Consider the following 57,671-nt stretch of genomic DNA (forward strand, 5'->3'; position numbering starts at 1 on the left):
AGCCTTTCGAGGCTTTAATTTCTAAGTTTTGGCTATAAATTTTAGTTACTGTTAGAAAATAAAGGCTCAAAGCTTGACTCAATCAAAGTTTCAGAATCTTGCTTCGATTATTGTTTTCCGAGAGTGACAAAAGAAAGATAAGAGAGGATAAAACCAGTACTCAATACCCATGAGAAAGAAGAGGAGAGAGACAGACAACAATAACGTAGACCGTTTACTGTCAGTAGAGAAAGTCGATGCTATCTTTGCTGGTGCGATGCAAGAGTTTTTGGCACATGGTTATGTTGCCACAACAATGGATAAGGTGACAGCAGCCGCAGGCGTTTCTAAAACAACGGTCTACAACTACTTTCAAGATAAAGAACGATTATTTACAGCTCTGGTTGAGCGACTAGCACAGGAAAATTATCGAGAAGCGTTTAGCCCCCAAGATTCACAATTCTTGCAAGGAGAGCCTCATATCGTTCTGCGGCGCATAGGAACAAATATTGTAGAGCAGATCGACCGTCAACGGCAGTTGCTAAATTTGGTGAGATTGATTATTGGTGAGTCTGGACGTTTTCCATTACTAGCGCAAGTTTTCGTTTGTAACGTCGATAAACCTGTTTTGGAACTACTCAGTCAATATTTTACAAATCACCCAGAACTGCAACTACCCGATCCGGAAGTAGCTGCACGTATTTTTCTTGGTAGTTTGGTGCATTTCGTAATTCTTCAGGAAATGTTGCATTGTCAAGAGATTTTACCAATGGAGCGCGATCGCCTGATTGATAACCTAATTAACTTGATGACAATTAATCAAATTCCAAAGAGTGTAATTGCAGATCGATATTCAGGTACAAGACAGAAATCATCCAGGCGCAAGCGTACCGCTTCAGGTAAGTTTCAGACAGACTACAATGAGCCGAAGCAGTTAAGGTCTATCAGACTTACAGATACAGCTTGGGAGAAGCTGGCAGAATTAGCAACTGAAAATAATCTAACCCGGAGTGAGATGATTGAAATCTTTGCTCGTAAAGGTTTTTTAGATAATCAGGAGTCATAAAGTTAAGAGGAGGCAGTCTCAATGAAAAAATTTTCATCTCCAAGCATGAAAATCTGGCTTTCCCCTACACCCACTTTCGAGCCAGTCCCGATAAATTTACTATGTATATACATGGTGAATTTGGGAAATTAGTCCACTTGTACAATACCGAACTTCTATCTAGTTGTCTGCCAAAATTTGCTTGTATGCCAGGATTGTTTGCTGAGCGATCGCATCCCAACTAAAATTTTCTAGTGCGTATTTTTGAGCATTTAATCCCCGTAGCTGGCGTTCTTGGGGATTTTGCAAAGCTTCTCGCAGTAACTCAAAAAGTGCTTGTACATCCGTTGTACCTACCCATCCCGACTCACTATCACGTACCTGCTGATAAATATGCACTTGGTCGGAGATGACTACAGGTACGCCTGCTACCATTGCCTCGGCTACAGCTATGCCAAAATTTTCATAGTATGAAGGTAAAACGAATAAATCAGCAGCTTGCAGTAAACTAGCTTTTAATTCACCACTAACAAAGCCTGTGATGGTAGTGTGCGATCGCAATGGTGAATTCTCAATTTGAGATTTTATTTTTAACTCATAATTTGGGTCTTGGGGATTTGTCCCAGCTAAAACAAAATGAAAATTGCCACCAATCGCCAGCAGTTTTTCTAAAGCTGGAATTAACAGATTTAAACCTTTTTTAGGGTCAATTCGTGACATAAACAGCACCAAAGGTACGTCTTCTGGCATCCCCAACTGACTAATAACCAAACTTTTTCGATCTCTTCTAAGGGGAATCACACCTAAAGGAATCACTAAATCTTGCGTAGCTACCCCAAATCTTTCTGATATTTTTGCTTCTTGGTCGCTAGTAAAATGAATTGCTGCCGCACCTGCTAAATTGCGACGTTCTAAAATATCAACATAAAACTGTTTTAATTGCTTTTTCTTTCGCAAATCAGCCGGGTCAAGAGTTCCCAATGGACGCAAAATATAAGGTAACTTTTGGTGACGGCATACAGTTGCAGCAGCAGTACTTACAGGAGAAAATAGAGCATGAATATGTGCTAAGTCAAACTCGCAAGCGTGAAGTTTTAGCCATTTTAGTAAATTAAGGGAAAATTTGTAGCGTCGAAATGGGGCACAACGGAAATAAATTATTTCATAGCCATCTTGTTTAATTGGGCTATTTAAAGGAACATCCAAAGGTTGCTGACCACTATCACCATTACTATCAGTTGTGATAATTGTAACTTCCATACACTCTTTGGCTAAAGCGGAAGCTAGTCCTAGTACCATTTGACTAGGGCCGCCATAAATCAGAGAAATTGAAGGAACAATTTGTAAAATTTTCATTGTTTTTGTTAGTAGTCAATTGTCAGTTGTCAGTCGTCAGTTATGATTTAGCACTGACTGCTGACTACTTATTAGTGCAGTTTTGCAGAAATAACTATCCATTAGAAAAAGGTTAAAAAGCTAATGCTAGAAACATTCTTAACTTCTGCCTTCATTCACTAGTTCTTGATAAAACTCGAATTGTTGCTTTGCTAAAGCTTTATTCGTATATTTCACCATTGCTTTGTGATAACCCATTTCACCAATAGTTTGAGCAAAATCTGGTTTTTCTATTAATTGCAATAAGCAATCAGTCAATGCTTTAACATCACCTTCAGGAAAGACTAAACCAGCATCACCAATTACATGGGGAATTTCGCCAGAGTTTGAACCAATCACAGGAACTTGGCAAGCCATAGCCTCAATGAGTACGTGACCAAATTGTTCTTTCCAACCAACAGAAGTTAATGTTTTAAATTTATCACTTGTTTCTGAAGGCAGTACTAAAGTACTCATTAGGTTTATATAATTGGCAACTTCGTTATGTGGGACACTTTCTACCAGAATTAACTTTTCTCTAATATTATTTTCTATTGCTATTTTGATTAATTCTTCTTGCAGTGATCCGCGTCCAAGCAATAGTAATTTCCAAGGCTTATTTTGGAGAGTGACTAATGCTTGCAACAGCGTTAGTAAACCCTTTTCCTGGACAAAGCGTCCGACAAATCCCACTACAAAATCATTTGATTTTATCCCTAGTTTATTTGCTAATTCTGGTTGAGTTTTGGGAGTAAATAAACTTTCATCTACACCCAGTTGCGGCATAACTTTAATCGCACCTTTATATCCCCGTTGCCGTAAAATCTCTGCACCATCTTGATTGCCAGAAATAATACCGTGGCTATGGTTAAGGTTATATTTCTCTAGTAAAGCAACTGGTAATTTCAGTTCGTAAGGTAAATTCCACCAAGTAAAAAATACATTTTTCGCTTTAAGCCCCAATAGCTGATTTAAGACAATCATTTGAGTATACGCCAGTCCTCTAGACCCTTGTTCTACCTGAATCACTTGAGGACGAAACTGACACAACAAAGATATCAAATCAGCACCAAATGTGAGAAATCCTTGATGATTTTGACTAAAATTAGAGACTGGGACTATTCTAAATGTACCTTCTTCGCGGTATTGAGTTTCAACAATTTTGTTCTGTACGCCACCAGGTCTCCAGCTTTTGGGAACTACAACTGTTACCTCCATTTCGGGTTCTAGTTGAGATAAGGCGCGTAATTTTTCACAATTAAGGTCTACAGTATAGGTATGACTAGCAACTAAAATTTTCATAGAGATTATGTAGGTGTTAGTTGTCAGTAGTCAGTTGTTTTTTACTACTGACCACTGACTAATAACTAAACTTGTTGGTCGAGGCGGCTATAAATTTGACCATCATTCCATATTGATTGGATGACAGTACCCAAGGCTTTGAGGAAACCTAAAGTGTAGAAAAAAGCGCGAGTCACTATTTTTATGGGTGAACCGCTTTTATGACATGGGGGATGACCTAAGACGTGACAATCAAATAAACGGGCGTACAGGCGTAAAGCTTGGGTGGCAGTCAGGTTTTTCAGCCCTAGTAAAAAATGGTTGTGGTAGAAGGTGAGTTGATACTTGAGCGATCGCATACTAATATCATGACAACCTCCAGTTTCTTCCCCTAAATGCACCAAATGCGCCTCTGGGTCGTACCAAATCTTATATCCTGTCTGTCGCACCCGCAAACAAAAATCTGATTCTTCGCGCACTGCACTACCGCGAAACCTTTCATCAAACTTTAGCCCGTGTTTAAAAAAAATTTCGCGGCGAAAAGACATATTGCAACCCCTTGTTGTTAGCACTTGCTGAGGTTTGGTTGTATGCACTAAGTCAATGTGATACCAAGCAATTCCTGGATCCATAGCTTGGGGAGGAAGATATTCAATCTCCAATTCTCCACCAGAATCGCCCAACTTCATCCTGTCAAATACCCGTCCAGCAACAGCCCCCACGTCTGGATTTTGCACATAGTTTTTCGCATGGGCTGCTAAAAAACCAGGAGTTAATTTCACATCATCATCAATAAATAAAATTATTTCACCAGCTGACCGTCGCACACCATAATTACGCGCCCCTGGCAAACTTGCCCAATCTAAACGAAACAATTTAATTTTATTTGCTGCTGCCTGTTCTTCTAAATAAGCTTGAATTTCTGGTTGGTGTTTTGGGGATTGATCTACTACCAAAACTTCAAAATTTGGATAATCCTGATTGAGGACATCTACAATACTATCCTGTAATGTTTCCTCTCGCCCGTAGGTTGGTATGATAACAGAAATCAAAGGCAAATTATTCATGTGCTTTTATACTCAAATAAATTTGCTGTTTTGATAATAGAACTGGCTATATTTCCCTTTGCCATTTTTACTTCACTGGTGATGGAGCAGAATCAATTAAAATTTTGTCTGTAGACGTTTTTTCTTTGTGGCTTTTTGAGGATCGGCATCTTCCTTCTCCTGTTTATCCAGTACTGGTAATTTAAATAGCACACCTGCAAAAAACCAGTAGTAGACAGCCACTGGGTCAACATCGAGAGGGTAGTAGTAAGTGTTGTAACTTATAAACAATATAAACACCCATAAAGCAGCTCCGTAACTGCGGAAATTACGGTTTTTTATCCTGCGATACGTCTTAAAGGCAGTGAATGTCAGGGTGGTAACTAAAGCTACAAAACCCAGTAATCCCACAATACCAACCTCATATAGTACTTTGGGGTAGTAAGTTTCCACTAGCTTGGTTTCACCCAATGCACGGGCTGAGTTAGTGGCGCGACCTAAGCCACTTCCTAGCGGGCCATCTACACTTTTCCAATTTTCCTCAAATTGCTGAACAATAAACTCTTGGGGTGGTGAAGCTTCCCAGCGACTGGTAAAACTTGCTGTTCTCTCTTCTACAACGGTAGGGTTAGTCACCACGGCAATACTGAGAATCAGAGCAAGTCCTATCCCTATGGGAATAAAACGTTTTAGGTTCCCAATTTGACCAGTCAGCAATAGCAAAATCACGAAGCAGGTCGGTACTAAACCCAAGGCAATCCTTTGCCCAGAAACTACTGCATTAACAAAGACCGAAGCTATAGAACCTAAGCCTATTATCCGCCAAATAATTGAAGGGTCAGTGAACCCTGTGGCAAATGTAAAAAAGGTACTAGAAATCAAAAACCATGCCCATTGCCAAGGGGCCACAAATGTTCCTGGTAGGCGAATTATTCCCTGACTAGGGCTATAGACGAGAGAACCACCAAAATAACATCGGGCTTCTAATGTAGCCTTAAATAAGGCACTTCCTTCGGCATTTCTAGTACCTTCACATATGCCAGTCAGTAATAATAAATATTGAATAAATCCCAGTACGCAGCAGATAAGAATCAGGACAACTTGTAGGCGGGATAAAAGTAGAAAGTCTCGCTTATCACGAATTAGATAGTAAGCACAACCAATCAGGGGAACATAGCCTAAAAATACTTTCAATCCCAGAATACCCATGCCTATGGGTATTTCATTAGGTGGTTTTTCTAAGAGTCCGACACTAGGTGGATTCAACTGCTGCCCACCATTGACGAATATGATTGTTAATAGACACAAGCCCAATAAAATAAATAGTGGTGTTTTAATTGCTTTGATAGGAATTAGGGGTAGCCCCCGCTGGCGGCAACTTTGCCAAAGTGCAATCAAAACTGGAACATAGAAAGCATCTTTAGCTAATTGCAAAATAGGACTATTACCAATGTAATAAGTGATAGTACCCCCAAAGGGTACGTAAATTATGAAAGCAAACAGAGCTTGACGCGGGTATTTGTAGGAAAGACTTAAGACTAAAATTCCCAAAACAGCAGGAAGTGCCGCTTTAATTCCAGCTACTAAAAAAAGCAGAATACCAATAAAGAAAGCAACAGAGAGGGCAGTTGTAACTAAGCTAATGAGTTCTTTACGTGCTTGGGCTGCTTTGCGCTTTTTGGCTAACTGTTCTTTAAGGCTAAGAGTGGGAGTTTCTTTGTTAGCCTGCTTTTTTGAATTTTTTGATTTCTGGGACTTTGTCTTTAATTTCGGCATAGCCGTGCTTTCGCCTATCAACCTTTATATAGAAATGGTGATTACTATAAGTTGTACAAACCAAACTCATCCCTAATCGATGGATTTAAGAATCTGCGATTGAAAATGCTAAAACCTAACTTTGTTGAGTCATAAAAAAGATGCTCTCCTGTTCCCAGGAGATACACTGCACCTGCAAATGGTAATGGTTTAATGGCTTTTGCCTTTTGCGTTAAAATATCTCTAACTTGGGCATGATCTATATAGTATTTATAGTACCCATAGCCCCGATTATATTCTGCTGGTTGCGGGAAATTATTCAAATCATATCGAAGAATATTACAAGTCCCACACATTTTATTAAAATCGCTTCTTTTAAGATATATATATTGACTACCCTCTTGATATTTATAACCTTTGTTGATAAACCATCCATTGCTATTAGGATTTTGCTTAATAAACTCGGCTAAATTTTTACTTACACAGTCATCAGCATCAACTGCCATTGTGTGAGTCGGAGAAAACTGCTGAGCATAAATTAATCCTTTTAATAGTTTCCGCCCTTTATCTGTGTTTCCTTGAGCAACTGGGTTTGTTTCTTTGGCAGCAGGAAAATCAACTGTAATGTATGTGATGTGAGGATGAGTGAATTCTATTTTTGGCTTTTCGTGACAAACGACAACAGCATGAAAATCAGTTGAGGTTTGATTGCAAACTGATTTAATACATCTCTCAAATAATTTTGAGACACGCTCCCAAGATTTGGAAACTTGGGGACTTTTAAGTGGGATAACAAAAACCAGCATCCTTAAATTATTTAAAAGGAGGCATGAATTATACCAAGAATCTAATATAAGGTCTAAAGAGTAACAATGCAAATACAAATGTGGCAGCTTCCCCAGTGACCAAGGGACTTCTAAATAAAAAAATTTCCCCATCGTAGGGGGACAAGGAGGACAAGGGAGATGAGGGAAAAGTTTTCCTACTCGCCGCTCCCTACTCCCTACTTCATTTTTCAAGCTAACTTAGACTGCCAAGTGTTGTTGAACTTGTGATACCAATTCATTTGTCCAATGGTGAGCCAGTTCAGCGTCAGCTGCTTCCACCATGACTCTGACGACTGGTTCTGTACCAGAAGCCCGGACTAAAATTCTGCCAGCATCACCCATTGCGGCTTCAGCAAGGGCGATCGCTTGTTGAATAGCTTGGCAATCTTGCCATCCCAAACGGCGATCGCGGTCTTCTACTCGCACGTTCCGCAACAGTTGGGGATAAGTCTGAAAGCTTTGGTCTACCATTTCGCTGAGGGAAACACCCGCTTGTTTCACCAAAGTTGCTATATGTAAAGCTGTTAACAAGCCATCTCCGGTAATCCCATAATGACGACAAAGGATATGCCCAGATTGTTCGCCACCCAACATTCCCCCAGTCCGCAGCATTTCTGCTTGCACGTATTGATCGCCTACGGCGGTGCGAATCAAGTTACCACCTTGTTGTTTCCAAGCCCTCTCAAACCCTAAGTTGGCCATGACTGTAGAAACAATCAAATTGTCTGGCAGTTGTTGCTGTTGTTGCAGCTGCTGTCCCCAGAAATAGAGAATGTAATCGCCATTGACTTGTCTGCCAGTATTGTCTACAGCTAAAACGCGATCGGCATCGCCATCAAAGGCAAAACCTAAGTCAGCGTCGTATTCCTGTACTGTCGCTTGCAGAATTTCTAGGTGTGTGGAACCACAGTTAACATTGATGCGATCGCCATCTGCTTCGTTATGCAAGCAAATGACTTCTGCTCCCATTTCCTGAAATACTGATGGTGCTAATCCAACCGCTGCACCCCATGCTAAATCTAAAACAATCTTCAATCCTTGAAGATTTACTTGGGGCTGCAAAGGTTGTTTCAACGCCTCGCCATAATGCTTCACTAATTCCCAACGCGAGTAATGCCGTCCGCAATTGCTGACGCTATTTGCAATTGAGATGTTGCCGCGCAATCCGGCTTCAATTTCTGCCTGCAACGCTTGCGTTAACTTAGCACCATCTGCACCAAAAATTTTAATGCCGTTATCTTCTGGCGGGTTATGACTGGCAGAAATCATCACTCCACCTATGGCTTCACTGACGCTGGTGAGATAGGCAACGCAAGGAGTCGGACATAACCCCAAATGCCAAACCTCTAGCCCAGCAGCTGTTAACCCTGCACTCAAAGCCATTGCTAGCATATCGCCGGAGTTTCTAGAGTCCTGTCCTAGAATTACTGGGCCTACTTGGCAAGCATGGTGACGCAACACAACACCCGCCCAAAAACCCACTTGTAATGCTAAGGGCGCACTCAGCAAATCTCCCACTCGTCCACGAATACCATCTGTACCAAATAAGGGAGTTGCTGGCAGCGATATTAAGTTAAGTCTGAAATTCCCCTCAAGACCATTTTCTGCTGTATTCGAGCCGGAAACAGAAGCTCCTCGAATGTTACCTTGAGTTCGAGTTATAGATGAAACCATAAGTTTAAACACCCCACACAGTCACATTGGAAAATATCACTTTACACTCAATTCAACAATTTCAAATGAAATCGCTGTTTACCTGTACTATATACTTGTTTCTTTCTGAAAATTAGTTCCTTAAATATGTTTTTAAGTAAGAATACTTAAAAAAATACTTATTTATTGTCAATTTTTGAAGAAGATTTTCCCTGCTTTGATACTCTCACTTGAAACGGATTGGCAATCAGTGATACCTGTTGAGGTAAAGCCAGGATAAGATGGATGAAATTGTCAAAAACCTTTTCTATATCCGCGATCGCTAGATATTCTTCTCTGAACACAACTTAGCTCTAAATCCAATTGCAGGTATAGAGTTTTTCAGCCCTAGTGTTTGTGCCGTGTAAAAAAAATATAAATTCTGTGTACTTAAAGAATTTTAATATAAATTCTCATCAAATAGTTTTAATGTAACGTTTTAATGGCCTTTTTTAGCGGTGTGTAAATCACATCTCAGGCAGTTGACCTTTTAAAGTTGAGAAATTTAGTATGAGCAGCAATTTAGCAAGCAAGTTGCGTGTAGGCACTAAGAAAGCCCACACAATGGCAGAAAATGTAGGCTTTGTCAAGTGCTTTTTAAAAGGAGTGGTAGAGAAAAACTCTTACCGAAAGCTAGTTGCTAACTTTTACTTCGTCTACTCGGCGATGGAAGAGGAGATGGAAAAGCACCGCCAGCACCCGATTGTTGCCAAAATTAACTTTCCCCAACTTGAGCGCAAGCATACCTTAGAGCAAGACCTGAATTACTATTTTGGTGCTAATTGGCGGGAGCAAATCAAGTTATCACCAGCTGGAGAAGCTTATGTGCAACGCATCCGAGAAATATCTGAAAAAGAACCGGAATTGTTAATTGCCCATTCCTACACTCGTTATTTGGGTGACTTATCGGGGGGACAAATTCTCAAAAATATTGCTGTTACAGCGATGAACTTGTCTGATGGCCAAGGTACCGCCTTCTATGAATTTGCAGATATTCCTGATGAGAAGGGATTCAAAGCTAAATATCGTCAAACTTTGGATGAACTACCTATTGATGATGCGGCAGCCGATCGCATTGTTGATGAAGCTAACGCCGCCTTTGGCATGAACATGAAGATGTTCCAAGAATTGGAAGGCAACTTGATCAAAGCGATTGGTTTAATGCTGTACAACAGCCTGACACGCCGTCGCGCACGCGGTAGCACCGAACTGGCCACTGCTGAATAATAACAGTGCTGAGTTATGAGTGAAGGGTGAGAAAAACTTTCCTTACAACTTTCCGCAAAATCTAAGTTGCGCTGTAAGCGCACCAAAGGTGCGACTCAAAATCCAAAATTGGTATGAGTGCTAAAAACACTCAAAATATCTAGGGGCAATAGCCTTGTGATTGCTTTGTATTCATCAAAGCAAGCATAAGGAGATTGCCCCTCATATCATGTCCGATTAAAGACTTATCATTAAGACCGCAGGCAGAGGGGAAGGTCTTGGGCTTTCTGCATAGATTAGGGAATTATTGGTTCGCTACCAGCAAAGACACGGAGAGTGGGAAAGTTGTACTGAAATATTCCCATTGTCCCTAGTGCCCAATCCCCTATTTCCCGCCTGACATTTTTACGTTTCATAGATATCTTTAAGTCTTAGCGGTACTCGATCGAGACAAGGAACGTATAAGGTGACTCATACTTTTTTATTGGAACCAGGACGCTGGACAATACAGGGAAGTTGGCTGGAGCGTCATGGGATGCCAATCAGCGTTAAAGGTATGACCTTAGTAGCTTGGAATCGAGATAACTGGTTCACTATGGCAACAAAGCTAATATTTCCAGGCAGCGATCGCCCAGAAATCTCTTTACAATACAAAGGGCGTTTGCACGATGGAGAGCGCCAGTATACTTTTTTACTTCAACATAGTCTTTTAGGGCAGGTTGAAGGTGAGGGCTGGCTTGGTCCAGACACTATTGTGCAGCGTTACTGGGTAATGAGCGATCGCGAACGTCGGAGTGGCTTTGAAACCATGCACCGAATTTCAGATGATACATATTATCTGAGTAGTGGCATTATGGCAGGTCATTTTCTAACTAATACTATGGAAGCCAGCCTAGGATGTCAGTCAAAATAAGGGTATCAGGGAATTCTATCAACACATTAAAGCGGCTCAGTACCAGAACGCTACTAACCTCGATATATAGTACAAGGCTAATATCCTTCATCTTTTCAATTAACTAAACATATGCAGTGGATGTAAGGGTTATGTAGCCTTTTGCTCTACACCCTTACCTCCTTACAACCCTTTTTTGGTCAATAGTCAATACTTAATTTTTGATTAACTTTTAACTATTTAGTCAAAATTGGGCAAACTAAAACTAAATCAAAATAAAAGTGCGGGATAGTACTATTACTCAGGGTAAATATACTTATTAAGTTTGTTGGAACGCACTTTTCAATCCCAACACCAGTCCTTTCAAGGTGGGTAAAAATCCTAGAAAATTTTGCCCAATTGTGGGCTTTTCACCTCAATTTACACCTTGAAAGGGCTACTAATCCCGAAACTTACAAACTGCCTACTGGCTAGGTGCTACCCAAACTTGTTAAATATTGGAATCGAATTTTCTATGTCAGACCCTAACATTGGTCGCTTACTCAGCAAACGCTACCAGCTTCAGGAGTTAATCGGTACTGGAGCAATGGGTAGAGTTTACCGTGCTAAGGATCTTTTGTTGGGAGGCGTACCAGTTGCTGTGAAGTTTCTTGCTCTGTCGATGCAAAATGAAAAGATCCGGTTACAAGAACGCTTTGAGCGAGAAGCAAAAACCTGTGCCTTACTAGGGCAAAAAAGCATCCACATTGTTCGAGTGATGGACTATGGCGTAGACGAAAATAATACTCCGTTCTATGTTATGGAATACTTGCAAGGGCATAGTCTCAACAATATTATTCGTCAGCATAATCTCTCTTTGCCAAGATTCCTTAGTATGGCACGGCAAATTAGCTTGGGGTTAAAGTGCGCTCATGATGGCATTCCGGTTGATGGCACAATCTACCCAATTATTCATCGCGATATTAAACCCAGCAATATGCTGGTAATTCAAGACCCTAGTTTTGGAGAGTTGGTAAAGGTTCTAGATTTTGGTATTGCTAAGTTACTACAAGCAAATAGCGACCAAACAAAATATTATTTGGGCACGCTAGCTTATTCTTCTCCCGAACAGATGGAAGGCAAGGAATTAGACAGCCGCTCTGATATTTATAGTTTAGGAGTGATGATGTTTGAGATGCTGACAGGCAAGATGCCATTAGTAGCACCAACCCACTCCTTTGGGGCATGGTATAAAACACATCACACTCAAGTACCACGCACCTTTGCTGAGGTTAGCCCTGGATTGCAAATTCCTAAGGAAGTGGAAAATTTGGTGATGAGTTGTCTAGCCAAAGCACCACGCGATCGCCCTCAAAGTATCAGTGAAATTTTCCAGCTTTTAGAATCTCTAGAACAAAACAACCGCACGCATACAATTCCAGATAGCAATCATATATCTAGTCATGCCCTTACAATTAAAGCTGAGCCTGAGTCAAATCCCAAAGCCGATTTACAGATATCCCTGTCAAAGGATAAAATTGCTTGCTCTACTTCCTGGCCTGAAAATAAACCTATTGCCGATATTGTTTTCCCCCAACCTATTAATGCCAATGGAGAAATGTTACCAGCCCTATGGGTGATGCTACCACAACGAGAAATTATCAAACGTTTAGCTTGTAAACGTTACAATCAATTTCTTTTCATCACAACTCCCCATCCCATGTTGCTTTGGATTACTGTCATCTATAATCGCAAACATGGTGCTAAATGGTTGCCTTACTATCTCGATCTCAAAACTAGTCTTGGTCAAGAAATAACCAACTTACTGGGACAAACAGGTTATTATCGCCTATTATTCTTTGCGCGAGAGGCACCAAATCGCTGTTCTCATGTCTTAATTACTAGTATTGCCTCTGCCCAACGCCAGCGGCTCCAACAATGGGCAACAGCAGGCAAAACTTTAGTATCGGCAGCCGATCCCCAAATTAGCAAAAGCTTACTCAAAAGCGAGTACGAAAAGATTAAGCCCCAAATATTGGCAAAGTTAGAAGCAATTGATACAGATGCCCATTTCGACCTTTCCGGCTAAGGAGAATATCAAAGATATTTTTTTACTTTTTGACTAAGTTAAAAAAGTTTTGGTTAGTGGCATGGAAACTTCAACCAATAAATTATCCCACTTGAAGTTGTTCACAATAGTCAATTTGGCAAAAATGTAAACTTTTATAAAAAAATATGTCTATCTAGTTGTAAGGTTCGTTTATAAAAAATATAATGGTTGGCAGTGCTAGAGATGTTTAGTTAAATCTACGCAAGTCCTACCCTGTATGTATTACAGAGGACTAGTAAGTATATGATGTACAAGCTGCTGGCGAGATTTGACATATATAGGCTAGACTAATGCTGATTGCTAATTTAAGCCCACACTTAAAGTAAAAAATTAAAAATAATATGTTATACAGCCAACAAAGTTGCTGAATAAAGGTTTGGGTTTTAAATTGCCAGTGTTGAATTACTTATCTGAAGTTGACGCCCCAGCATCCCCAGCCCCTTTCCTCCGTGGAACCGAGCAAGAGAAGGAGGTCGCCCACTGCGACACAAGAACTAATCTATGCCAAAGCGGAACCTGAGTCTATGCCCCACTGATGCTTGAGTAATTCCTGATAAGTTGCCTCCCGCACAACCATCTGCTCGTAAAGCTTGACTAAAAAGTCTTGTGCTTGTTCGTGGCTCATATGCTGTACTTGAGTAGCAAATGAGCGGATGCTGAATTGCTGTTCCAAGGATAACTCGATAGGTTTGCTCATATTAATCTCCGAAGAAAACAACGCGTAAAAGTTATATCGATCGCAGAAGCCAAAAGAGTAATTTTTGGACTGGGATTTGTCCTACACTTGTACCTCTGTATTAAGAAAGATAACAACTGTGTGACAAATTGCCCATACCCTTAAGGATAAATTTTTGGCTTTTGATAGCTTGCACCTAAACCTACTGATATACAACTCAAGTCTGCCAAAGCAGATTCCGGAAGAAATAACCATTTGTAACTTCCGGCCGAGTCGGCATACGTTTATTTACCTTCCTCTTCGTTTAAACACTTCCATAAAGGAGATGTTCGTAAAGAGACGGTGAAATAAAAGGTATTAAGCGTGAATTATATTCGCTATATATCATTAGGCGCAAGATGTCAATTACCTAAATTATGTAAACTTAGCCGCCAACAGGTAAAATTGGTGGCTAAAAATATTTTTATCAAGTTGTAAATCAGAAAAATGCTCAGGCTGAACAAATTGATGAGTATATTTACTTGACTTGTCAGTTGTTAGGGGTCAGTTGTCAGTCATTAGTTCTTTTGTGCTGACCAATGACCACTGACCAATGACTATCGACTGTTTTCAAGTGCAACGATGACGACTGTGATATTGTCGTGTCCACCTTCCTCTTTGGCGGCTTCAATAAGAGAGAGGGCAGCTTTTTCCAGTGATGAGGTGTCATGAAGATAATCAGCAATCTTGCGATCGACAAGTTCTTCGGTCAGACCATCACTGCATAACAACAGGCGATCGCCAGCTTTGGCATCTAGTGGCTGCACATCAACCTGATGTAGGTCTTCACGTCCCAAACAACGCGACAGCACATGACGGAAAGGATGAACCCGTGCTTCGTCTGAAGTGATGTCACCGACTTTGATTGCCCTTGCTACCCAGGTATGGTCTTCTGTCACCTGGTCTAACTGCGTCCCTCGCAAGCGGTACAACCGTGAGTCACCAACATGAGCGCACCAAGGCGAATCTGGCGAGCGAAAAATTACCACGACAACTGTGGTACCCATGTCAGCACGGTCGGGATGATTTTGCTGATCTTGTAAAATGCCTTCGTTTGCCCGCCACAAAGCCTTCTCTAGCAATTTTGCCGTAGACTCAGAAGAATCCCAATTTGCTACCAAATACGCCTGAATTTCGCGAGTAGCAATGCGACTTGCTTCTTCACCTCCTGCATGACCACCCATCCCATCAGCAACAATGAAAAATCGCCCTTCAGGGTCGATATAGTAAGCATCCTGGTTACTGGAACGAATCAGTCCGGGATCGCTGAAACCTGTAAAATTAAGTTTCATAAATTTTTGAACAATTAATACATTCGGTCATAACGGTCGAGGCGTAAAAGCAAGCGGATTAGGATCGCTGAGACTACTGCGGCAATTAAACTAGCCAGCAGCGCCAACCATACATAATGATTAACCAATAAAAGGGTCGCAGAAAGAGTAAATCCACTGATTATCACAGCGTAGCTCATTCCGAGCTGAATATTGCTCTGTCGCCTTAGCAGGCGTTCCGTTTCTATGGAACGGACGCGCACGCGCATATCTCCGCGCTCTAGTTTCTCTAGTGTGTCCTCTAATCTTCGTGGTAATCCAAATGCAGTTGTACTTACCTGAACTGCTTGACGACTTAATTCATTTAAAAAGCTATTGCTATCAGAACCATTCATATTGGTCATAAGCTGCATTGCATATGGTTGGGCAACTTCCATAAAGTTAAATTCTGGATCTAAACCCTTGCCTACCCCCTCTAGGGTGGAAAAAGCTCGCATCACAAAAGTGAAGGTTGCAGGAAATCTAAATGGCTGATTATACGCTATTTCGTACAGGTCGTCACTGATTGTTGCCACAGATTGGTTTTCAAAGGGCTTATCCATAAAATTATCCAGCATATACTGGACAGAACGCCGGACTGGCCCCATATCTGACACTGGTGCGATCGCTCCCAAATCTATGAGAGACTGAACTACGCGATCGCCATCTTTTTGGGCAATGCCAAATAGCGTTTCCATCAGTCCTTCACGAATATTGGACTTAATCCGCCCCATCATACCGAAATCGTAGAAAATTAAAGCACCATCTGGATTGACAGCAATGTTGCCTGGATGGGGATCGGCATGGAAAAAGCCATTATTGAGCAATTGCATCAGGTAGGCTTGAGCGCCCTGACGAGCAATCACCTTACGATCTATACCTGCTGCCTCTAAGGCTTCGTATTGGCTGATTTTAATTCCGGGGAGATATTCTAAAGTCAGCACGCGAGGCGAAGTGTAACGCCAGTAAACTCTTGGGACTTTCACCCAGTCGTAGCCGCGAAAGTTACGGCGAAAAGTATCAGCGTTACGACCTTCGTTGAGATAATCAATTTCTTCCCAAAGAATGCGACAACACTCTTCGTAAATTCCTATCCAATCTCTCCCCCGCCCCCATTTGGGATGGTTTTGAAAGTAACGGGCAATTCCCTTAAGAATTTGTAAATCTATTTCAAATAGCTTTTTCAGTCCAGGACGCTGTACTTTGGCGACAACTGCTTCCCCAGTGTGTAGCACAGCTTTGTGTACTTGCCCCAAGCTAGCAGCAGCTAGAGGAATAGGCTCAAAATTTTGGAAAAGTTCAGGAATCTTCTTCCCTAGTTCTTGTTCAATAATCGTTTCTACTTGCTCGTAGCTGAATGCCGGCACTTTATCTTGAAGCTTTGCCAACTCTTCTACATATTCACCAGGAAATATATCAGCACGGGTAGAAAACAATTGCCCGACTTTGATAAAAGTTGGACCTAAGTCCAGCAGGGTATTGCGAATCCAGATTGCTTGGGCTTTTCGTCTTGCAGTTTGCTTGGCCTCAGTTACACCACCTGGGTAACTCCAAGATTTGTTGTAACGCCAAATCTTGAACATTAAGGTCAAAACAAAAGACCAAATGTCTACAAAGCGCCGTTTGCTCGAGTAGTTTTCACGATTCCAACGGTATGCCTTATCTGAATAACCTTGTTCCATATGTTTTGCGTACCGTTGGTTTGTCACCGAATCACCTGGAAGAAAAGACACTTCAGTTCCTAAACTGTTTTTGATAAAGTGTCAGCTGACAGCTGACAGCTGGTAGTTGCCAGTTACTACTGACTATTGACCAATGACTAATAACCAAATTTATACAGAACTACTGCGATAACGTTGTAATTCGGTTCGCAACAGGGCAATTTCTGCTCGTAATTCATCAATATCTGCTTGCAAGTCAACTGAACCTGAAGCAGGTTGGCCAACGCCTGGGCTAGTTTGACTAGCATTAGCAGCTTCTGCCGCCCGATTTGCCCGCTCTGTGACTTCTTCTGTAAACTGGCGCAGTTGCTCTCTAGCTTCCGCATCAAATTTGCCCAGTTCACTCAAAGCGTCGGTCAAGGCGACCTCTAAGCGTTCATTAATTACTTCAGCCACTGCTCTGCCTACGAAAAAGGCCTGTAAAAGGGGGTTACTCATAAATTTTTGTTACGCTCGTCCGCAAAAGAATTATAACTTGCCTGTATGCTTTGCGGCTTCTGCTGCGGAGCTAGAAATTTGGGATTAGAGATCGCTAGACTGTTTTAGTAGAAAAAATGCTTGATGAAATTTGATGAAATACGACAATATTTGGGAAGGTACAAGAACTAGCTATTGGTTGCCAGCATTTTCTCTTCCCCTACTCTACTGGGTAAAACCTTTTCTACTTTTTTTGGGATTATCCGATTTTATACTGAAGCATCTGCTAATTTAGCAATAATTTATACTATCTAAAATTGAGTATAAAACTTCATACAAATACAGGATTTGTCAGGGAAATACTATGACAAAGTTATCAAGCAAGTAGTAAGAAAAGCCTTGCAAAATTTGGCAGCAGTAGTGCGATCGCACTATTTTTCTTCTAGCGAGCCAAGAATGCGTAGACGCAAAGTGGCTTGTCGCCAGACATCGCTTTATTTATGACATTCTAGCAACTCTCGATAATATTGCTCTGGTGTACTGGGTAAATAAGTTGTCATTTGCAAAGTTTGTTCCCTCAATTTGAAACTTTGGGTAATGTTAATTCGACTCAGAAAATCGATATCGTGGGAAATGACCAAAGTAGCACCTTGGTACTCATTCATACCTGTCACTATTTGTTCAACAGTTTCAATATCTAGGTTATTAGTTGGTTCATCGAGAATCAATAGATCGATTTCAGAGATACTGATTATAGCGATCGCTAATCTTGCCAATTCACCCCCACTCAATACAGAAGCGCTTTTGTGAACGTCATCGTATTTAAACAGGAAGTGCCCTAGCTGTTGGCGTAATATCTGGTAATTAAGGCTAGGATTAGCAGCTTGCATGTTTTCCAGAATCGTCTGCTGGCGATTCACCAGTTCATAGGTTTGATCGAGATATACGGCTTTCATTGCTGATGCAAGCATCACCTTACCTGACTCTAAAACTGCTGTTTGCTTCTCCATTCCCAAAATTGCTTTTGCTAGAGTCGATTTACCCGAACCATTCGCACCTACAATTGCAATGCCATCGCCAGAGGACACATGCAATTGAATGTTTTGAATCAGCAGCCGTTCTGATACCCAAAGATTTGCACCTTGAATATCAATGAGATTTCTGCGCTTTTGACTTTTTTGTTCTAGCTGAATACTTGTCACTTTGGTTGTTTTTACTTTTGTATCTGCAACCTTTTGAGTAGCCTTGGCTACAGATGCTTCATGTTTCTTTTTCGCAGTTCCGGCTGACACCTCAGCTTTGGTTTTAATCAGTCCGGCTGCTATTCTATCGATACTGCCATTGAGAAACTTTGCACGACCATTGCGGTGCGCTTGCGCTGCGCGTTGCTGTTCTTGCATAGCCGCAGCTTGGGTGCGTTTGAGTTCCTTTCTGGCGACTTCGTGCGATTGCAATGCTGCTTCTAACTCAATTTTTTTCTGTTCTCGATACTGAGAAAAATTGCTTCTATACACCTTCAAACCTACAGGTGTAAGTTCCCAGGTAACATCTGTCACTTGGTCTAAGAAAAAAGGTTTGTGGGAGACAATTACATACGCACCAGTGAAATCCAAAAGAAACTGCCTCAAGCTTTCTAATGCTGGCAAATCCATGTGGTTAGTTGGCTCATCCAGTAACAACAAGTTGGGCTGTTGAGATAAACCAATGGCTAGAAATACTTTTGTGAGTTCCCCACCACTCAAATTAACGATTGGTAAAGAAAGGTCAAGGATTGTGTTAAATTGCCCTTGCAAAATCTCTTCAATCTTCCACCATTCATCAGAGACAGAAATTAAAAAATTCAGGACTGTATCTGTATTTATTTCTTGTTTGATAGTACTGATTTGTGGCAAATAGTAGACAACACCATTCTGCCAAACAGAACCTGCACTGGAACTAATTTGACCTGCAAGTATCTTGAGTAGGGTTGATTTACCTACACCGTTGCGACCGACTAAAGCGATGCGTTGACGCGAAAGCGTCTTGCCAAAGGCATCGCCTGCCTCAATACTCACTTTAACTTTTTGAAACAAGGTTCTTTCTAAGCTGAGTTCATAGGCTAAATTCTCAGCTAATAATATTGATTTCTGCATTCTTGTCAAACCTCAATTCGCAAATTTCCACCTATCTCCGCACAACAATTACGGGTGGATTAGGCACACAACAAAATCAGCCGCAGCAGTTTTTCAAGCAGCTTGATGTAGAGAATAGTGATAATCTTTAATGCATGACTATTGTGAAGTAACCTGTCAAATTTATAGTGTTTATCGGGCTTTGACATTTGTTGCTTGGATGCAACAGTTCTTTGGTACTACTTCATTTCAGCTATCTCGCTGGCGGTGAGGTTTGATATCGATTACAGTGTAGCACAAAGAATTTCGCAAGGATAGCGATCGCTTTTTTGTGTCACAGACATTTCCCTTAAAGGGGGAACTCCCACACGCAAGTGTTCTCGCGCCTCTGTCTTTAATCAAGTTTTTTAACCACAGAGGCGCAGAGAACGCAGAGGTAGGAGGTTAAGGAGTAATTTTGATACAGAAGAGTTTATTTACCCGTACCCTAAAGATCGGCGATCGCTTACTACAACACTGCTAAAATAAATCCATAAATATATTTGATGCCGCATCCATTCTATGACTATTGCTCAGGAATTAGATTCTCAAGAAGGCATCTCTCAAGATGTTATCTTTCCCCCTGGTGATTTATATAGTGACGAACCACCTTTGGAAACTGAACTACATCTCCGACAAATAATTTTATTTTTAACATGTCTAGAATGGCTGTGGAAAGATAGAAATGACTTTTATGCTGCGGGAAACTTGACTATCTATTACAATCAGCGTCAACTCAAATCAAAAGATTTCCGAGGCCCAGACTTTTTTGTAGTGCTGGGATGCGAACGCAAAACCCGCAAAAGTTGGGCAGTCTGGGAGGAAGATGGCAAATATCCCAATGTAATTATAGAAATTTTGTCTGACTCAACAGCAAATACAGACAGAGGTTTAAAAAAAGAAATTTATCAAGATACTTTCCGCACTCCTGATTATTTTTGGTTCGATCCTTACACCTTAGAATTTGCTGGATTTCATTTAGTCGATGGAGAATATCAACCTCTACAAGCAAATGAACGAGGACATTTGTGGAGTCATCAGTTAGGTTTATATCTGGGAATTTATGAAGGTTTATTACGATTCTTTACACGAGATGGGCAACTAGTACCAACACCTGAAGAAACAGTAGAACAAGTAGAACAAAGGGCACAACAGGAAGCTGAAAAAGCAGAACGTTTGGCAGCAAAGTTGCGTGAATTAAATATCGACCCAGATACAGTTTAATGCGATATGGTATGCAGTTTTTGGCCAGGTATTGAGGAGGTAAGAGAAATAGCAATGCAGTTAATTATACCTTGATTTGGTTAAGATTCACTTAAAAATATATTGATATTTGTTAATTAAATTAATGCTCACCAGACATATCATTTAATATGCTTTTAAAATAATAATTAATATTAATTTGTATTTTACATTTATTTGTTTCGCTCTTTATTAGGGAACTTAGCCTCCGGAAAGCTGTTAGTATGAAAATTCTAGTTGTAGAGGATGACGAGTTAAATGCTTATGCGTTGACTGCCGTTCTCACTAATCAAAATTATGCGGTTGAAGTTGCCTCTGATGGGGATGCTGCTTGGGAATTAATCGAAGCTTATGATTATGACTTAATTCTCCTAGATGTGATGCTGCCTAAGCTAGATGGCATCAGTCTTTGTCGTCAAATCCGGTCTAGTGGTCTGCAAATGCCCATTTTATTATTGACAGGGTGTGATAGCAGTCATGAAAAAGCGATCGGGCTAGATGCAGGTGCAGACGACTATGTAGTTAAACCTTTTGAAGAAGAAGAGTTAGTTGCTCGTGTTAGGGCTTTATTGCGTCGTGGGAGGACAACTTCACAACCAGTACTAGAGTGGAGCAATTTACGGCTTGACCCTAGCAGTTGTGAAGTCACTTATGAGCAAGACTTATTGTCATTAACTCCCAAAGAGTATGGACTTTTGGAGTTATTTTTGCGAAACAGTCGCCGGGTGTTTAGTTGCAGCATGATTTTGGAACATCTTTGGTCTTATGAAGATACTCCTGGAGAAGAAGCAGTTCGCACCCATATCAAAGGATTACGGCACAAATTAAAATCTGTGGGAGCGCCCAGCGATTTAATTGAAACAGTCTATGGTATTGGCTACCGTCTGAAACCGCAGGAAGAGGAGGCGGAGGGGCAGAGGGGAGCCAGTGCGTTGGGCGGATCTGCCGACTTGAAGCAACTGGCGTGCAAAAACAAATCCCAGTTCCTAACTCCTAATTCCTCACTCAGCAGTGTTTCCAGGCGGGAGCAGACATTAACGGCAGTAGCTGAAGTTTGGCAACGGTTTAGCGGGCGGGTAGACGAGCAGGTGAAAGTGCTGGAGCAAGCAGCAGCTTTAAACCAGAAGGCTTTAAATCCAGAACTGAGAGCGCAAGCAGCACAAGAGGCGCATACCCTGGCAGGTTCATTAGGTACTTTTGGTTTAGCCGAAGGCTCAAAGCTAGCACGCAAAATAGAACTGCTGCTCAAATCTGATAAAACTTTGAAGCCATCTGAGATAGCAAATTTGCAAAATTGGGTGAAGCTATTGCGTCAGGAAATTGCAGCAAAGGGGCAAGAAACAGCATCCCCAGTAGCGATCGCTGATGAACTGCCTTTAGTATTGGTAGTTGACCGCAATGCTATCTTGGCCGAACAATTAACACAAGAATCTGTTAACAAGGGATTCAAAGTTATTAGTGCCACCAATCTAGATACAGCCAGAAATCTCCTTTACCGAGAGCATCCCCATGTGGTGCTGCTTGACCCTAGCTTTTCTCCCCATCAAGAAGATAGCTTTAGCCTGCTAGCAGAACTGGCTCAACGCAAACCACCTGTGCCAGTGCTAATTTTTACAGACCAAACAGATTTTACCAGTCGTTTACAATTAGCTCGTCAAGGCGGACATACCTTTTTGCAAAAGCCCATGCCTACTGCACAGGTGCGAGAAGCGATCGCGCAACTACTACAACAAGCACCCCATGCAGAAGCCAAAGTATTAGCTGTAGACGACGATCCGCAAATTCTCGCTTTATTGCAGACATTACTCAGCCCTTGGGGCTTGAAAGTGATTACCCTTGATGACCCACGCCAATTTTGGGAAACTTTAGAAGCCGTTACCCCAGATTTATTGATTTTGGATGTGGAAATGCCTTACACCAAGGGTATTGAACTTTGCCAAGTAGTACGTAACGACCCCCGCTGGAGTGAATTACCCATCTTGTTTCTGACAGTTCACAGCAATGCCGAAATTGTCAATCAAGTGTACAGCGTTGGTGCTGATGACTTTGTTAGTAAACCCTTTGTCGGGCCAGAATTAGTTACTCGGATTATCAACCGCTTGGAGCGAATGAAACTGCGGCAGCGCGTGGCTCAGGGGAGTAAAGGAGCAGGGAAGCAGGGAAGTAAAGAAGAACTAGCAAAAAATCTTTCCCCTCTACCCCTGCGCCCCTCATCCTCCTTTTCCTCTGATTGGCGTGTCATATTTGATGCTGAACCAGAATGCGTCAAAATTGTGGCAGCCGATGGCACTTTGTTGGAAATGAATCCAGCAGGGCTGACGATGATTGAGGCAGACAGCGCCGCACAGGTAATTGGCAAATCAGTTTATTCTCTGATTGCTCCAGAAGATCGGGAGACATTTCGGACCATGAACGAAATTGTCTGTCAGGGTAGTAAAGGTACTATGCAGTTCGAGATTGTAACTTGCCGGGGTAATCGCCGTTGGATGGAAACTCATGCAGTACCTCTGCGTGACAAAAAAGATGGCAGTGTAGTGCAGTTAGCCATAACACGGGACATTACGCAGTCAAAACAGGCAGAGGCAGAACTGCGGCGGTTAAATCGAACGCTTCAGACATTGAGTAATTGCAATAAAGTAATTGTTCGTGCCAAAGACGAGAGCAATTTGCTAGAGAATATTTGCCAAATTATCGTAGAAGTTGGTGGCTATCGGTTGGCATGGGTTAGTTTTGCCGAAAATGATACCCAAAAAAGTATCCGCCCAGTAGCTCAAGCGGGTTACGAAGATGGATACTTGCAATCTCTCAACCTCACTTGGTCAGATACAGTTCGCGGACAAAGCCCTACAGGAATAGCTATCCGCACAGGTCAAATATCTATAGTCCAGAATATTTTGACTGACCCCAAATATGAAATTTGGCGGTGTCAGGCGAACTCACGAGGCTATGCATCAGCGATCGCCTTACCTTTAAAAGATAATGGTATAGCTTTTGGTGCGTTGAATATATACTCCACCGAAGCAAATACCTTTGATGCCGATGAGGTGAAACTTTTAGAAGAATTAGCAGCTGATTTAGGATACGGCATTGTAGCATTGCGAAATCAGCGCGATCGCTCCTTGGCAGAAAACGCACTGCGAGAAAGTGAAGCCAGCTACAAACAGCTGATAGAACTCTGTCCAGAAGCAATTTTTATCCAAAGTGAAGGCAAATTTATTTTTTTAAACAGTGCCGCCATCAAACTTTTTGGTGCAACTAAAGCCGAAGAATTAATAGACAAACAAGTAGTTGATTTTGTACATCCTAATTCACAAACTTTAGTTCAGGAACGAATCCAATACTTGAGAGAATTCCAACAGCCAGTACCATTACTAGAAGAAGAATGGCTGCGGTTGGATGGAACAACAATTGATTTAGAGGTAGTCGCAGCTCCTTTGGTTTACCAGGATAAATTAGCGGCTCAAGTCGTTGCTCGTGACATTTCCGAGCGCAAACAAACAGAGAAAGCCCTATACAAAGCTAATAACGAACTGGAATTAAGAGTAGCAGAGCGTACCGCTGAATTAATTACCGTCAACCGAAAGTTGCAGTCAGAATTAGATGAACGCCAGCGCACACAGGAAGCACTACGAGTATCGCAAACTCGGTTTGAAGGTATTTTAGGCATAGCCGATGATGCAATTATTTCCATCGATGCCAGCCAAGGCATTACCTTATTTAACCAAGGAGCAGAGAAGATTTTTGGTTACTCTGCCTCGGAAATTTTAGGACAAAGTCTAGGAGTACTCTTACCACAGCGTTTTGCTCAAGTGCATCGTCAACATGTAGTTGACTTTGGCAAATCTCCCAATATGGCTCGCAGAATGGGAGAACGGCGGGAAATATTTGGTCGTCGCAAGGATGGCACCGAATTTCCGGCGGAGGCTTCCATATCCAAATTAAACATAGAAGAAGAAATTGTTTATACGGTAATTTTGCGTGATGTTACTGAGCGCAAGCAAATTGAGCGGATGAAAGACGAGTTTGTATCTGTTGTCAGTCACGAACTCCGCACACCCCTGACTTCAATTCACGGGTCTTTAGGAATGCTAGCAAGTGGTCTGCTACAGCCAAACTCTGAGCAGGGAAAACGTCTCTTAAAAATTGCTACTGATAGCACTGAACGTCTAGTACGCTTGATCAATGACATTTTAGACATTGAACGCATCGAGTCTGGCAAAGTGAAAATGGAACGAGAAATCTGCAACCTTGCTGAATTGATTGATTCAGCAGTGAATATTATGCAGCCCCTCGCCAACAAAGCGGGGGTGACGCTATCCATTTCTAGCTTATCTGTGCAGTTATGGGCCGATCCAGATCGGATTGTACAAACCTTGACCAACTTATTGAGTAATGCCATTAAATTTTCGTTTGCGGGCACAACTGTATGGCTGGCGGTTCAACAACAAGAACATGAAGTGCTGCTGACAGTCAAAGACACCGGACGCGGCATCCCATCTGATAAACTCAACAGTATTTTTGAACGTTTTCAACAAGTTGATTCTTCAGATTCCCGCGATCGCGATGGTACTGGCTTGGGCTTGGCAATTTGCCAAAGCATTGTGCAACAGCACGGCGGGTGCATCTGGGTTGAAAGTGCATTGAGTGAAGGTAGCACATTTTTCATGACCCTCCCAATTCTGGCAGTTCCCCAAAGTATAGAATCAGAACACTCCTCAACTCCCCACTCCCCACTCGTTTTAGTGTGTGACGATAACCAAATCATTCGCACCGAACTGCAAACTTTACTAGAACGAGGAGGATATCGGGTTGTGACTGTGGCTACAGGTAAAGAAGCGATCGCTTTAGCAGCTGTCCAACATCCAGATGTCATTTTATTAGATTTGCTGATGCCGGGAATGAATGGTTGGGAAACAATGGCTGTCTTAAAGGAACGGGCAGATACTAAGGACATCCCCATTGTCATTTGTAGTGTTTACAAGCCAACTACAACTATTCAACCAAGTGCAGATTTTGTTGATTGGGTAAGTAAACCTGTGCAAGAAAGTTATCTGTTGCAGTCACTCAAGCAAGCGATAGCTAAACCCAGTAAGCAAGTCTGCATTCTCATTGTTGAAGATGACAACGATTTAGCAGAATTGCTCATCACCTTGTTTGAGAGGCATGAAATTGAAACCTTCCCAGCCAAAACTGGACGAGAAGCAATTCGCCTCAGCCAACAAGTCAATCCCGATTTGATAATTCTCGATTTAATTTTGCCAGAAAGCGATGGCTTTGCAGTGGTAGATTGGCTACAGCAGCACAATCATCTTTGTAATATTCCTGTAGTAATTTACTCAGCCAAGGATTTGGACGAGTCCGAACGCAATCGTCTCAAATTAGGACATACAGAATTTTTAACCAAAGGACGTGTGACAACCCAAGAATTTGAACAGCGAGTGATGGAATTACTTCAGCGAATTACTCATCAACCAACTGAGTACTGAGTTCTGAATGCTGAGTCCTAAGTGTTTAAGATTCCACAGAACAGCTTTGTAGTAAATATTGTTAATCCAAAATTGGTATCAGAAGGAAGGCAGTAATGACAAAAAAGCGAATTCTAGTGGTTGATAACGAGCAGTATATTCAAGAAGTTGCCAAGATTTGCTTAGAAACGGTGGCAGGTTGGGAAGTGCTAACGGCGAGTTCTGGTCAAGAAGGCATAACTCAAGCCGAGACTGGCCAGCCAGATGCAATTCTGCTAGATGTCATGATGCCAGATATGGATGGCATTACTACCTTTGAGAAACTACAAGCAAATCCCATGACCAAAGAAATTCCAGTGATTTTGTTAACTGCCAAAATCCAAGCTTCTGACCGTCGGCGTTATGCTCAACTGGGGATGATAGGGGCGATCGCTAAACCGTTCAACCCGTTAGAATTGGCTGGTAAAATAAAAGATGCCCTTAACTGGGTTGACTGAAAACAAATATAGTCAAGAAAAAAGCACCCCTAAGACGCTGTTTAAAAAGTCCCTATTGATGTATCAAATACTTTCAGATCCCCCTAAATCCCCCTTCAAAAGGGGGACTTTGATTTTAGTTTCCCCCCTTTTTAAGGGGGGTTAGGGGGGATCGATAAGTGCTTATAATCACAGCCAAACACTTTTCAAACAACCTTTAAGGATGCTGTAAAAAGATGATGGATATAAGTTAAGTTCCTAGCACGTTAACCAGTTCCTCTAGCAGCACTTTAGCTTTGTACAGTTGCATCAATCTTTCTTGTTGATACCTGTAGGGATAATCCATTCTCCTGCCTTCAAGCGATGCCCTAATCAGTGCTATCTGTTCATCGGTCGGGTTTTCCATATGGTCGAGTGCATCCCCAATATTCTGAACATCAGCAAAGGTAGGATGTCTCAGTCCTTTCTCGTTTTCCATTTGTATAAGTGCCATTCTGGGGAATGCCATCAAAGCAGTGATAAAGGTAGTCTTGTAGCCTTGATTTCCTACTGGCTTGATACTGTACCTTTGACACAGTTCCTTTAATTCCTTGATGTTTCTAGTTTCAAGTTCGGTTCTTGTGAACATAAAATAGAAGTGTCTGTTTTTGTTAATGGACACGGGTAGCTGAAACTTTCCACGGCGACAGCTACCCAATAAATATTATTTATACATGTGTCGTCTTGTGCTTCAAGCTTTATTTATATTTCTCAACAATGCCTAATCCTAAAGGTAATCCTGAGAGTTTACAGCCATTTACTACTGACAGGGCGGAACCATTAATCGCAAAACTAACTCTCAGAGTCCCACAATCAATGATGGACAAGATTAAAAGTATAGAAAATTACCCAGAATTTTGTCGGCAAGCACTTAAAGAAGCGTTAGACAAGTTTGACCAGTCAGATGATGAGCAACAATGATTCTAGATAACGTGATGTGCGACTTTTTCTGAATCTTGTGGGATGGACATCTTGTCCGTCCTGTCTCGGCATAAGTAGATGAACAAAAATTATTTACAGTCATTGCGAGCAAAGCGTTCGCTGAAAGCGTTCTCGCAGAGTAGCAATCCCAACCCTTGCGATTGCTTTATTCCGCTGCGCTACATTCGCAATGACTTTGTGTAATTAATTATGTTTACCTACTTAGCTTCTCGAAGAGACGCTACGCGTAGCTTGCTTCCCCGTAGGGGTACGCTTAGAGCGATGCAGGAGCGTCATCCGAAGCGTGCGTTACGCTGTAGCGACTTCCGCCTCGACGTTTGCGACTTCCGTCTTCCCTGTAGCGACTCCCGCCTCGACATTTCCGTGTTTCGCGTAGCTTGTAAGAGCTTCTGTCTTCCCTGTAAGAACTTCCGCCTTGACGTTTCCGTGTTTCGCGCAGCTTGTAAGAGCTTCCGTCTTCCCTGTAAGAACTTCCGCCTTGACGTTTCCGTGTTTCGCGCAGCTTGTAAGAGCTTCCGTCTTCCCTGTAGGAACTTCCGCCTGACGTTTCCGTGTTTTGCGTAGCCTGTAGCGACTTCCGCCTTGACCAAACAAGGCAAGAGTAAAAAGTTAAAAGGTTACTAATTGTTACTTCTGCCTTCTGCCCTCTGCCCTCTGCCTTTCTTCAATTTGATGAGATAGCAGGACATACCTGCTGCTTGACATCAGGATGACTAGAAAAGTAATCTTTCAGCCACTCGCACCCCCGCACCAGCAGTTGATCTAAACCCTCAACCAGACGCAACTGCACAGTATTATCATCTACCCAAATCGCAATTTCCTTACCATCACGGCTAAACACTTCATATTTACCTTGATATTCAGCAAACTGCTGCCAAATATCCCCTACCTGCGTCCATAAGCGCACAGTGCCGTCTTCTGAGGCAGTGGCAACAGTCTTGCCATCTGGGCTAAATACTACGTTGTTGACCTTTCCGTTATGCTTGAGAATGGCAAGTTCTCCGCCTTGGGTGTTCCACAACTTGGCTGTGCCATCATCTGAGGCAGTCCCAACAATCTTGCCGTCTGGGCTAAACACGGCGTTGTTGACCTTTTCGTTATGCTTAAGAGTGGCAATTGCCTTGCCTTGGGTGTTCCACAACTTGGCTGTGCGGTCACTTAAGATAGTAGCAATAGTCTTGCTGTCGGGACTAAACACCACGTTCTTGATTTCTGGGTCATGCTTGAGGGTTGCAATTTCCCGTCCTTGCAGGTTCCACAACGCAGCAGTGCCGTTATAGGATGCAGTAGCGACAGTCTTACCGTCTGGACTAAATAGTACGTTGTAGACTGCGCTATGCTTGAGAGTCGCAATTTCCTTGCCTTGCAGGTTCCACAACTTGGTAGTAGTGTCATAGGATGCAGTAGCAACAGTCTTGCCGTCAGGGCTAAACACAACATTGTAAACCGCACCATTCAGATGGAGGGTGGCAATTTCCTCGCCTTGCAGATTCCACAGCTTGGCTGTACCATCACGTGAGGCAGTGCCTACAGTTTTGCGATCGGGGCTAAAAACCACGTTGTAAACCCAATCGTTATGCTTGAGAGTGGCAATTTCCTGTCCTTGCAGGTTCCACAACTTGGCTGTGCCATCACGTGAGGCAGTGCCTACAGTTTTGCGATCGGGGCTAAACGCTACGTTAAAGACCCCATCATTATGCTTGAGAGTGGCAATTTCCTTGCTTTGCATGTTCCACAACTTAGCAGTACTGTCATAGGACGCAGTGGCAACCGTTTTGTCATCGGCACTAAACACCACGTTGTTGACCGCATCTTTGTGCTTGAAGGAAGCAACTTTCCCGCCTTGCAAATTCCACAGCCTGGCTGTGCGGTCATCTGAGGCTGTAGCAACAAACCTGCCGTCCGAACTAAATACTACATCATTGACCGCATCGTTATGCTTGAGGGTGGTAATTTCTTCACCTTGCATGTTCCACAGCTTAACTGTATGGTCATCTGAGGCTGTAGCAACAAACTTGCCGTCCGAACTAAACGCCATATTATTGACTGTTTTATTATGCTTGAGGGTGATAATTTCCTTGCCTTGGGTGTTCCACAGCTTGGCTGTATCGTCACGTGAGGTAGTCCCAATAGTCTTGCCGTCCGGACTAAACGCCATATCGTTGACCGTATCGTTATGCTTTAGGGTGGCAATTTCCCCACCTTGCGGGTTCCACAATTTGGCTGTACTTAAACCTGAGATAGTCCCAACAGTCTTGCTGTCCGGACTAAACACCACTTTGTAGACCCTATCGTTATGCTTGAGGGTGATAATTTCCCTACCTTGGGTGTTCCATAGCTTGGCTGTGCCATCGTCTGAAGCTGTAGCAACAATCTTGCTGTTGGGGCTAAATGCCACATCGAAGATCAATCCGTTATGCTTAAGGGTGACAATTTCCTTCCCTTGGATGTTCCACAACTTGGCTGTGCCATCGTCTGAAGCTGTAGCAACAATCTTGCTGTTGGGGCTAAACGCTACGTTGTAGACTGCTTTGTTATGCTTGAGGGTGGTAATTTCCTTTCCTTGGGTGTTCCACAACTTGGCTGTGCCATCGTCTGAAGCTGTAGCAACAATCTTGCCGTTGGGGCTAAACACCACATTATTGACATCATCTTTATGCTGAAGCACAGCAATTTCTGTGCCTTGCATGTTCCACAACTTAGCTTCACCGTCCTCTGTTAGAGTGGCAACAGTCTTGCTGTCCGAACTCAATACCACCTTGTTGACCTCTTTGCTATGCCTTAATCGATTTTTCTCGCGGATATTTTCGAGAGTAGTTTGCAACGATAGCAGAGGACTAACGGTTGGGTATTTTATGAGTGGGCGATTATCTTTGACGACTTCTTTTAACTCTTTTATAGGTTCTATCGCTTCGATTAAATTCTCCAAAAGAAGAGGATACTGAGATAACTGCAATATTCTTGTTGCTGATTGTTCCAAGCGTGTTGCTATTTGGGCTTCTTGCCGGGCATTTTCAGCTGCTTGTACTTCTTGTTGTGCTTTTTTTGCTTCTTTTTGTGCTACTTCAGCATCTATTTTTGCTTTTTCAGCGTTTTGTTTTTCTATTGCTACCTGTGATTTAGCTTGTTCAACTTCTTGTTGAATTTTATTGAGTTGTGCAGTTTTTTGTTGTGATTCTTGATTAACCTTATTTAGTTGTGTTTGTTGTTGCTGTGCTTGTTGAGTTACTGTTTGTAATTTTTGTTGAGCTGCTAGGGATTTTTCTTCTGATTTTTGAGCTTTTTTATCAGCTGTTTCTGCTTTATTTAAAGCGTCCTCTTGTTTTTGAAGAGTTTCATCTAATTTTATTTCCGCATTTTGTAATTGCTGTAAAGATATTTGCAATTTTTCTTGTGCTTGATTTGCCTCATCGTTTTTTTGTTTAGCTTCTTCTGTCTTATCTTGCGCTACCTTTGTTTGCTGTTGTGCCTGTTGCAAACCAAATCCAGCCAAAGCTAAAGAAACAATTGCTCCAGTTACAGTAAAAAATAAAATTCGCCTAGCCTGCTTTTGTGCGCCTGCTAATACCTGATTAGCTTGCCTTTCTGTCTCTAAAGCATTTTCTGCTTGTTGTTGCGCCTGTGCCAAAAGCTGGTTAGCTTCTTGTTCTGCTGCTAAAGCGCCTTGTACTTCTCTGTTGGCAAAATCCTGACTAGCAGATAAATACTGATAATCTAAGCTGCTCAAACTCTTGCCTGTTGACCATTGTAGAGCTTCTAATAAAGCTTGTCCCCGCAATAGGCGCGACTCGTCTTGAGACTCAGAGGCAATCCAGGCATTAATTTCATTTGCATAAGGGCGGAGTTTTGCTAGTTGTTGTTCGCACCATTCCTGATTGAAGACCTCCTCATAAATGCGGTTATAAATTCGCATACCACCACGCTTAACTGCTAATCCTGTTAACCGCAGTTCTGTTTGTTCTGGGCTATCATCAGCTTCTACCTCTCCTTGTTGTAAAATTTGCTGAACTAAAGCTAATAATCTGCCAGTACGCTGTTCGCTACTTTGTAAAACTCTATTCTGTATTGTTCTTAAATGCTCCGGTTCATCTCGAATTTCCCAATTTTGAATAATCCGATCGCGAACAACATGAGCTACTATTTCTGACGGATTTCTGAACAAAGTCTCTTTAGCATATTGCACAAGTAACTTACAAACTTTTTGAGTCAGAAAAGGCTGTCCTCCTGTCCAGTCCAACACAACTTGCATTAATGCTTGCGAGTCGCCTATTACTGTTAGTCCTGTTGCCAGTGGTTGTGCTTCTAGGAGTTGAAATCCTGTTAAATCTATTGCTCGACCAATATTAAATGGTGTCCGTCGCTTATCTCCAATTAAATCGGAAGGTGTGGATACTCCTAGTAATGCAAATGTTAGGCGAGTGTATGCTGCCTGGTCTGCACGACGGTTGTAACATTCTCGAATAACTGCAAAAAAATCATCTAAATTAAATTGAATACTGAGAATACTGTCAATTTCATCAATAAAAATGACAATTTTACCAGCAATTGTCCTCAGTAAAACTGTTTCAATAAACTTGCTTAACCGCTGCACTGGCGATAGTAAATCGTTCTCTAACCACCAGTTATCTAAATCAAAATCATTATAAAGCTCAAAACTTCCTACAAGACTGTCAATAATCCCGGCATACCATTCTTGTGGAGTAATACCTGATGTCCCGATCGCAGTGATATCAACCGCAGCACAAGTAATTCCTTCTTGTTGCAATTGTTGCATAACATGCACCCGTAAGCTAGATTTCCCCATTTGCCTAGCGTTGAGGACATAACAAAATTCTCCCGCTTTTAAACTCTCATAGAGTTCGGCATCAGCTTGACGGGTGACGTAGGTGGGCGAATCTAGGGGTAGACTACCTCCAACTTGATACTGATACTGCATCATGGATTTTTCACTGCTAGCGAATTAATTCACAGGCATTTCTAGCCATTGTTGCAGTATTTTGACCATTATTTCAATTAAGAGACGGTCAACTCAATAAATCTCTGTATTTTTGCAATACTCTTGCTCTCTTATTTTCATTTGGCTTTACAAGCTTCAAGGATAAACATAAAAATGTTCTTAAAAAATAGTCAATTTTAATATATATTTATGATTTATTTAATTAACTAATAAAAATACCATAGCAGTCCTAAATCTTTGAAAAAGAAAATTCCCGACTTCACCGAAAAGTCGAGAATTTGGGTCTTTCAGTCTAATTTATAGTGAATCAGCGACAAACTACAGTATCAGTGCCATATACATTAATATCGCACATAGCGAGCAGGAACCCAGTGCCGACCATTTCGTGTGTTTTCCCAATGTCCAGGAATCAACCTCTGGCGGACAACTGGACGATGAACAACTGGACGGCGAACAACTGGGCGATGAACAACTTTAGGTTTAACTACAGGTCTGACAACAATCTTCGCTGCCGATGCCTGTGATGGGAAAGAAGCAAGTGCTAGTGGTAGAGCAAGTAAAGCACCAATTAGGATGCGTTTCATAATGTAATCTCCTATCAGTTAAATTTGATTTTTTGTACAACATTACTAAATAATTTGCGAACATTAATTCCACCTAATATTTAAAAATGTATTTAAAATCAAAGGTTTTTTCATTAAGAAAATTACCCGTGAATTTATAGGTATCTTGCTTGTTCGCGAATAAATTAGTTTGCTGTATTGCTATAGAGTTTAAAACACTAAATAAGAACACACATTGGAATAAAGTCATAATTTCAGCATGACTAAAGTCATGTTTAAGTAATGTGTAAATTTGGAAAATGAGGATGTGATAAGTGTTGATATTTTGTAAATGTGATAAATAAAACAATAAATGCATAAAGGCTATTGGTAAACAAAAAATATCTGTCTTTAGTTAGAGCTTCTAAAAACATATAAGTGGTAGTATAATTAGTTAAGATAATTTTTTATAAAGCGATCGCAATCAATAAAATACTCATGCAAATTAAATTTAGTAGTCCTAAATTATGCATGAACGATAAAATACCCGACTTGTTAGAGAAATCGGGTATTTGTGTCTTAGAAAAGCTTATTTGGCAAGTGAAAAGTGTAAATAATATCAAAGAAGACAGCACCAAAGCTATCAACTAAGAATAAATCGTAATTACGAATTACGAATTACGAATTACGAATTATCAATGTAGCCGCTAATTCTTTAAGGCGATCGCGGCCATCCCGGAAGACTGGCCAGCCATCTCCTACCAGCACCGCTTCTACCTGCGTTAATTCTGCCAGCCTTTGCACAGAAGCAACTGCTTGCTCCCGATTCAGCAACTTGTCATCTGGCAAGATAGTCAAGCTACCTGCTTTACGTGCCCGCACTAAATCTCCTGTAATCAAAGTCGTTTCCTCTAGTAGCAGAGCTAATTCACCAGGAGTTTTAGAGCCATGGAGTTCAATTGTCTTCAGTCCTGGCACTAACTCATCACCATCAGAGAGCCAGCGATCGCAATGTATGGGGAAAGAGTCTTTTTCTGCTACTGGGCCAGCTATCTTGGCATAGGTTTGATCGGCAATTTCTTTAGCTGCTCTGACATGCTCTGAGTTAGTTAGTACAATCCAAACCACACCACCGAGGGATTGCAGGTGATTCCAATCGTGATTTGATAAGGCTACTGGGTCAATCAAGATATTGCCATCTGGACGAATCCAGGCAATCCCATTGAAATCGATATTTCTTGCAGGGTTGAAAGTAGACCAGCCATATAGATCGGGACGGTGCAGAGATTTCATAATGATTCTGGTGCAGTACCTTCAATAATTAATAATTTTTATCAATAATGTATCAGGAATTCAGTTTATAGTTCAAGACTTGCATTTCTTTCAGTTCTGGGAATTGAGTATACTACTGTAAACTTATAGATTTTATGTATTTTAGTGAATTTCAGCAATTTCCAGATAACTGTAGTAGAGAAAAACGGAGAAGGCAGGTGACAAAGATTCAGCGCCAAAAAATATCAGCGAAGGCAAACCAGTTCACAGAGTCCGTGATTCGGGAGATGACACGGGTAGCACTGCAATATGGTGCAGTGAATTTGGCGCAGGGGTTTCCTGATTTTCCCTGTCCGCCAGAGTTAAAACAGGCAGCTTATGAAGCAATAGAGGCAGATGTTAACCAGTATGCAATTACTTGGGGCGATCGCGCATTTCGCCATGCAATTGCTAACAAAGTCCGCTGGTATCTGGGTTTAGACATTGACCCAGAAACACAAATCACCGTTACCTGTGGTGCTACAGAAGCAATGGCATCTGTAATGCTAGCAACCATCGATTCGGGTGATGAAGTGATTGTATTTGAGCCGTATTACGAAAACTACGGCCCCGATGCAATTTTGGCTGGTGCCACACCCAGATATGTAACACTGCATCCCCCTGACTGGACATTTGATGAAACACAGTTGTGTCAAGCTTTCAACGCCAATACCAAAGCCATCATTATTAACACCCCTCACAACCCCACAGGCAAAGTATTCACCCGTGAAGAACTCACTCTAATTGCCGAACTTTGTCAGAAGTGGGATGTACTAGCATTCACAGACGAAATTTACGAACACATCCTCTATGATGGAACTCAACATATTGCCTTAGCGACTCTTCCCGGTATGGAAGAACGCACCGTCACCATCAACGGTCTTTCCAAAACATACAGCGTCACCGGCTGGCGCGTAGGCTACATCTTGGCAAACTCCGAATTGACAGGAGCCATTCGTAAAGTCCACGACTTCTTAACCGTCGGTGCCCCTGCACCATTACAAAGAGCTGGAGTTGTCGCTATGCAACTGCCACCATCGTATTATGAAGAACTAGCCAAACTGTACCGCCAAAAGCGAGACAGCATTTTACAGATTCTAGATAGAGTGGAAATTCCTTATTTCATTCCTAAAGGAGCCTATTACGTCTTTGCAGATATCTCGAAATTTGGCTACAAAAACGATCTCGAATTTACTAACCACTTAATTAAAAATATTGGTATTGCAGTAGTTCCTGGTTCCGGCTTTTTCAGCCAACCAGAGAAAGGACAATCATTCATCCGCTTCTGCTTTAGCAAAAAACCAGAAACCCTCCAAGCCGCTGCCGACAGATTAGTCAAACTGCAATCAACTGTTTCAGTTAAAAATTAATTAAAGACTAGGTTAGTCTTCACTCAAAATTAACTTTCTTCTCTCTGCGCCTTGGCGGTTCGTTTCAACATCCCAAACTTAATTCATCAAAATGAAAGACCCATAACCACTTTTTCAGTAAGGAGTAACCATGACTACTTACGACAACATTTTGCAAACGATTGGTAGAACTCCATTAGTCAGACTCAACACAATTACAGAAGATATTCACTCCGTTATCTATGCCAAAGTAGAATATCTAAATCCTGGCGGTAGTACCAAAGATAGAATTGCCCTCGCCATGATTGAAGCAGCAGAACAAGCAGGTCAACTGCAACCAGGAGGAACCATAATTGAAGCTACAGCAGGCAATACAGGCGTAGGACTAGCACTAATTGCAGCAGTTAAAAAATATCGCTGCATCTTTGTAATGCCCGATAAAATGAGCCAAGATAAAATCAACTTGCTCAAAGCTTATGGTGCAGAAGTAGTTGTAACGCCCACATCTGTAGCACCCGACTCGCCAGAAAGTTATAACAGTGTCGCAGAAAGACTCGCCAAAGAAATACCAGGAGCGTACAGACCAAATCAATTTGAAAATCCAAATAATCCTCTTGCTCATTACTTAACAACTGGCCCAGAAATTTGGATAGATAGTAATGGCAAAGTTGATGTTTTTGTTGCAGGTATGGGAACAGGTGGCACTATTTCAGGAGTTGCCAAATATCTCAAAGAACAAAACCCAAATATTGTGATTGTCGGCGCAGATCCGGAGGGTTCTATTTTATCAGGAGATACTCCCAAATCTTATAAAGTTGAAGGTATTGGTGAAGACTTTATTCCCAAGACTTTTAATCGCCAATTAGTTGATGAAATGGTTCGGATTAGTGATAAAGAGTCTTTTAATATGGCTCGTCGTCTTGCCAGGGAGGAAGGCTTACTAGTTGGAGGTTCCTGCGGTACAGTAGTAGCCGCAGCGCTCAAGTATGCAGCTCGATTATTAGAGCCAAAATATATTGTAGTATTGTTGCCAGATACTGGAAGAAACTACATCAATAAAATTTATTCCGATGCCTGGATGCAGGAAAATGGTTTTTGGGAAGGTAAAACGGTAAAAACCATCAAAGTTGGTGAAATTTTAGCTCAAAAAACTGATTTTCCTTCTTTAGTTACTGTCAGTCCTCGCGATACCTTGAGCCAAGCAACAAACCTGCTACAAAAGCTGAATATTTCGCAGTTACCTGTAATTGATAATAACCATGTAGTAGGTAGCCTGAATGAAGCATCTTTAATGAAATTTCTCCATGATGGAATTAATTTTTCTAACCAAGAAGTTCTAGCAGTTATGGGGAAACCGCTGCCAATTCTCGATGAAGAAGTCGATGTTTCCGAGGCTTATCGAGTGCTTTTATCAGGGACAACAGGTATTATTATTACGCGCCAAGATGTTCCGATCGGATTAATTACTAGAGCCGACTTAATTAGATATTGGATTAGTCAAACCCAAGAAGAATCAAGAGAAAATAATGGAATTTGAAACTAGAGCGATTCATGAAGGGCAACAACCAGACCCCCAGACTGGTGCAGTAATTGTACCAATCTATTTGACTTCTACCTATGAGCAACAAGCGATAGGTCAGCACAAAGGATATGAATATTCTCGCACGGGAAACCCGACTCGCACAGCTTTAGAAGAAGCTTTAGGATCGATTGAAAATGGAAAATTTGGTTTAGCATTTGCTTCTGGATTAGCTGCCACTACTACTGTATTAAGTCTGCTTAAAAATGGCGATCGCATTGTTGCTGGTGATGATTTATATGGTGGTACTTATCGTTTACTAGAGAGAGTCGTCAAAAATTGGGGTGTGACAACCACCTATGTTGATATTGATAACTTGAATGACTTTGAAACTGCCATTCAGCCCAATACTAAGCTAATTTGGGTTGAAACTCCCACTAATCCATTGTTAAAAATTGTTGATATAGCTGTACTAGCAAATATTGCTCGTAAACACAACATTCTTTTAGTAGTAGATAATACCTTTGCTAGTCCTTATTTTCAAAAACCGTTAGATTTAGGTGCTGATATTGTCGTTCACAGCACGACTAAATATCTAGGGGGACACAGCGATATTATTGGTGGGGCAGTTGTTACATCTAACGAGCAACTATACACCGAACTGAAGTTTTATCAAAATGCGATCGGAGCAGTTCCTAGTCCCTTTGATAGTTGGCTAGTGCTGCGCGGAATTAAAACTCTGGCTGTGCGAATGCGGGAACATGAAAAAAATGCTTTATTTTTGGCTAAATTTTTAGAAAAGCATCCTAAAGTCGAGCGAATTTATTATCCAGGGTTAGCCAGTCACGAACAATATCAACTAGCAAAAGCACAAATGTCTGGCTTTGGGGGGATGATTAGTTTGGAATTAAAAGGTGGTTTTGCTGAGGTGGAAAGATTCGCTTCCCGAACCAAGTTATTTTTACTAGCAGAGAGTTTGGGAGGGGTTGAGTCGCTGCTTTGCTATCCTGCCAAAATGACTCATGGTTCTCTACCAGAAGCAGAACGGCTTAAAAGAGGAATTAAGGATAATTTAATTCGTCTTTCTGTAGGAATTGAGCATCCACTAGATTTGCAAGCTGATTTAGAAAACGCTCTCAACTAAGAATAGGGGGTGGGAAAGAGATATTTTTATTCCCTTATTGTGCCCATTTGGGGCATAAACCCTATCTTGAAAGTAGAGAGGTTTTATGAAACTTCTCTACAGGGGCGATCGCGTCCATTTTAGGGTGTTATCCGAATATTAATGTGTACCTAACTTCAAGTTAATAGAAGTTAATAAATTGCTGCTGATTCGGCATTTGTTAAAAAAGTATGACATCGTTATTTAGCTAAATCTTAAGTCTTTATTTCGATACTCAAGTTAGATAATTCTTTGCTTTTCCAATCTCCCACAGTCAACGCGGGATTACAACATTGACTGAGCAAGAACTATCAAAAAAACAACACTAATTTATGTGGAATTAGCTTTAATGATCGGTAATTATATCGGAATTGTTGATTTATAAAATATGTAAGAAAAAACCCCATTGACTCTTTAAAAAGATAAGATTACTGTTATGAGTAGTCCTTAAAGGACACTACCAAGACATCAATAAATCAAGAGGTATTTCCTATGATGATGATGATGACCGAATCTATAACTCCCGAAATGCAAACTTGCATAGACGCTTGTATGGACTGTCACAAAATGTGCATGGAAACCATGGCTTATTGCATGAGCAAGGGTGGTCAGTACATGGACATGGGCATGATGGGCATGATGCGTGACTGCGCTGAAATGTGCATGATGTGTACGAATATGATGATGGGTGGTTCTGAGTTCATGGGACGCACCTGTATGCTTTGTGCTGAAATGTGCGATCGCTGTGCAATGGCTTGCGAACAAATGAGCGACGATCGAATGATGATGGATTGTGCTGCTGCTTGCCGCAAGTGTGCAGAATCCTGTAGATCGATGCAAATGATGCCTGCTTAATTTTGCTACCTAGCAGAAATTTCTCTGCAACCTATAATTCAAGCGCTCAGGCTCTTAGGGTCTGGGCGCTTGAAGTTTTGTTAAATTAATCAACATTCAAGTTGTATTTTCATCTTGGAGATGAAACCAAACTATAAAATTGTTGAGATTAAAACTGCTTTTTATAAGCCAATACGGTTCAGTTAAGGCTAAAACTCTTTGTCAAAGTCAAATTTTTTAAAGTAGACGCTTCTGCGGGCAGCCGCAGAGTACCGCCTTCTCTGAAGGAGAACGCCAAGCCCGCACACAGAAGAAAGAAATGTTTAACTGAACTGTATTGTTTTATAAGCAACTCATCTACATAAAGCTGAAACAAACATTGGCTTTGAATTTTTCGCTAAACTCCAGTCAGATGCCATCTACAGGAGTTCATAGCTTGCACTGACACGAAGTGAGCTTCCATGAAATACTTATCCTGCTGATGTCTTATGGCTAAGGGCAGATGAAACAGCTAAAATCCCGTTCTCAAGACCTGCGGAGTTTATTTGAGAACAACATCACAATTGAATATGTAGCAGAACCTCTGAAAGCTGTATCGGCTGAGGCAGAGGTAACAGAGGTACTACATTGGATGCAGGCACAGGATTTTGATGTTGTTGGAATTGAAAAGGAAGATACCATCACTGGCTATATCGAACGCTCTAGTTTGATGCAAGCTAAATCAGGTAAATGCAGTGATTATCAACGAGTGTTTCATCCCAAAGAACTCATCGCCATTTCCACCCCTCTGATCAAGCTGCTACCCATCCTGCAACAAACTCCGCGATTATTTGTTTTAGATTGCAATCAGGTAAGTGGAATTGTTACATGTGGGGACTTACAGAAAGCCCCAGCAAGAATGCTGCTGTTTGGTTTGGTGACACTGTTAGAAATGAATCTGCTGCGGTTGGTGCGAATCTACTATCCCCAAGATTCTTGGCAAAAAGTTCTCAAACCTGAGCGGTTAGAAGTTGCCCAACGTCTATGGCGAGAGAGCCAGCAAAGAAACGAAGCAATGGATCTATTAGACTACCTTCAATTTTGTGATAAACGAGAGTTGGTTTTAAATCAAGCAGAACTTCTCCAACAACTCGAATTGAAATCGAAACGTTTTGGCGAACGCTTCCTGAAATCTGCCGAACAGTTGCGAAACCGCTTAGCTCATGCCCAAAATTTAGTTAGTGGTTCCTCATGGACAGAGTTGATTTCCCTAGCAGAGGCAATGGAAAAGCTGTTAATCCGTTGTGAAGAAATTGAGTAAACCTGTTGCAATAGCGGCATATAAACCGTCTAAAGCAGCAGCAGTTTACGCTGCATTTACTGTATTGAGTAGTGATAGTGTTTATCCCAATGCCAATTTTCCTCATACCAAGAAAAAATCAGGAATTCTTGGATACAGAACTAGCAAAATTGCGATCGCATTTAATCATTTCAGACTGGATTATACCTGCGAAGATTCAGTAGGTGGAGGAATAATCTCTAGACCATACCTCGAAGCAGCCGCTAAAACTTTTTCGATGTCTGCGGGACTGACAGTAGGTGATGATATCCTCTCTAAGACTGGCACACCTACTTCTATGAAAAACTTTTCTAACCCTGCGGGCGTGACCCAGCACAGCAATTTTGCTGGCTCTAAACCAATGTTTGTAAACCTATGGAGTTGTCCTTTGGGAGAATGGAGAAAGGTTCCAGGAGTCGCTAGAATTATTTGCTCATCAAGCTGAAATTCCAATTCTCCCTCTTGAATATAAAAAGCTTCGTCTTCGTGACTATGAATGTGGGGAGGTGTACCGCTTTGCGGTTGAACAATAATCTCAACTAGGGCATAGGCTTGACCAGTATCTTCACCTACAGCTTTAAAAGTATACAAATCCCCAAGCACCCAATAGGAAGAACCTTGTCCTGGTTGCTGGAATATTCCTTTTTGATTAACAGTCATGGTAATTTCCTCACTCATATGCACTAGGAATTGGGTAACTTGTTGCTCAACGACCATTGCCTTTTAATTAAATCTGGCTGACGATAGCCGCAGCGAAAGATACACTGCATTTTTGAATACTGCTACTGCTAAAGGCAAACCATGCCAGTTTGCATAACGGGGGTAATACCAATTCGTAATTCGTAATTCGTAATTCGTAATTAAGAAAGTCCCATTTAATCTAGGTTTCTGGGTTTGGATCTGTATCATTATTTTTGGGAAATGGTATAACCCCCCGAAGTTACTCCACTTGGGCAAAGCCCAAGACCGCACTTCTCTCCGCAAGCAACTGGCTTTTCCTGGCAACTTCTCTTTGCAGCACTGGACTCACTGCGTCATCTTCTGTTGCTGTCTTTTGGAGAACTGCTATTAAGTAACTGCTGTAGCTTCCACTTCACCAGTCTGAGCATTATTACTAACTTTCAGGACGGTATCTATCGCATCTGCACCAATCCGAACAGCTATTTCTGGGCAGGGCTTGTTGGCATGGGTGTTAACTTGGATAATATCTTTTTTATCTAGGCTGACTTCTTGTCGCCCATATTTGAGGACAGTTGACATCCAAACTAATTCGTCCATAAACCTTTCCATACGGCGAATGTAAGTTGGTTTGTCAATCAAATTGTCCGATTCATCAAATAGTTGCTTAACGTTGCTAAAGTTGAGGTCATAGAAAATAGTTACTAACCCCAACTCCCGCATCACAGGTAGGAGGTTTTGAATAACCCTTGTGCCACCAAAAGGGCCTGCTGAAACGCCACACAGTCCCACGGCTTTATGAATGTATTCTTTGAGGCAGGTATCAAGTATATGTTTGAGCAAACCTGGATAACCGTGGTTATACTCTGGTGCAACAATAATTAATCCATCTGCTCGGTCAATAGTTGCAGAAAATTGAGGGTCTTTGAGCGATTCACCTGCATCATCTGTAGCGATCGTAATATTTCTAATATCGATGAGTTCGGTTTCTAGGCGATCGCGTGCTGCAACCTGCTCAACGATAAATTTAGCAACGCGATCGCTCTGGCGACCTTGACGGGGAGTGCCGAGGATAACTGGAATAAATAGGGATGAATCTGGCATAGTTTTTTCTCGCTACTGTTCTTGATAGTTCCAAAGTAGTCCACCATCCACAAAGAAAGTGCTACCTGTAATGTAGTCAGCATCAGAAGAAGCCAGAAATGTCACTAGAGAAGCGACATCTTGCGGTTGACCCAAGCGACCAAGAGGAATATTTTTTAATAGCGCGCCCAACTTTTCTGGGTCGTTCAACAACTTGGTATTAATCGGAGTTTCTATTGCTCCTGGTGCAACATTATTAATCGTAATACCCAAAGCACCCAACTCAACTGCTAAGTTACGAGCAAGCATTTTCATCCCGCCTTTGCTAGCACAGTAAGCAGTGAAATTGGGAAATGGTAGTTCTTCATGCACCGAACTAATATTAATGATTTTTCCAGTCTGCTTAGTTTCAATCAGGTGTTGCACAAAAGCTTGAGTGGCAAAGAAAACACCCTTTAAGTTAACATTCATCACAGCGTCATAATCTGCTTCTGTAACTTCCCAAAATGGTGCATGTTTTTCAATGCCAGCATTGTTTACTAGAATATCTAACTTCCCAAAATGGTTAATGCTTTCTGTGATTAATTGACGCACTTCACCAACACTGCCCAAGTCTGCCTGAACTGTGTAACCATGCGATTTGGGATAAGAAGCCATGTGACAATTACCACCAATAGCCTCTACCTTTGCTAAGGTTTCCTCTGCTCCTTCTGGGTGAGAGCGATAGTTGATCGCCACATTTGCCCCTGCTTGAGCAAGAGCCAGAACAATTCCCTGTCCGATGCCTTGACTGCTACCAGTAACTAGGGCGACTTTACCTGCTAATTTCATAAACTTTCTCCTTGTGATTTATGGTTGAGTTGTTGGTTAATCTTTACTGACTCAAATTGGCAGTACCAAAAGTAGCATTAAATTTGCGACACCAGATAGCAACAGATTTGTAATCTGCTAAATTGATTTCGTTAGAAATGGCATATGTTTGAGCGCCACTATATTTTTGCAAGGGCGCAAGAATGATATAGTCTTCTTTTTTTAGGGGATAGGATGGTGGCTTAGTTGAATTAATTACGTTATCTGAACGATGCAAAATTACTACCAAATCTGGCCCTGATTCAGATGTCTTGAACGATTGTTCAAGTTCTAGAAAGAATTTACCATCTTTGTTAGTGATATGGACTGCTCCTTGAGTGGAATGTTCTCCAGAAACAAACATGCTTGACTTCATAACAGTTGATTCTTGAGATTGTAATGACCGATCTAAAGGCTGTACCTGAGTTGAAGATACGGGAACAGATGCATTCATAGCAATAGGACTTTCATTAGACTGATTAGTTGATACTCTTCGAACACAGCTAACTAAAACAAGAGAAGACAAACTCAGTATTAACAAATGCCTTAATTTCATGATTGAAATTCCTCAATGCATCAATCAGCGATATAGCTCTTGGCTTGAACTTTAAACTAATTGTTACTTAAATAATTAATCTAAAAATTATGGGTATATAAGGATTGATATCTAGAAAGCTGATATTTTGTTTAGAAGGTTCTTAAAGATTTCTCAGCAAAATTTCAATTTTTAGGTTATGAGCGATTAAGTGTAAATAAAGATAAGTAGAACGGCTGAAATAATTCACGCGATGTCATTGCGAATGGAACGAAGTGGAATGAAGCAATCGCAAGGGTTATATCGATTTTACATTCTGTTACATAGCTAGGTTTATTTTCACCGACTTACTTACAGCAGTCAAGTTATTATCAGACTATGGGTTTGTTTCGCTTCACCTACTATAACCACCCTGATTTTTGCTTGTTATTTATTGTATAAATTTACATATACTTAAGTAAAATTTCATATTTATTGTGCATAAATAACACATTTATCTAGTAAAATTTTCCCATGAAATTATGTGGATATCCAGAGTTAATATCTGGAAAATCCAAAATTTAACATTTAATTTTTCAACTTAATTTTGCTAAACCATGCAACAAACATCTATGAGCAAAGCCAATGATGAAGAAATGTTGTTGCAACCAACTTGGCAGCGTGAGCGGCAGATAATCGCACGGTTGTCTTCTTTGAACTATCGCACTGGCGAACTGGGTAGCTATTTGCACAACATTGCTTGCGGAGTCAGCGAACTAATAGGAGTCGATTGGACGATTGTTACCTTTTGCCAAGAGGGTTTTGAAACTGTTCTAGCAAGTAGTCTGGAAATGGCCGAAGATGCGCCCCGTGTTTATGCGCTGCATGGTCGGTTAATTGCTACAGTCATTCAAATTGGTCGCACATTAGCTGTTGAGGATGCTGTAGCTAATCCAGAGTACGGCAAACCTGCACCAGGTTATCGAGCATATTTAGGGATACCATTGCAAACGTCTGAAGGTCAAGTATTCGGTACTGTTTGCTCTTTTCATCGGCAAGCAAGGGAATTTACAAAAGAAGAAATCCAAATTGTGGAACTGTTTGCCGAACGTGCGGCAACAGCGATCGACCATTATCATCTTTACCAGCAGCAGTGCCAGTTTAATCATATCCTGGAGGCTGAGGTAGAAAAACGCACCGCAGAACTGCGAGCAGCGCAAGCCAAGCTTTTAGAACAGGAACGGTTGGCAGCCATTGGAGAATTTGCGGCAATGATTGTGCATGAAATTCGCAATCCCCTAACCACAACGATTATGGGATTGAAGTATTTTAAGAAAACCATTCTGACTGAAGCCGCACAAGAACGATTATCGCTAGCACTTAGTGAGGCTAGCCGTCTAGAAAATCTGCTGAGTGAAATTTTGCTTTACGCCAAGCCTCAGGTATTGCAACTGTCTGAATTGGATGTGAATGAATTCATCTGTGAGTTGTTGATGCCAATGCGTGAAATGCCAGAAGCACTCTCTCGGCAAATCAAATTTATCCCAGCGTTACCTACAGTCAAAATCTTGGGGGACAGAGATAAGCTCAAACAAGTGTTTATTAATATTGTCCGCAATGCCTGTGAGGCAGTCTCAGCAGGAGATGTCATTAAATGGAAAGTAGACAGTTCGTTAGATAAAGTCTACATCAATGTCTGCAATGGTGGTGAGCCAATTCCCTCAGAGATTTTGTCAAAGCTAACGCATCCGTTCTTTTCTACGAAATCTAGTGGTACTGGATTGGGGCTTGCCATTACCAAACGCATCGTCAATGCTCATGGTGGGGAATTATCCATTCAGTCTGACACAGTCACAGGTACTACAGTGAGTGTTCAATTACCTGTTGCCTCTTGACTTGAAAGAGAGTGTAAGGGTGTGGGGTGTAGGGGGAAAATTTCTGTATTCCTTGTCCTTTTTTCATGCATGACGACGAAATTTTTTCATTTCCCGGATTGACATCGAAAAGATAACGTCGCGCTCCCTGTGGACTACCATTAATTGTGGCGATCGCACTTCTGCAACCCGATGATTTAGAATTAGCAACAACGTTTGATACTCAAGCACAGATAGTTGATGACGAAGCACCAACACAAATATTTGTTGCTGGACAACCAATATCAAAGGTAATGTCAGCCCTAAGTGTTAGTTGGAAAAAGCAATCGCTAGTAAACTCAGCAGTAGCAAAAGAAACTTTCAGCACCTTGGATAAGCTGTTATTGATGTTTGAAAGCAGTCTTTTGCGAACGGTGAAGGAGAACGCCAAGTAGAAATTTGTACCGCAACTGCTGTTTGCTGTTCAGGCTTTAATCTAATGCATTCTGGCACTAATATCTACCTCATCACTCTTGAGCTGACCATCTTCCATATAAACGATGCGATCGGCAATATCGAGAATGCGGTTGTCATGAGTAACTAACAAAATCGTACAGCTTTGTTCTTTAGCTAGCTTCTGCATTAATTCCACAACATCGCGCCCAGATTTTTTGTCAAGTGCAGCAGTGGGTTCATCTGCTAAGACAATCTTAGGATAACTGACTAAGGCACGAGCGATCGCAACCCTTTGCTTTTGCCCCCCTGATAGATTTTCTGGGTAGTAATTTACACGATCTGCCAAACCGACAGTTTCTAACATGGACAGCGCTTTCGCATCAATATTCTGATTGAGAAACTCTTCATGCAATTCTAAGGACATTCGCACATTTTCTTTCGCTGTGAGAAAAGTCATCAAGTTATGCGCCTGGAAAATATAGCCAATCTGGCGGCGAAGCTTGGTCAAATCCTGCTTGCTGGCTCCACAAATTTCCTGTCCTAAGATTTTCAAACTACCTTCTTGAGCAGAACGCAATCCACCCATTAGAGTCAACAAAGTAGTTTTGCCTGAGCCGGAAGGACCAGTCATAATCACAATGTCGCCAGCGTTAATCTCTAAATTAATATCGAATAAAACTTGTTTGCGAAGCGTACCTCCACCAAAGTAATGGTTGAGATTGTGAATGGAAATTACTGTTTCTACAGCAGAGAGTGTTGAGCTAGAAGCTATCGGTACAGATTCTTGTAACATAGAATTTTTATAATTGAATTTCGCAGAGCTGGGTAATTACTCAAAACTAAAAAACATCAGCCGGGTCGGCAGCCCGTAGTTTTCGCATGGCGATCGCTCCTGAAAAACTACACATAATCACAGTTAAAATCCAAACACGGATTGCCCGATCTACCTTCATAAAAATCGGCAGCATTGTAGCAGCATAAGTGACCTGATATAACCCAAAGGAAAGGATGAATCCAGGCAGAAAGCCTAAGACAGCTAAAAATAATGCTTCTTGGAGAAGGACTCCTAAAAGATAGCGATCGGTGTAGCCCATCGCTTTGAGCGTGGCGTATTCTGGTAAGTGGTCAGAGACATCGGAATAAAGAATCTGGTAGACAATCACAATGCCGACAATGAACCCAACTGCTGTACCCAAACCAAAAATGAAACCAATGCCAGTACCAGTTTCCCAATAATGTCTCTCGACTTTGGCAAACTCTTCTGGAGTTAGGACTCTGACATCTTTAGGCAGTGCTGCGGCAAGTTGCGATTGCACTTTTTCGTGATTGGCATCTGGTTTGAGAGTTATCAACCCAACTTCAATGCGATCGCGTTGACGCTCTGGGAATAGTTGTAAAAAGGTTGAATCACTAGTAATCACATTACCATCAGCAGCAAAGGAAGCACCATCAGTAAACAAGCCCTTAACTTTGATGCCTATACTATTCAGTTCCGTCTCAAAGTTACCTGTTTTATTGAAGATATCGGCAACTGTCCCATATTCCGGACGACCCGCTTGGTCAAACAGAACTTGATACAACTGTTTGAGTCGATCTTGGTTTTGTTTGGTTTCGGGCGATTTGAATGGGGGTTTTGCCGGATCGACACCCCAAACCAATATGGCGCGTTCCAGCCGTGTTTGGGGATTTCGCCACTGTCCGGTGCCAATATAAACAGAATTCACTGACTGAACACCGTCATAAGCTAATGCTTGGTACAGTCGCTCCCTAGAAAAGCTTTTCACCGAAAACAGAGTTTGAAATTGGGGACTAATTAAAACTAAATCTGCTTCTAAGTTGCGATGAGGTTTCACCGCTGCATCAAACAGCGCACTTTCAAACCCTAGCTGAATGAACATCAGCATGTCTGCAAAGGTTATACCTGCAACCGCAACTGCCAGACGCGTTTTTTCTTTCATTAACTGCCGCCATGCCAGCGGCGTTTTGCGAAACAATTTGGAAAACATCTTGCAACAGCCTCAATATCAAAGTCGGTTAAGAGATTGCAGTGTCAGTCTGCTGTTCAAGTTGAAACTGTCGCATTAATAGAAATAAAGGTAGTCCAAGGGAAACCCCAACCAAAAGATTAGAAGCAATGTAAACCCAAAGATTCTGCATTTTCAGACGCGTGCCTTCCCAAAACACAAACACCCAAAGAACTAAGGATGAAATAATCACATCCATGCCAAAAAAACCAGAAATTCTGTTAGCAAATAGCTGCTCAAAAAAAAGCCGGATATCAAAACCATGCTCTAAGACAAATGGCAAGAACTGTGAGTAAGGCAAAAATGTTCCCAGGATGCAAAGTAGGATATATATAACTTTCAACATGATGAAATTTATTGATTTTGTTTTACAGTTCAATTGCTGTCTGCACTTGCAAGTTAGTGAAACCTGCAACTCGTTTACTATCTTCAGGATTTAGGCGAATTTTCACCTCAACTACTCGGCTATCAAGGTTTTCCCCTGGCTGGTTGCTAAAAACGTTTTGCCGATTCACTTGTAAGCCAATATGGAAAACGCTTCCTCGCAGTTCGCCAGGAAATGCTTGACTGGTAATCACTGCCTGCTGTCCGAGTTTCACTTTACTGATATCAGTTTGATAAATTTCTGCTACTGCGATCATCTCCTCAGTTTGCGCTAAGTCTGCAATACCGCTACTACTAATCTTTTCTCCAACTCTTGTGTGAATTTTGAGAATCTGGCCCGCCATTGGCGCTTTGATGTAAGCTGCCTCCAAGTCAGTTTCAGCGCGCTTGAGTGAAGCGATCGCATTTTCAACTTCACTCTGTGCCGCCTGCACGTCTACCGGACGGACTTCGGCAATACTGGTGAGTGTGGCTTTGGCTTCGCTGACTTGCTTACTACCGGTGGCATTAATACGGTTGAGTGCTACTTTGGCTTCGGCTAGTTGTCTTTTAGCAGTGGAATTAATCCGGTTGAGAACTGCTTTGGCTTCATCGAGTTGCTGTTGTGCAGTGTCCAAACTCAAGCGCTTACTGTCAAATAAAGAATTAGATACTGCTCCTTGGGAGGATAGCTGCTGATAGCGTTCGTATTCAGCTTGGGCATTTTTGAGTTCTGCTTCCAGCTTTTTGATTGTTGCTTCTTGAGCTATTCTATCTCCTTGCCACTGTGCTTCTAGTCGAGCGATGATTTCTTGTTGAGATGTTTTGTCTCCTAGCGACTGGGCCTGTAAGCGTTCAACGCTAGCTTGTTGCGCTTCAATTTCTCCAGCTTTGGCACCAGCTTTCACTTGAGCGAGTTTAGCTTGGGCGACTCTGATTTGTTTTTCGGCTTGCAGTACCGCAGTTTGCAAGCGAGCTCGTGAGTCTAAAATTGCCACTACCTGTCCGGCTTTAACAATCTCTCCCTCTTTGGCTAGGATTTGGGCAACGCGATCGCCATCCAAAACCAACGGTGGGGATAAGCTAATTACCTCTGCTTCTGGTTCCAGCCTGCCCAAGGCTGTCACTTTTGGCGCGCTCTGGGTGGTTTCTACAGGTTCAGAAGAGGCTTTTTGACCAATTTGCCCGAACCGTGAAATCCCATAAATAACAATTCCACCTGTAATCGCAGTCGCCGCAATTACTAATGCAATTAATCCTTTATTTACAGGTTTAAATAACAGTCTTTCACCCATTTCTATATCCTCTATATAAATAAATTTATTTATTAGTAAATCAACATTTTGACTCATGAATAATTGGCTGAATATGATTCCGATTTAGACCTTTGATTAGATGGATATTGCTGCAAATATGCTGTCAGCATTTTACCCAGTAAATTACATTGAGCGGTAAAAGAAATTTTTTCATTTCCCAAAAGTCTTTCGAGAATTAACCCGTCAATTAGGAGCAATACAAAAGATATCAAAGTTGAATCTTCAATACCCAAAACGTCTCTAACTGCTTGCTGACAACGCTCATCAACCCGCTGAAAAATACCACTCCCCCACATTTGTTTAGAGTCTTGATGCTGACAAAAATCAACTAAGATATAATGCAATTTAATGTAATAATCTTCATGTTTAGAAAGGTATTTCCCTAGTGCATCCATAGTTTCCTGGAGCGTTTGCCTTCCTCCTAACTCAGCCATTGCTGTTAGTATTTCTTGCTGATTGATCTCCTCTACCAATTGTTCAAACAAAGCTTGTTTGCTAGGAAAATAGTGATACAGCGTACCCGTAGAAACATTTAACCCTTGAGCAATTTGGCGCATGGTGATGGAACCATAGCCTGTTTGGGCAAATAAATCAAAGCACTTGGCAAGCAATTCTTTGCGGTATTGGTCATGGTCAACAATCTTCGGCATGATTTGGGGTTTATTTATATCGAACGCTCGTTATTCAATAAGTACTATCGCTGCCATTCAGTTGTCAAGCTCTAACAAACGAATTATGCTACACATATTACATTGCGTTGGCTATTGCTATATATGTACTATTTTTGACTGCGTGACTTGCTCCTTACGTAAAAAATTTTATAGATGCTATTAGACTGCTTATAAAACTTATAACTTTAACTTACTACACATTTCTTAATGTATGCTGGGCTGGTAGTCCTGTCAAGGTGAGCTTAAAGCCTTCAATAGTTAAATAAATTAGTGAGTCATATTATCTATAGGTTAAGAGCCATAAAGATGAAAAATACTGTCATGCACTGAGCAAAGGATACAGCACGATCGCTATTAAGCCATCTTCTTTATGGAATACTCTTAACCTGTAAGATTACTGACTCTTTGTAGTTCTGCTAAAAATTCGGTAATATAGCCACGTACTAGCTTCCTTCAAGGGAAAAAGCACATAGGTGAGAGGATTTACCGTCACAATAATGTTTCGGTAGTCTCGTTGCGCCAAAAACAGAATGGCACGAGCTACTTGCTGTGCTGACATGACTCCATAAGGATTGAGTTGGCTCTTAAACGGACCAAGAATTAACTTACGAATTATACAATCCCCATCCAACCGTTTGAGGGTGACAATATTTCCCAAAGTCCTTTTGCTGAGTTCATACAGCGGACTGAGAGCAGGGGAAACTTCAGCTTCAGAAGTATTCACCCAAATTTCCTTAGTTGCCTTTGCCTGTGGCCCTGTTACAGTTGTTAAAAATATATCCATCAACCGCAATGCTGAAAAGGCATTGACTTCATAAGAAGAACTAATTGCCTGCTGTGTACGGCTAGTGTAGACATTGATTCCGTGGTTGATAATCAAAATATCGATTTTTTCTAAACTAGCCTTCAGTTCGGCTTCATTACCTAACTGCCAGGAAACCACTTTTAATCCAGTTTGCGTTGCTAATTTTTCTGGGTTAGTAGTTAATGCTACTACCTTAGCGTTATGTTTTAGGAGTTCAGCCGCCAATGCTTGTCCTAAAGTTCCTGAAGCACCAGTTAAAGCAACGGTTTTACCCTTGAGAGACAGTCCTGTACCAAGTATTTTATCCACTAACGGAAAGACACCACTATAGTAAGCATTGACATCATCAAAATGATGTCGCCAATGGTAAGACCGATTCACCCACCAAATGGATGGAATTGTTTCTAGAGGGCCGGGTAGATGGTTATAGTCTGTATCAATTGTCCCTTGAAAATACCGCAGGGATGCGCCAAACAAGAAAGTGAAAGCATAGACTACTCCTAACCATAACCCTATTTGATGGACAACCAAAGCAACTACTGTTAAAACTGCCACCAATAGACTCGACTCTAAAATGTCGTGGTAAAGCTGGGAATCTTGGTAGGCTTTGAGGGAAACTACTGATAAATCGCGGCGATATGCCATATGATGCTTGTTGTGCCACTTAGAAAGCCAACTGACTTGGTGACACAAAGCATGGTAGCTATCTCTTAATATTTCAGCGAGCAAAACAGAGAACGATCCCCAAATCGCAAATTGTAAGCAGGAATTTACTAGAATCCAATCTATGTGTAATCTTGCCTCAATTCCAGTCAAGCCTTGAGCTAGCATCTTAATCATATTGTTCTACACACCACTTTTCTTAATCATTCTTTATATTCTGACAAGAATGGATTAAGGTCGAGTTACAGAGCAAAATCTTAAGGCTAAGGAGTGCTGAGTAGAGACGCGACGCCAGTTGCTACAACGGGGAGCCACTGCGGTGAGGCAGTCCGGTCTTAGTGGTTCCCCCAAAGAGGAACTGCCGTTAGCGTAGCGTTAGCGATGCAGGAGCATCACCCCTTGTGGGTCTTGGGGTTTCCCCAAGTGGAGCAAGTGGCGTGGGAACCCCACGCCAGTTCTCTCAAGTCAGCAGAGCCGCCCACGAAACTGGCTTTACAACGCACTGGCTCATTAATCGCGTCTGTACAAGAGTTATTATTCTCTCCCTTGTCCCCCTTGTCCCCCTCTGCCCTCCGCCTCTACTTCTATTGATATAAATTTTTGGCTGGAGAATTTAAAAAAGAGGTAATATCGCGACATGGGGTAATTCTCTGAAGCATGTTTATACGCAATACTAGAATATTCTTGCTTTCTTCGCCAAGAGTTTGACATGGTTGAATTCGATGAACAGCTACGCTGCTTAGTTGCCCAAGCCTGTGGACACTCACCTGGAAGCCCTCAGCGTCAGAAGCTGCTCACGCAAATTATACGCTTGACTTCAAGGAAACTTTGGAGGGAAAGTACTCCCTACTATCAAGATGCACTGCAACAAACTTGGTTGTATTTCTGCCGCAACGTTTGTGAAGGTTTGACAGGCCAAATCTACGATCCCAGTCATGGCAGTGTTATTACTTGGTTGAATGCTTACTTAAAACGTAGATTACAAGACTTTTACCTAAACCAGTACCGGGAACAAGTTGCAATAGTTACTCCCAAGGTTCGCCAGTTGGGGTCGGGCAGAAACAGTGAAATCATCGACCCTGTAGACAACTTGCCAGCTACTCCCCAAGCTCCCCCCATTCTAGAAAACTTGGAGATATGGGTGAAGACAGATGCGGATGGAGAACTACGTAGTACTCACATTAAAGGGCATCCAGAAGTGAATTGTCAGGTGTTAATTCTGAAACGCCTACCCCCAGAAGTGAGTTGGAAAGAATTGTCTGAGAAATTTGGATTGCCAATTCCTACTTTAAGCAGTTTTTATCAGCGTCAGTGTCTACCACGCTTGCGGAAATTTGCTGAGTTGGAGGGCTTGTTATGAAAGTTAATAATTCTATGTGAGCGATCGCATCTCATTGGTGATTAGTCATTAGTCATTAGTCATTAATTAATTATTTCCCTGTTCGCTTGCCCCCTGCTTCTTGCCATATTCATGACTAAAATAACTAGGATTTATTACCAAAATTCTACAAACAATAGAAAACGAAAGGCAAAAGTCAAGACTTTATTACATTTGTCTTTGTATTTTCTGATAACTTTGCTGTGCATCCTCAGTTCACCCGTGCTGGCAAAAGTTCCTAATGCAATCAACTCTTCATATCAACCAGCAAATACAACTATTATTAATACTGTCTCTGTCTCACTCCTAGAACAAGGCAAAATGTTATATGATGCTGGACGTTTTGCCGAAGCAGTGCAAGTATTGCAACAGGCGGCAGAGAAATATAAGCAACAAGAGGATAACCTAAGATTAGCTATAACTTTGAGCAATTTATCTCTGGCTTACCAACAACTGGGTGCATGGACTGAAGCAAAGCAGGCAATTACAGGTAGCTTGAATCTGCTGAGGGCAAGTAATAAAAAGCAAAATTGGCAAGTATTAGCTCAATCATTGGATATTCAAGGTCGTTTGCAACTTGCAATGGGGGAAGCAGAAGAAGCGTTAGCAACTTGGCAGCAGACAGCAGAAATTTACAAGCAAGCAAAAAATCATAATGGTGTGGTGCGATCGCAGATTAATCAAGCACAAGCGTGGCGAACTAAAGGTTTTTACACTCGTGCCGTCAAAATCCTCAAAGAAGTAGATCGGCAGTTACAATCTCAACCAGACTCAATAGAAAAAGCAGTGGCGTTGCGATCGCTCGGTGATGCCCAATTAGTGGCAGGGAATTTAGAAGAGTCTCAAGATGCTTTAAATAGAAGTCTGATGATTGCTGAGAACCTAAAATCTCAGCCTCATATTGCAGCAAGTCTTTTCAGTTTGGGAAACTATGCCCGAACACAGCAGCAAAGAAAACAGGCGATTAATTACTATCAACAAACAATTCAAATCTCCTCCTCTCCCTTGGTAAAAGTTCAGGCACAACTCAATCTCCTCAGCCTGCTCATCCAGGATCGGGAGCAACCATTAACAGTGCAATCTCTATTGTCATCGATTCAATCCCAACTCCAGCAACTTCCTCCCAGTCGTGCTGCTATCTATGCCCAAATTAACTTTGCACAAAGTTTAATGAAATTAAGTATTGGGGATCGGGACAGAAAGTCTCCCCAGTTCCCAGTCTTCAGCCCCGAACAAATTGCTCAACTCTTAGAAACTACCGTTCAACAATCCCGTAGTTTAGGCGATAAACGAGCAGAAGCTTATGCACTTTTGAGTTTTGGTAGTTTATACCAAAAGACCCAACAGTTGTCAAAAGCGCAGAGTCTCACTCAGCAGGGATTAGTCTTAGCTCAGACGAGTAATGCACAAGACATTGCCTATCGTTTGGAGTGGCAGTTAGGCAAATTGCTGCGGGCACAAAAAGATATTAAGGGAGCGATCGCAGCTTATGATGCTGCGGTAGAAAGTCTTAAGTCTCTCCGCAATGACTTAGTAGCGGTTAATCAAGATGTGCAATTTAACTTTCGAGATAGTGTTGAACCAGTGTATCGAGAGTCAGTAGAGTTACTGCTGCAATCTCCAGACGGAAACCTGGATAAACTTTTAGATAAAGCACGCCAGCGGATTGAGGCATTGCAGTTAGCAGAATTAGATAACTTTTTCCAAGAAGCTTGTTTGCAAGGTGAAAGTGTGCCACTCGATCGAGTCGCAAACCAAGAAAATCCCACTGCCATCCTTTACCCAATTATTTTGCCCGAAGAACTTCAGGTAATTGTTAAAATTCCCAAACAAAACCTACAGCATTACAGTACCAAAATTTCCCAAACAGAAGTAGAGGAAGTTCTCACTCAACTGCGAAAAACCCTTGTCAATCCCGCTGCGACTAACGCCATCAAAAATCAGTCGCAACAAGTTTACAACTGGCTGATCCAACCGATTGAGTCACAATTGGCAAAGAGTAAAGTGAATACATTAGTATTTGTGCTGGATGGCTCGTTACGTAATTTACCAATGGCAGCTCTCTACGACGGCAAAAAATACTTGGTGGAAAAATATGCGATCGCTCTGAGCGTTGGTCTGCAACTCCAAAACCCCAAACGATTGATGAGACAACAACTCAGAGCATTAACTGCTGGGCTAACTCAGCCCCCACCAGACTTTCCCAACTTTGGGCCATTGCCTGCCATCAAGTCTGAAATCAACCTCATTGCCAGCGCCGGAGTATCCACAACCAGTCTGCTAGATAAGGATTTCACCCGCAAGGCACTGGAAAACAAAGTCAACACAGTTCCATTCAATGTAGTGCATCTGGCAACTCACGGTCAGTTTAGTTCTCGCGCTGAAAACACCTTTATTTTGGCTGCCAGTGGTCCGATCAAAGTCAGGGATTTCAACATTCTTCTCCGCGGTCGGGATGAAAGCCGTCCGGGAGCAGTAGAACTGTTATTTTTGAGTGCCTGTCAGACAGCTGCTGGAGACAACCGTGCAACCCTTGGTCTAGCAGGAGCAGCAGTAAGAGCGGGGGCACGCAGTACTCTGGCATCCCTATGGCAGATTGATGATGAATCAACAGCCTTATTTGTTGGTGAATTCTATCGAGAACTTCAGGGCAACGAAATCACCAAAGCCGAAGCTCTCCGCCAGGCCCAGCTCAAACTGCTGCGACATCCTAACTACAACGCACCCTGTTTTTGGTCTGCCTATGTCTTAGTTGGTAATTGGTTGTAATTTTTGACTAAAGTCAACATTCCCCTTTACTACTTTTTCTGACTTTTTACGAACATATGGCATAAATTTAGTGAATGCGGGCGATATCTTAAATAGGAGCATTAATCGCTGGGGATTAAATTATGAACACTACTCAGAAGTTAGACGATTCCGCATTACTATTACCAATTTCTCAAACGGTTCGCTTTACAGCTCAGCAGTTTGCCAACCAACAACCTACTGCCGAAAAAGCAGAGCAAGTTCAGCTGAATACACTAGCTGTATTGGTGATGAATGATTATTTACAGATGATGGAAATTCCCACTGACCTAACAGCTAGTGATAGTTGGAACCCTGTGATGCGCCTCTGTGCCAATGTCGCTGACTTGCAGGTGCCCTCAGTTGGTCGTCTGGAGTGCCGTCCTGTGCGTTTGCACGAGCCAGCATGTTACATCCCAGCAGAAACTTGGGAAGAACGAGTGGGTTATGTAGTAGTACAAGTTGATGAATCGCTCCAAGAAGCAAGAATATTAGGGTTTATTAACAATGTCACAACTGAAGTATTATCTTTAAGTCAACTACAACCTCTAGAAGCATTAATTGATTACTTAGGGCAATTAAGAACTTCTCCAACCAATGCTTTAGTGAACTTGAGCCAATGGCTTACCAATCAATTTGAGGCTGGCTGGCAAACTGTTGAATCTTTGTGGAACTTGCTGGAAAGTAAACCAGCTTACGCCTTTCGGAGTGCTATAACTTTGGAAGAAACATCTTTTAACCAACCAGAAACAATTACAAGACGAGCAAAACTGATTGATTTGGGCATCCAAATAGTCGATCGACCCGTAATGTTGGTTGTAGAAATCAGCCCTGAAGCCGATCGACAAACTAGTATTCGTTTACAATTACACTCCACAGGTAATCAAATTTATTTGCCGACAGGAGTACAACTCATAGTCCTAGATGAAGCGGGAACGATATTTCTAGAAGCCCAAGCTAGAAGTGCAGACAACTATATTCAGTTGCAATTTAGAGGTGAAATCCAGGAACGCTTTAGCGTTCGGGTATCATTGGATGATATGAGTATTACAGAACACTTTGTGATTTAAAGCAGATTTTCAGGTTTTGTTGGTTATTAGTAATCGATACAAGGTAATTAAAATAACAATTCAAAATTAAAAATTCCAGCTTAATTCGTGAGAATTTTGCAGTTTGAAAGAAGTCAAAACAGTGACTACTCTGCGGAAACGCCTAAAAGCGGCTTGCCGCAGGCGTGAGAACTTTGGGGATTTTGAATTAGAGCAAAGCGACGGTCATGGCTAAGTTAGTGGTTCTAAAATTCGGAGACGGTAGTTTCGAGTTGGGATTTCCTGTAACTCTCCAGATAGGTGAAGAAAGCGATCGCCCCTCAACAGAAATTACAGGGAAGTTACCGCCATGTGCCGAAATGCCCCTGTACTACGCCCGTTGGCAATCTAGCTATCTACAATTGGGCAACCGTTACCGCTTGGATGCTGAAAAAATACAAGTGACGAATGTATCGTTTACCCAAGACTGCCAAAGTATGGGCCATATTTTGCGGGCACGCTTTAACACCTGGCTGAAAGCAGAAGAG

General features: G+C 41.8%; 48 protein-coding genes (1 of these 48 running past the window's edge). 22 read left to right on the forward strand and 26 right to left on the reverse strand.

The genetic code is table 11. The features are described from left to right. Positions 1–169 precede the first annotated feature (169 nt). On the forward strand, positions 170–1,045 hold the full coding sequence (locus RMY31_RS14170) for a TetR/AcrR family transcriptional regulator (protein ID WP_322658855.1): 876 nt from the start codon (positions 170–172) through the stop codon (positions 1,043–1,045). Positions 1,046–1,204: 159 nt separating this feature from the next. On the opposite strand, the gene hpsP is transcribed toward RMY31_RS14170, so the two are convergent. The 7 genes from hpsP to RMY31_RS14205 all read right to left on the reverse strand — a co-directional run bounded on the left by hpsP (position 1,205) and on the right by RMY31_RS14205 (position 9,304). After that, complete coding sequence (hpsP, locus tag RMY31_RS14175; RefSeq protein WP_322658856.1) at positions 1,205–2,380, reverse strand: hormogonium polysaccharide biosynthesis glycosyltransferase HpsP; 1,176 nt, start codon at positions 2,378–2,380, stop codon at positions 1,205–1,207. Between the two features lie 138 nt (positions 2,381–2,518). Next, positions 2,519–3,700 carry a hormogonium polysaccharide biosynthesis glycosyltransferase HpsO gene (gene hpsO / locus RMY31_RS14180; protein WP_322658857.1) on the reverse strand — a complete coding sequence of 394 codons (1,182 nt, stop codon included), beginning with the start codon at positions 3,698–3,700 and terminating at the stop codon, positions 2,519–2,521. A 65-nt stretch (positions 3,701–3,765) separates the two neighbouring features. Continuing rightward, positions 3,766–4,746: a hormogonium polysaccharide biosynthesis glycosyltransferase HpsN gene (gene hpsN / locus RMY31_RS14185; protein WP_322658858.1), complete on the reverse strand. Its 981-nt coding sequence runs from the start codon at positions 4,744–4,746 to the stop codon at positions 3,766–3,768. A 96-nt stretch (positions 4,747–4,842) separates the two neighbouring features. Then, the gene (hpsL, locus tag RMY31_RS14190) at positions 4,843–6,501 is read right to left on the reverse strand and encodes a hormogonium polysaccharide biosynthesis protein HpsL (protein WP_322658859.1); all 1,659 of its coding nucleotides are present in this window, start codon (positions 6,499–6,501) and stop codon (positions 4,843–4,845) included. Positions 6,502–6,545: 44 nt separating this feature from the next. Next, a complete protein-coding gene (locus tag RMY31_RS14195; RefSeq protein WP_322658860.1) occupies positions 6,546–7,499 on the reverse strand; it encodes a glycosyltransferase family 2 protein in 954 nt (317 codons plus the stop codon). 6 nt (positions 7,500–7,505) lie between these two features. Beyond that, a complete protein-coding gene (glmM, locus tag RMY31_RS14200) occupies positions 7,506–8,981 on the reverse strand; it encodes a phosphoglucosamine mutase (RefSeq protein ID WP_322658861.1) in 1,476 nt (491 codons plus the stop codon). A gap of 158 nt (positions 8,982–9,139) precedes the next feature. Further along, positions 9,140–9,304, reverse strand: a complete 165-nt coding sequence (locus RMY31_RS14205) for a hypothetical protein (protein WP_322658862.1) — start codon at positions 9,302–9,304, stop codon at positions 9,140–9,142. A gap of 205 nt (positions 9,305–9,509) precedes the next feature. On the opposite strand from RMY31_RS14205, the gene RMY31_RS14210 reads away from it, so the two are divergent. The 3 genes from RMY31_RS14210 (at position 9,510) to RMY31_RS14220 (ending at position 13,165) form a co-directional block, all read left to right on the forward strand. Then, positions 9,510–10,226, forward strand: coding sequence for a heme oxygenase (biliverdin-producing) (locus tag RMY31_RS14210; RefSeq protein ID WP_322658863.1), 717 nt, complete (start codon positions 9,510–9,512; stop codon positions 10,224–10,226). A gap of 445 nt (positions 10,227–10,671) precedes the next feature. After that, on the forward strand, positions 10,672–11,118 hold the full coding sequence (locus RMY31_RS14215; RefSeq protein WP_322658864.1) for a hypothetical protein: 447 nt from the start codon (positions 10,672–10,674) through the stop codon (positions 11,116–11,118). A 493-nt stretch (positions 11,119–11,611) separates the two neighbouring features. Beyond that, complete coding sequence (locus RMY31_RS14220) at positions 11,612–13,165, forward strand: serine/threonine-protein kinase (RefSeq protein ID WP_322658865.1); 1,554 nt, start codon at positions 11,612–11,614, stop codon at positions 13,163–13,165. Between the two features lie 520 nt (positions 13,166–13,685). On the opposite strand, the gene RMY31_RS14225 is transcribed toward RMY31_RS14220, so the two are convergent. The 4 genes from RMY31_RS14225 to RMY31_RS14240 all read right to left on the reverse strand — a co-directional run bounded on the left by RMY31_RS14225 (position 13,686) and on the right by RMY31_RS14240 (position 17,370). Beyond that, positions 13,686–13,883 carry an NblA/ycf18 family protein gene (locus RMY31_RS14225; protein WP_096558866.1) on the reverse strand — a complete coding sequence of 66 codons (198 nt, stop codon included), beginning with the start codon at positions 13,881–13,883 and terminating at the stop codon, positions 13,686–13,688. 575 nt (positions 13,884–14,458) lie between these two features. Beyond that, positions 14,459–15,193, reverse strand: a complete 735-nt coding sequence (locus tag RMY31_RS14230; RefSeq protein ID WP_322658866.1) for a Stp1/IreP family PP2C-type Ser/Thr phosphatase — start codon at positions 15,191–15,193, stop codon at positions 14,459–14,461. 14 nt (positions 15,194–15,207) lie between these two features. Then, entirely contained in the window at positions 15,208–16,893 is a 1,686-nt protein-coding gene (locus RMY31_RS14235; RefSeq protein WP_322658915.1) for an AarF/ABC1/UbiB kinase family protein, read from the reverse strand. 150 nt (positions 16,894–17,043) lie between these two features. Further along, the gene (locus RMY31_RS14240; protein ID WP_322658867.1) at positions 17,044–17,370 is read right to left on the reverse strand and encodes a DUF6825 family protein; all 327 of its coding nucleotides are present in this window, start codon (positions 17,368–17,370) and stop codon (positions 17,044–17,046) included. A gap of 327 nt (positions 17,371–17,697) precedes the next feature. Here RMY31_RS14240 and RMY31_RS14245 point away from each other — a divergent pair, with 327 nt between their 5' ends. After that, complete coding sequence (locus RMY31_RS14245; protein WP_322658868.1) at positions 17,698–17,853, forward strand: hypothetical protein; 156 nt, start codon at positions 17,698–17,700, stop codon at positions 17,851–17,853. Here RMY31_RS14245 and abc-f read toward each other — a convergent pair. Next, positions 17,844–19,481 (reverse strand): ribosomal protection-like ABC-F family protein, encoded by a 1,638-nt coding sequence (abc-f, locus tag RMY31_RS14250; protein WP_322658869.1) that lies wholly within the window; start codon positions 19,479–19,481, stop codon positions 17,844–17,846. The genes RMY31_RS14245 and abc-f overlap by 10 nt on opposite strands. A 2-nt stretch (positions 19,482–19,483) precedes the next feature. Between abc-f and RMY31_RS14255 the strand changes: the two genes are divergently transcribed. From RMY31_RS14255 to RMY31_RS14270, 4 genes are all read left to right on the forward strand, one after another. After that, positions 19,484–19,612 (forward strand): hypothetical protein, encoded by a 129-nt coding sequence (locus RMY31_RS14255; RefSeq protein ID WP_409877946.1) that lies wholly within the window; start codon positions 19,484–19,486, stop codon positions 19,610–19,612. Positions 19,613–20,021: 409 nt separating this feature from the next. Further along, on the forward strand, positions 20,022–20,723 hold the full coding sequence (locus RMY31_RS14260) for a Uma2 family endonuclease (protein WP_322658870.1): 702 nt from the start codon (positions 20,022–20,024) through the stop codon (positions 20,721–20,723). Between the two features lie 242 nt (positions 20,724–20,965). Beyond that, complete coding sequence (locus RMY31_RS14265; RefSeq protein WP_322658871.1) at positions 20,966–26,227, forward strand: response regulator; 5,262 nt, start codon at positions 20,966–20,968, stop codon at positions 26,225–26,227. Positions 26,228–26,322: 95 nt separating this feature from the next. Then, the gene (locus RMY31_RS14270) at positions 26,323–26,703 is read left to right on the forward strand and encodes a response regulator (RefSeq protein WP_322658872.1); all 381 of its coding nucleotides are present in this window, start codon (positions 26,323–26,325) and stop codon (positions 26,701–26,703) included. Positions 26,704–26,932: 229 nt separating this feature from the next. Here the strand turns inward: RMY31_RS14270 and RMY31_RS14275 are convergent, their stop codons facing one another. After that, a complete protein-coding gene (locus RMY31_RS14275; RefSeq protein ID WP_322658873.1) occupies positions 26,933–27,310 on the reverse strand; it encodes a hypothetical protein in 378 nt (125 codons plus the stop codon). 128 nt (positions 27,311–27,438) lie between these two features. Between RMY31_RS14275 and RMY31_RS14280 the strand changes: the two genes are divergently transcribed. After that, positions 27,439–27,642 (forward strand): hypothetical protein, encoded by a 204-nt coding sequence (locus RMY31_RS14280; RefSeq protein WP_322658874.1) that lies wholly within the window; start codon positions 27,439–27,441, stop codon positions 27,640–27,642. A gap of 685 nt (positions 27,643–28,327) precedes the next feature. Here the strand turns inward: RMY31_RS14280 and RMY31_RS14285 are convergent. From RMY31_RS14285 to RMY31_RS14295, 3 genes are all read right to left on the reverse strand, one after another. Then, positions 28,328–32,602: an eIF2A-related protein gene (locus RMY31_RS14285; protein WP_322658875.1), complete on the reverse strand. Its 4,275-nt coding sequence runs from the start codon at positions 32,600–32,602 to the stop codon at positions 28,328–28,330. A 359-nt stretch (positions 32,603–32,961) separates the two neighbouring features. Beyond that, positions 32,962–33,204, reverse strand: a complete 243-nt coding sequence (locus RMY31_RS14290; RefSeq protein WP_322658876.1) for a hypothetical protein — start codon at positions 33,202–33,204, stop codon at positions 32,962–32,964. Between the two features lie 636 nt (positions 33,205–33,840). Continuing rightward, complete coding sequence (locus RMY31_RS14295) at positions 33,841–34,455, reverse strand: MBL fold metallo-hydrolase (protein ID WP_322658877.1); 615 nt, start codon at positions 34,453–34,455, stop codon at positions 33,841–33,843. A 197-nt stretch (positions 34,456–34,652) separates the two neighbouring features. Here RMY31_RS14295 and RMY31_RS14300 point away from each other — a divergent pair, with 197 nt between their 5' ends. The 5 genes from RMY31_RS14300 (at position 34,653) to RMY31_RS14320 (ending at position 40,637) form a co-directional block, all read left to right on the forward strand. Continuing rightward, positions 34,653–35,843, forward strand: a complete 1,191-nt coding sequence (locus tag RMY31_RS14300; RefSeq protein ID WP_322658878.1) for a pyridoxal phosphate-dependent aminotransferase — start codon at positions 34,653–34,655, stop codon at positions 35,841–35,843. Between the two features lie 130 nt (positions 35,844–35,973). Next, a complete protein-coding gene (locus tag RMY31_RS14305) occupies positions 35,974–37,359 on the forward strand; it encodes a cystathionine beta-synthase (RefSeq protein WP_322658879.1) in 1,386 nt (461 codons plus the stop codon). Next, entirely contained in the window at positions 37,349–38,485 is a 1,137-nt protein-coding gene (locus RMY31_RS14310; protein WP_322658880.1) for a cystathionine gamma-synthase, read from the forward strand. Before RMY31_RS14305 ends, RMY31_RS14310 begins: the two co-directional genes overlap by 11 nt. 510 nt (positions 38,486–38,995) lie before the next feature. Then, the gene (locus tag RMY31_RS14315; RefSeq protein ID WP_322658881.1) at positions 38,996–39,358 is read left to right on the forward strand and encodes a four-helix bundle copper-binding protein; all 363 of its coding nucleotides are present in this window, start codon (positions 38,996–38,998) and stop codon (positions 39,356–39,358) included. Between the two features lie 481 nt (positions 39,359–39,839). Further along, positions 39,840–40,637 carry a hypothetical protein gene (locus tag RMY31_RS14320; RefSeq protein WP_322658882.1) on the forward strand — a complete coding sequence of 266 codons (798 nt, stop codon included), beginning with the start codon at positions 39,840–39,842 and terminating at the stop codon, positions 40,635–40,637. A gap of 180 nt (positions 40,638–40,817) precedes the next feature. Here RMY31_RS14320 and RMY31_RS14325 read toward each other — a convergent pair whose 3' ends face one another. The 4 genes from RMY31_RS14325 to RMY31_RS14340 form a co-directional block, all read right to left on the reverse strand. Further along, on the reverse strand, positions 40,818–41,315 hold the full coding sequence (locus tag RMY31_RS14325; RefSeq protein ID WP_322658883.1) for a quercetin 2,3-dioxygenase: 498 nt from the start codon (positions 41,313–41,315) through the stop codon (positions 40,818–40,820). Between the two features lie 408 nt (positions 41,316–41,723). Next, the gene (locus RMY31_RS14330) at positions 41,724–42,437 is read right to left on the reverse strand and encodes an NADPH-dependent FMN reductase (protein WP_322658884.1); all 714 of its coding nucleotides are present in this window, start codon (positions 42,435–42,437) and stop codon (positions 41,724–41,726) included. A gap of 12 nt (positions 42,438–42,449) precedes the next feature. Then, positions 42,450–43,247, reverse strand: a complete 798-nt coding sequence (locus RMY31_RS14335; protein ID WP_322658885.1) for a glucose 1-dehydrogenase — start codon at positions 43,245–43,247, stop codon at positions 42,450–42,452. A gap of 43 nt (positions 43,248–43,290) precedes the next feature. Beyond that, positions 43,291–43,821, reverse strand: coding sequence for a DM13 domain-containing protein (locus RMY31_RS14340; protein WP_322658886.1), 531 nt, complete (start codon positions 43,819–43,821; stop codon positions 43,291–43,293). A 590-nt stretch (positions 43,822–44,411) separates the two neighbouring features. On the opposite strand from RMY31_RS14340, the gene RMY31_RS14345 reads away from it, so the two are divergent. After that, on the forward strand, positions 44,412–45,674 hold the full coding sequence (locus RMY31_RS14345; protein WP_322658887.1) for an ATP-binding protein: 1,263 nt from the start codon (positions 44,412–44,414) through the stop codon (positions 45,672–45,674). Between the two features lie 146 nt (positions 45,675–45,820). After that, on the forward strand, positions 45,821–46,087 hold the full coding sequence (locus tag RMY31_RS14350; protein WP_322658888.1) for a hypothetical protein: 267 nt from the start codon (positions 45,821–45,823) through the stop codon (positions 46,085–46,087). Positions 46,088–46,128: 41 nt separating this feature from the next. Here RMY31_RS14350 and RMY31_RS14355 read toward each other — a convergent pair whose 3' ends face one another. From RMY31_RS14355 to RMY31_RS14380, 6 genes are all read right to left on the reverse strand, one after another. Then, positions 46,129–46,881 carry a DevA family ABC transporter ATP-binding protein gene (locus RMY31_RS14355; RefSeq protein ID WP_322658889.1) on the reverse strand — a complete coding sequence of 251 codons (753 nt, stop codon included), beginning with the start codon at positions 46,879–46,881 and terminating at the stop codon, positions 46,129–46,131. A 46-nt stretch (positions 46,882–46,927) separates the two neighbouring features. After that, positions 46,928–48,094: an ABC transporter permease DevC gene (gene devC / locus RMY31_RS14360; protein WP_322658890.1), complete on the reverse strand. Its 1,167-nt coding sequence runs from the start codon at positions 48,092–48,094 to the stop codon at positions 46,928–46,930. 28 nt (positions 48,095–48,122) lie between these two features. Then, positions 48,123–48,458 (reverse strand): DUF2834 domain-containing protein, encoded by a 336-nt coding sequence (locus tag RMY31_RS14365; protein WP_322658891.1) that lies wholly within the window; start codon positions 48,456–48,458, stop codon positions 48,123–48,125. Between the two features lie 22 nt (positions 48,459–48,480). After that, entirely contained in the window at positions 48,481–49,770 is a 1,290-nt protein-coding gene (locus RMY31_RS14370) for an ABC exporter membrane fusion protein (RefSeq protein ID WP_322658916.1), read from the reverse strand. Between the two features lie 53 nt (positions 49,771–49,823). Then, positions 49,824–50,441 carry a TetR/AcrR family transcriptional regulator gene (locus RMY31_RS14375; RefSeq protein ID WP_322658892.1) on the reverse strand — a complete coding sequence of 206 codons (618 nt, stop codon included), beginning with the start codon at positions 50,439–50,441 and terminating at the stop codon, positions 49,824–49,826. Positions 50,442–50,856: 415 nt separating this feature from the next. Beyond that, a complete protein-coding gene (locus RMY31_RS14380; protein WP_322658893.1) occupies positions 50,857–52,107 on the reverse strand; it encodes a bifunctional sterol desaturase/short chain dehydrogenase in 1,251 nt (416 codons plus the stop codon). A 204-nt stretch (positions 52,108–52,311) separates the two neighbouring features. Between RMY31_RS14380 and RMY31_RS14385 the strand changes: the two genes are divergently transcribed. The 5 genes from RMY31_RS14385 to RMY31_RS14405 form a co-directional block, all read left to right on the forward strand. Continuing rightward, positions 52,312–52,521, forward strand: a complete 210-nt coding sequence (locus RMY31_RS14385; protein ID WP_409877947.1) for a hypothetical protein — start codon at positions 52,312–52,314, stop codon at positions 52,519–52,521. A 118-nt stretch (positions 52,522–52,639) separates the two neighbouring features. After that, complete coding sequence (locus tag RMY31_RS14390) at positions 52,640–53,290, forward strand: sigma-70 family RNA polymerase sigma factor (protein WP_322658894.1); 651 nt, start codon at positions 52,640–52,642, stop codon at positions 53,288–53,290. A 111-nt stretch (positions 53,291–53,401) separates the two neighbouring features. Beyond that, the gene (locus tag RMY31_RS14395; protein WP_322658895.1) at positions 53,402–56,077 is read left to right on the forward strand and encodes a CHAT domain-containing protein; all 2,676 of its coding nucleotides are present in this window, start codon (positions 53,402–53,404) and stop codon (positions 56,075–56,077) included. 119 nt (positions 56,078–56,196) lie between these two features. Next, positions 56,197–57,165: a DUF1822 family protein gene (locus RMY31_RS14400; protein WP_322658917.1), complete on the forward strand. Its 969-nt coding sequence runs from the start codon at positions 56,197–56,199 to the stop codon at positions 57,163–57,165. A 206-nt stretch (positions 57,166–57,371) separates the two neighbouring features. Next, a protein-coding gene (locus RMY31_RS14405) for a CHASE2 domain-containing protein (RefSeq protein WP_322658896.1) crosses the window boundary here: on the forward strand, positions 57,372–57,671 show its 5' end (the start). The gene runs 2,043 nt beyond the window's last position; only the first 300 of its 2,343 coding nucleotides appear in the window; its start codon is at positions 57,372–57,374; its stop codon lies off the right edge, out of view.

Source organism: Dendronalium sp. ChiSLP03b (assembly GCF_034531165.2).
Classification (GTDB): Bacteria; Cyanobacteriota; Cyanobacteriia; order Cyanobacteriales; family Nostocaceae; genus Dendronalium; species Dendronalium minutum.

What these genes read in the sequence shown, in the direction of transcription:
- RMY31_RS14270 (WP_322658872.1), top strand. Translation starts at nt 26,323, where the DNA reads ATGACAAAAAAGCGAATTCTAGTGGTTGATAACGAGCAGTATATTCAA.
- RMY31_RS14330 (WP_322658884.1), bottom strand. Translation starts at nt 42,437, where the DNA reads ATGCCAGATTCATCCCTATTTATTCCAGTTATCCTCGGCACTCCCCGT.
- RMY31_RS14375 (WP_322658892.1), bottom strand. Translation starts at nt 50,441, where the DNA reads ATGCCGAAGATTGTTGACCATGACCAATACCGCAAAGAATTGCTTGCC.
- devC (WP_322658890.1), bottom strand. Translation starts at nt 48,094, where the DNA reads ATGTTTTCCAAATTGTTTCGCAAAACGCCGCTGGCATGGCGGCAGTTA.
- RMY31_RS14340 (WP_322658886.1), bottom strand. Translation starts at nt 43,821, where the DNA reads ATGAAATTAAGGCATTTGTTAATACTGAGTTTGTCTTCTCTTGTTTTA.
- hpsL (WP_322658859.1), bottom strand. Translation starts at nt 6,501, where the DNA reads ATGCCGAAATTAAAGACAAAGTCCCAGAAATCAAAAAATTCAAAAAAG.
- RMY31_RS14295 (WP_322658877.1), bottom strand. Translation starts at nt 34,455, where the DNA reads ATGAAATCTCTGCACCGTCCCGATCTATATGGCTGGTCTACTTTCAAC.
- hpsP (WP_322658856.1), bottom strand. Translation starts at nt 2,380, where the DNA reads ATGAAAATTTTACAAATTGTTCCTTCAATTTCTCTGATTTATGGCGGC.
- RMY31_RS14325 (WP_322658883.1), bottom strand. Translation starts at nt 41,315, where the DNA reads ATGACTGTTAATCAAAAAGGAATATTCCAGCAACCAGGACAAGGTTCT.
- RMY31_RS14320 (WP_322658882.1), top strand. Translation starts at nt 39,840, where the DNA reads ATGAAACAGCTAAAATCCCGTTCTCAAGACCTGCGGAGTTTATTTGAG.
- hpsO (WP_322658857.1), bottom strand. Translation starts at nt 3,700, where the DNA reads ATGAAAATTTTAGTTGCTAGTCATACCTATACTGTAGACCTTAATTGT.
- RMY31_RS14265 (WP_322658871.1), top strand. Translation starts at nt 20,966, where the DNA reads ATGAAAATTCTAGTTGTAGAGGATGACGAGTTAAATGCTTATGCGTTG.
- RMY31_RS14240 (WP_322658867.1), bottom strand. Translation starts at nt 17,370, where the DNA reads ATGAGTAACCCCCTTTTACAGGCCTTTTTCGTAGGCAGAGCAGTGGCT.
- RMY31_RS14335 (WP_322658885.1), bottom strand. Translation starts at nt 43,247, where the DNA reads ATGAAATTAGCAGGTAAAGTCGCCCTAGTTACTGGTAGCAGTCAAGGC.
- RMY31_RS14395 (WP_322658895.1), top strand. Translation starts at nt 53,402, where the DNA reads ATGACTAAAATAACTAGGATTTATTACCAAAATTCTACAAACAATAGA.
- RMY31_RS14345 (WP_322658887.1), top strand. Translation starts at nt 44,412, where the DNA reads ATGAGCAAAGCCAATGATGAAGAAATGTTGTTGCAACCAACTTGGCAG.
- RMY31_RS14230 (WP_322658866.1), bottom strand. Translation starts at nt 15,193, where the DNA reads ATGAAACTTAATTTTACAGGTTTCAGCGATCCCGGACTGATTCGTTCC.
- RMY31_RS14370 (WP_322658916.1), bottom strand. Translation starts at nt 49,770, where the DNA reads ATGGGTGAAAGACTGTTATTTAAACCTGTAAATAAAGGATTAATTGCA.
- RMY31_RS14310 (WP_322658880.1), top strand. Translation starts at nt 37,349, where the DNA reads ATGGAATTTGAAACTAGAGCGATTCATGAAGGGCAACAACCAGACCCC.
- RMY31_RS14380 (WP_322658893.1), bottom strand. Translation starts at nt 52,107, where the DNA reads ATGATTAAGATGCTAGCTCAAGGCTTGACTGGAATTGAGGCAAGATTA.
- RMY31_RS14285 (WP_322658875.1), bottom strand. Translation starts at nt 32,602, where the DNA reads ATGATGCAGTATCAGTATCAAGTTGGAGGTAGTCTACCCCTAGATTCG.
- RMY31_RS14210 (WP_322658863.1), top strand. Translation starts at nt 9,510, where the DNA reads ATGAGCAGCAATTTAGCAAGCAAGTTGCGTGTAGGCACTAAGAAAGCC.
- RMY31_RS14170 (WP_322658855.1), top strand. Translation starts at nt 170, where the DNA reads ATGAGAAAGAAGAGGAGAGAGACAGACAACAATAACGTAGACCGTTTA.
- RMY31_RS14280 (WP_322658874.1), top strand. Translation starts at nt 27,439, where the DNA reads ATGCCTAATCCTAAAGGTAATCCTGAGAGTTTACAGCCATTTACTACT.
- RMY31_RS14225 (WP_096558866.1), bottom strand. Translation starts at nt 13,883, where the DNA reads ATGAGCAAACCTATCGAGTTATCCTTGGAACAGCAATTCAGCATCCGC.
- RMY31_RS14235 (WP_322658915.1), bottom strand. Translation starts at nt 16,893, where the DNA reads ATGGAACAAGGTTATTCAGATAAGGCATACCGTTGGAATCGTGAAAAC.
- abc-f (WP_322658869.1), bottom strand. Translation starts at nt 19,481, where the DNA reads ATGCAGAAATCAATATTATTAGCTGAGAATTTAGCCTATGAACTCAGC.
- RMY31_RS14355 (WP_322658889.1), bottom strand. Translation starts at nt 46,881, where the DNA reads ATGTTACAAGAATCTGTACCGATAGCTTCTAGCTCAACACTCTCTGCT.
- RMY31_RS14260 (WP_322658870.1), top strand. Translation starts at nt 20,022, where the DNA reads ATGACTATTGCTCAGGAATTAGATTCTCAAGAAGGCATCTCTCAAGAT.
- RMY31_RS14390 (WP_322658894.1), top strand. Translation starts at nt 52,640, where the DNA reads ATGGTTGAATTCGATGAACAGCTACGCTGCTTAGTTGCCCAAGCCTGT.
- glmM (WP_322658861.1), bottom strand. Translation starts at nt 8,981, where the DNA reads ATGGTTTCATCTATAACTCGAACTCAAGGTAACATTCGAGGAGCTTCT.
- RMY31_RS14365 (WP_322658891.1), bottom strand. Translation starts at nt 48,458, where the DNA reads ATGTTGAAAGTTATATATATCCTACTTTGCATCCTGGGAACATTTTTG.
- hpsN (WP_322658858.1), bottom strand. Translation starts at nt 4,746, where the DNA reads ATGAATAATTTGCCTTTGATTTCTGTTATCATACCAACCTACGGGCGA.
- RMY31_RS14275 (WP_322658873.1), bottom strand. Translation starts at nt 27,310, where the DNA reads ATGTTCACAAGAACCGAACTTGAAACTAGAAACATCAAGGAATTAAAG.
- RMY31_RS14385 (WP_409877947.1), top strand. Translation starts at nt 52,312, where the DNA reads ATGCAGGAGCATCACCCCTTGTGGGTCTTGGGGTTTCCCCAAGTGGAG.
- RMY31_RS14220 (WP_322658865.1), top strand. Translation starts at nt 11,612, where the DNA reads ATGTCAGACCCTAACATTGGTCGCTTACTCAGCAAACGCTACCAGCTT.
- RMY31_RS14315 (WP_322658881.1), top strand. Translation starts at nt 38,996, where the DNA reads ATGATGATGATGATGACCGAATCTATAACTCCCGAAATGCAAACTTGC.
- RMY31_RS14290 (WP_322658876.1), bottom strand. Translation starts at nt 33,204, where the DNA reads ATGAAACGCATCCTAATTGGTGCTTTACTTGCTCTACCACTAGCACTT.
- RMY31_RS14305 (WP_322658879.1), top strand. Translation starts at nt 35,974, where the DNA reads ATGACTACTTACGACAACATTTTGCAAACGATTGGTAGAACTCCATTA.